General features: G+C 43.5%; 50 protein-coding genes (1 of these 50 running past the window's edge). 26 read left to right on the forward strand and 24 right to left on the reverse strand.

The window, feature by feature from the left end:
* The first annotated feature begins 198 nt into the window (after positions 1-198).
* A complete protein-coding gene (locus tag K1M91_RS15370) occupies positions 199-750 on the forward strand; it encodes a gamma carbonic anhydrase family protein (protein WP_232803027.1) in 552 nt (183 codons plus the stop codon).
* Positions 751-762: 12 nt separating this feature from the next.
* Here the strand turns inward: K1M91_RS15370 and ftnA are convergent, their stop codons facing one another.
* Positions 763-1,305, reverse strand: a complete 543-nt coding sequence (gene ftnA / locus K1M91_RS15375) for a non-heme ferritin (protein WP_232803029.1) — start codon at positions 1,303-1,305, stop codon at positions 763-765.
* 328 nt (positions 1,306-1,633) lie between these two features.
* On the opposite strand from ftnA, the gene K1M91_RS15380 reads away from it, so the two are divergent.
* The 3 genes from K1M91_RS15380 to K1M91_RS15390 all read left to right on the forward strand — a co-directional run bounded on the left by K1M91_RS15380 (position 1,634) and on the right by K1M91_RS15390 (position 4,920).
* Positions 1,634-2,251 carry a histidine phosphatase family protein gene (locus tag K1M91_RS15380; RefSeq protein ID WP_232803031.1) on the forward strand — a complete coding sequence of 206 codons (618 nt, stop codon included), beginning with the start codon at positions 1,634-1,636 and terminating at the stop codon, positions 2,249-2,251.
* A gap of 22 nt (positions 2,252-2,273) precedes the next feature.
* Positions 2,274-2,705, forward strand: a complete 432-nt coding sequence (locus K1M91_RS15385; protein ID WP_232803037.1) for a universal stress protein — start codon at positions 2,274-2,276, stop codon at positions 2,703-2,705.
* A gap of 256 nt (positions 2,706-2,961) precedes the next feature.
* Positions 2,962-4,920, forward strand: coding sequence for a methyl-accepting chemotaxis protein (locus tag K1M91_RS15390; protein ID WP_232803039.1), 1,959 nt, complete (start codon positions 2,962-2,964; stop codon positions 4,918-4,920).
* On the opposite strand, the gene K1M91_RS15395 is transcribed toward K1M91_RS15390, so the two are convergent.
* The 5 genes from K1M91_RS15395 to prlC all read right to left on the reverse strand — a co-directional run bounded on the left by K1M91_RS15395 (position 4,917) and on the right by prlC (position 14,938).
* Positions 4,917-5,744, reverse strand: a complete 828-nt coding sequence (locus tag K1M91_RS15395; protein ID WP_232803041.1) for a class I SAM-dependent methyltransferase — start codon at positions 5,742-5,744, stop codon at positions 4,917-4,919. The genes K1M91_RS15390 and K1M91_RS15395 overlap by 4 nt on opposite strands.
* A 16-nt stretch (positions 5,745-5,760) precedes the next feature.
* On the reverse strand, positions 5,761-8,949 hold the full coding sequence (locus K1M91_RS15400) for an EAL domain-containing protein (protein WP_232803043.1): 3,189 nt from the start codon (positions 8,947-8,949) through the stop codon (positions 5,761-5,763).
* A 120-nt stretch (positions 8,950-9,069) separates the two neighbouring features.
* Positions 9,070-10,152, reverse strand: coding sequence for a mechanosensitive ion channel family protein (locus K1M91_RS15405; RefSeq protein ID WP_232803053.1), 1,083 nt, complete (start codon positions 10,150-10,152; stop codon positions 9,070-9,072).
* Positions 10,153-10,155: 3 nt separating this feature from the next.
* On the reverse strand, positions 10,156-12,720 hold the full coding sequence (locus K1M91_RS15410; protein WP_232803055.1) for a GGDEF domain-containing phosphodiesterase: 2,565 nt from the start codon (positions 12,718-12,720) through the stop codon (positions 10,156-10,158).
* Between the two features lie 187 nt (positions 12,721-12,907).
* Entirely contained in the window at positions 12,908-14,938 is a 2,031-nt protein-coding gene (prlC, locus tag K1M91_RS15415) for an oligopeptidase A (RefSeq protein WP_232803057.1), read from the reverse strand.
* Between the two features lie 410 nt (positions 14,939-15,348).
* On the opposite strand from prlC, the gene K1M91_RS15420 reads away from it, so the two are divergent.
* On the forward strand, positions 15,349-17,316 hold the full coding sequence (locus tag K1M91_RS15420) for an ATP-binding protein (RefSeq protein ID WP_232803058.1): 1,968 nt from the start codon (positions 15,349-15,351) through the stop codon (positions 17,314-17,316).
* A gap of 101 nt (positions 17,317-17,417) precedes the next feature.
* Positions 17,418-18,773 (forward strand): glutathione-disulfide reductase, encoded by a 1,356-nt coding sequence (gene gorA / locus K1M91_RS15425; protein ID WP_232803062.1) that lies wholly within the window; start codon positions 17,418-17,420, stop codon positions 18,771-18,773.
* A gap of 74 nt (positions 18,774-18,847) precedes the next feature.
* On the opposite strand, the gene K1M91_RS15430 is transcribed toward gorA, so the two are convergent.
* The 5 genes from K1M91_RS15430 to K1M91_RS15450 form a co-directional block, all read right to left on the reverse strand.
* The gene (locus K1M91_RS15430; protein WP_232803063.1) at positions 18,848-20,488 is read right to left on the reverse strand and encodes a phosphoethanolamine--lipid A transferase; all 1,641 of its coding nucleotides are present in this window, start codon (positions 20,486-20,488) and stop codon (positions 18,848-18,850) included.
* A 109-nt stretch (positions 20,489-20,597) separates the two neighbouring features.
* Entirely contained in the window at positions 20,598-21,800 is a 1,203-nt protein-coding gene (gene arsJ / locus K1M91_RS15435; RefSeq protein WP_232803064.1) for an organoarsenical effux MFS transporter ArsJ, read from the reverse strand.
* Positions 21,801-21,907: 107 nt separating this feature from the next.
* Positions 21,908-22,405, reverse strand: coding sequence for a cyclin-dependent kinase inhibitor 3 family protein (locus tag K1M91_RS15440; protein ID WP_232803066.1), 498 nt, complete (start codon positions 22,403-22,405; stop codon positions 21,908-21,910).
* A gap of 313 nt (positions 22,406-22,718) precedes the next feature.
* Positions 22,719-23,720, reverse strand: coding sequence for an ArsJ-associated glyceraldehyde-3-phosphate dehydrogenase (locus tag K1M91_RS15445; RefSeq protein WP_232803068.1), 1,002 nt, complete (start codon positions 23,718-23,720; stop codon positions 22,719-22,721).
* A 14-nt stretch (positions 23,721-23,734) separates the two neighbouring features.
* The gene (locus K1M91_RS15450) at positions 23,735-24,067 is read right to left on the reverse strand and encodes a metalloregulator ArsR/SmtB family transcription factor (RefSeq protein WP_232803076.1); all 333 of its coding nucleotides are present in this window, start codon (positions 24,065-24,067) and stop codon (positions 23,735-23,737) included.
* Positions 24,068-24,274: 207 nt separating this feature from the next.
* On the opposite strand from K1M91_RS15450, the gene K1M91_RS15455 reads away from it, so the two are divergent.
* The 6 genes from K1M91_RS15455 to K1M91_RS15480 all read left to right on the forward strand — a co-directional run bounded on the left by K1M91_RS15455 (position 24,275) and on the right by K1M91_RS15480 (position 30,817).
* Positions 24,275-26,257, forward strand: a complete 1,983-nt coding sequence (locus tag K1M91_RS15455; RefSeq protein WP_232803078.1) for a methyl-accepting chemotaxis protein — start codon at positions 24,275-24,277, stop codon at positions 26,255-26,257.
* A 67-nt stretch (positions 26,258-26,324) separates the two neighbouring features.
* Entirely contained in the window at positions 26,325-27,566 is a 1,242-nt protein-coding gene (locus K1M91_RS15460; RefSeq protein ID WP_232803079.1) for an ABC transporter substrate-binding protein, read from the forward strand.
* Positions 27,567-27,813: 247 nt separating this feature from the next.
* Positions 27,814-28,572 carry an amino acid ABC transporter substrate-binding protein gene (locus tag K1M91_RS15465; protein ID WP_232803080.1) on the forward strand — a complete coding sequence of 253 codons (759 nt, stop codon included), beginning with the start codon at positions 27,814-27,816 and terminating at the stop codon, positions 28,570-28,572.
* Between the two features lie 14 nt (positions 28,573-28,586).
* Entirely contained in the window at positions 28,587-29,258 is a 672-nt protein-coding gene (locus tag K1M91_RS15470) for an amino acid ABC transporter permease (RefSeq protein WP_232803082.1), read from the forward strand.
* Positions 29,255-29,989, forward strand: a complete 735-nt coding sequence (locus K1M91_RS15475; RefSeq protein ID WP_232803084.1) for an amino acid ABC transporter ATP-binding protein — start codon at positions 29,255-29,257, stop codon at positions 29,987-29,989. Before K1M91_RS15470 ends, K1M91_RS15475 begins: the two co-directional genes overlap by 4 nt.
* 27 nt (positions 29,990-30,016) lie before the next feature.
* Complete coding sequence (locus K1M91_RS15480; RefSeq protein ID WP_232803087.1) at positions 30,017-30,817, forward strand: CLCA_X family protein; 801 nt, start codon at positions 30,017-30,019, stop codon at positions 30,815-30,817.
* 55 nt (positions 30,818-30,872) lie between these two features.
* Here K1M91_RS15480 and K1M91_RS15485 read toward each other — a convergent pair whose 3' ends face one another.
* The 3 genes from K1M91_RS15485 to K1M91_RS15495 all read right to left on the reverse strand — a co-directional run bounded on the left by K1M91_RS15485 (position 30,873) and on the right by K1M91_RS15495 (position 33,271).
* Positions 30,873-31,229, reverse strand: a complete 357-nt coding sequence (locus K1M91_RS15485) for a hypothetical protein (RefSeq protein WP_232803088.1) — start codon at positions 31,227-31,229, stop codon at positions 30,873-30,875.
* Between the two features lie 212 nt (positions 31,230-31,441).
* Positions 31,442-31,798, reverse strand: coding sequence for a hypothetical protein (locus K1M91_RS15490; RefSeq protein ID WP_232803089.1), 357 nt, complete (start codon positions 31,796-31,798; stop codon positions 31,442-31,444).
* 81 nt (positions 31,799-31,879) lie between these two features.
* The gene (locus K1M91_RS15495; RefSeq protein ID WP_232803090.1) at positions 31,880-33,271 is read right to left on the reverse strand and encodes a DUF4397 domain-containing protein; all 1,392 of its coding nucleotides are present in this window, start codon (positions 33,269-33,271) and stop codon (positions 31,880-31,882) included.
* Positions 33,272-33,524: 253 nt separating this feature from the next.
* Between K1M91_RS15495 and K1M91_RS15500 the strand changes: the two genes are divergently transcribed.
* The 3 genes from K1M91_RS15500 (at position 33,525) to metE (ending at position 37,323) form a co-directional block, all read left to right on the forward strand.
* Positions 33,525-34,250: a transporter substrate-binding domain-containing protein gene (locus K1M91_RS15500; protein ID WP_232803091.1), complete on the forward strand. Its 726-nt coding sequence runs from the start codon at positions 33,525-33,527 to the stop codon at positions 34,248-34,250.
* A 178-nt stretch (positions 34,251-34,428) separates the two neighbouring features.
* A complete protein-coding gene (locus K1M91_RS15505; RefSeq protein WP_232803092.1) occupies positions 34,429-34,833 on the forward strand; it encodes a hypothetical protein in 405 nt (134 codons plus the stop codon).
* A 183-nt stretch (positions 34,834-35,016) separates the two neighbouring features.
* Complete coding sequence (metE, locus tag K1M91_RS15510; protein ID WP_232803093.1) at positions 35,017-37,323, forward strand: 5-methyltetrahydropteroyltriglutamate--homocysteine S-methyltransferase; 2,307 nt, start codon at positions 35,017-35,019, stop codon at positions 37,321-37,323.
* A gap of 74 nt (positions 37,324-37,397) precedes the next feature.
* Here metE and K1M91_RS15515 read toward each other — a convergent pair whose 3' ends face one another.
* Positions 37,398-38,000: a beta-phosphoglucomutase family hydrolase gene (locus K1M91_RS15515; RefSeq protein WP_232803094.1), complete on the reverse strand. Its 603-nt coding sequence runs from the start codon at positions 37,998-38,000 to the stop codon at positions 37,398-37,400.
* Positions 38,001-38,124: 124 nt separating this feature from the next.
* Between K1M91_RS15515 and K1M91_RS15520 the strand changes: the two genes are divergently transcribed.
* The 4 genes from K1M91_RS15520 (at position 38,125) to K1M91_RS15535 (ending at position 41,958) form a co-directional block, all read left to right on the forward strand.
* Entirely contained in the window at positions 38,125-39,765 is a 1,641-nt protein-coding gene (locus tag K1M91_RS15520; RefSeq protein ID WP_232803095.1) for a hypothetical protein, read from the forward strand.
* Between the two features lie 197 nt (positions 39,766-39,962).
* The gene (locus tag K1M91_RS15525; RefSeq protein ID WP_232803096.1) at positions 39,963-40,748 is read left to right on the forward strand and encodes a hypothetical protein; all 786 of its coding nucleotides are present in this window, start codon (positions 39,963-39,965) and stop codon (positions 40,746-40,748) included.
* A gap of 12 nt (positions 40,749-40,760) precedes the next feature.
* Positions 40,761-40,934 (forward strand): hypothetical protein, encoded by a 174-nt coding sequence (locus K1M91_RS15530; RefSeq protein ID WP_232803099.1) that lies wholly within the window; start codon positions 40,761-40,763, stop codon positions 40,932-40,934.
* A 10-nt stretch (positions 40,935-40,944) separates the two neighbouring features.
* Positions 40,945-41,958: a TAXI family TRAP transporter solute-binding subunit gene (locus K1M91_RS15535; RefSeq protein ID WP_232803101.1), complete on the forward strand. Its 1,014-nt coding sequence runs from the start codon at positions 40,945-40,947 to the stop codon at positions 41,956-41,958.
* A 107-nt stretch (positions 41,959-42,065) separates the two neighbouring features.
* On the opposite strand, the gene K1M91_RS15540 is transcribed toward K1M91_RS15535, so the two are convergent.
* Positions 42,066-42,629 carry a TetR/AcrR family transcriptional regulator gene (locus tag K1M91_RS15540; protein WP_232803103.1) on the reverse strand — a complete coding sequence of 188 codons (564 nt, stop codon included), beginning with the start codon at positions 42,627-42,629 and terminating at the stop codon, positions 42,066-42,068.
* A gap of 112 nt (positions 42,630-42,741) precedes the next feature.
* Between K1M91_RS15540 and K1M91_RS15545 the strand changes: the two genes are divergently transcribed.
* From K1M91_RS15545 to K1M91_RS15555, 3 genes are all read left to right on the forward strand, one after another.
* A complete protein-coding gene (locus K1M91_RS15545) occupies positions 42,742-43,314 on the forward strand; it encodes an NAD(P)H-dependent oxidoreductase (protein WP_232803104.1) in 573 nt (190 codons plus the stop codon).
* A 63-nt stretch (positions 43,315-43,377) separates the two neighbouring features.
* On the forward strand, positions 43,378-44,271 hold the full coding sequence (locus K1M91_RS15550; protein ID WP_232803105.1) for an NmrA family NAD(P)-binding protein: 894 nt from the start codon (positions 43,378-43,380) through the stop codon (positions 44,269-44,271).
* 367 nt (positions 44,272-44,638) lie between these two features.
* The gene (locus K1M91_RS15555; protein ID WP_232803107.1) at positions 44,639-46,249 is read left to right on the forward strand and encodes a methyl-accepting chemotaxis protein; all 1,611 of its coding nucleotides are present in this window, start codon (positions 44,639-44,641) and stop codon (positions 46,247-46,249) included.
* 123 nt (positions 46,250-46,372) lie between these two features.
* Here the strand turns inward: K1M91_RS15555 and K1M91_RS15560 are convergent, their stop codons facing one another.
* From K1M91_RS15560 to K1M91_RS15575, 4 genes are all read right to left on the reverse strand, one after another.
* A complete protein-coding gene (locus K1M91_RS15560; protein ID WP_232803109.1) occupies positions 46,373-46,819 on the reverse strand; it encodes a DMT family transporter in 447 nt (148 codons plus the stop codon).
* Between the two features lie 9 nt (positions 46,820-46,828).
* A complete protein-coding gene (locus K1M91_RS15565) occupies positions 46,829-47,461 on the reverse strand; it encodes an NAD(P)H-dependent oxidoreductase (RefSeq protein WP_232803115.1) in 633 nt (210 codons plus the stop codon).
* Positions 47,462-47,670: 209 nt separating this feature from the next.
* A complete protein-coding gene (locus K1M91_RS15570) occupies positions 47,671-48,279 on the reverse strand; it encodes a Crp/Fnr family transcriptional regulator (RefSeq protein ID WP_232803117.1) in 609 nt (202 codons plus the stop codon).
* Positions 48,276-48,905 (reverse strand): metalloregulator ArsR/SmtB family transcription factor, encoded by a 630-nt coding sequence (locus K1M91_RS15575; protein WP_232803118.1) that lies wholly within the window; start codon positions 48,903-48,905, stop codon positions 48,276-48,278. The genes K1M91_RS15570 and K1M91_RS15575 overlap by 4 nt, the downstream gene beginning before the upstream one ends.
* A 153-nt stretch (positions 48,906-49,058) precedes the next feature.
* On the opposite strand from K1M91_RS15575, the gene K1M91_RS15580 reads away from it, so the two are divergent.
* Entirely contained in the window at positions 49,059-49,481 is a 423-nt protein-coding gene (locus K1M91_RS15580; protein WP_232803119.1) for a VOC family protein, read from the forward strand.
* A gap of 89 nt (positions 49,482-49,570) precedes the next feature.
* On the opposite strand, the gene K1M91_RS15585 is transcribed toward K1M91_RS15580, so the two are convergent.
* Positions 49,571-50,119, reverse strand: coding sequence for a hypothetical protein (locus K1M91_RS15585; protein WP_232803121.1), 549 nt, complete (start codon positions 50,117-50,119; stop codon positions 49,571-49,573).
* Positions 50,120-50,205: 86 nt separating this feature from the next.
* Positions 50,206-50,592 (reverse strand): VOC family protein, encoded by a 387-nt coding sequence (locus K1M91_RS15590; protein WP_232803123.1) that lies wholly within the window; start codon positions 50,590-50,592, stop codon positions 50,206-50,208.
* 268 nt (positions 50,593-50,860) lie between these two features.
* Between K1M91_RS15590 and K1M91_RS15595 the strand changes: the two genes are divergently transcribed.
* The gene (locus tag K1M91_RS15595) at positions 50,861-52,618 is read left to right on the forward strand and encodes an FG-GAP repeat protein (RefSeq protein WP_232803126.1); all 1,758 of its coding nucleotides are present in this window, start codon (positions 50,861-50,863) and stop codon (positions 52,616-52,618) included.
* Positions 52,619-52,694: 76 nt separating this feature from the next.
* Here the strand turns inward: K1M91_RS15595 and K1M91_RS15600 are convergent, their stop codons facing one another.
* Both K1M91_RS15600 and K1M91_RS15605 read right to left on the reverse strand, forming a co-directional pair.
* Positions 52,695-53,198, reverse strand: coding sequence for a hypothetical protein (locus K1M91_RS15600; protein WP_232803128.1), 504 nt, complete (start codon positions 53,196-53,198; stop codon positions 52,695-52,697).
* Positions 53,198-53,668: an HAD family hydrolase gene (locus K1M91_RS15605; protein WP_232803130.1), complete on the reverse strand. Its 471-nt coding sequence runs from the start codon at positions 53,666-53,668 to the stop codon at positions 53,198-53,200. The genes K1M91_RS15600 and K1M91_RS15605 overlap by 1 nt, the downstream gene beginning before the upstream one ends.
* Before the next feature lie 212 nt (positions 53,669-53,880).
* Between K1M91_RS15605 and K1M91_RS15610 the strand changes: the two genes are divergently transcribed.
* A complete protein-coding gene (locus tag K1M91_RS15610; RefSeq protein ID WP_232803138.1) occupies positions 53,881-55,575 on the forward strand; it encodes a hypothetical protein in 1,695 nt (564 codons plus the stop codon).
* A 66-nt stretch (positions 55,576-55,641) separates the two neighbouring features.
* Positions 55,642-57,671, forward strand: the 5' portion of a protein-coding gene (locus tag K1M91_RS15615; RefSeq protein ID WP_232803140.1) for an AAA family ATPase. It continues 211 nt past the right edge of the window; 2,030 of the gene's 2,241 nt are visible here — the first part of the coding sequence; its start codon is at positions 55,642-55,644; its stop codon lies off the right edge, out of view.

The raw sequence follows: 57,671 nt of genomic DNA on the forward strand, positions 1-57,671 counted from the left end.
TTGCGTTGCGCCTTGCGCTGTGCCGTCTCAGTGGTTGCGCATTATAGGGAGATTCGATTCTGGCGCAAGGCTTTTTTAACGAAAAATTGTAATTAAATTACACTCACAAGTTTCACTCAACTTATCCACAGGATTTGCAGATACTCCATCTTGTTTTGCTGTTTTTATATGCTAATGTCGGCAAAAAGGAGAACGCTTATGAATCACAAATTACGCCCTTATAAAGGTATTTACCCTAAAGTATCCGATTATTGCTATATAGATGAAGCAGCCGTATTGGTTGGCGATATAGAATTAGCCGAAGATGCAAGCATTTGGCCACTGGTTGCGGCACGTGGCGATGTAAACCATATAAAAATTGGCGCGCGCAGTAACGTTCAAGATGGCACTGTGTTACATGTCACCCGTAAAACAGATAAAAATCCAAATGGATTTCCACTTCTCATTGGGGACGATGTCACCATTGGCCACAAGGCTATGTTACATGGATGCACTGTGGGTAATAGGGTTTTGGTCGGTATGGGCGCAATTATCTTAGATAATGCAATTATTGAAGATGATGTAATTATTGGTGCTGGAGCTCTCGTCCCGCCCGGAAAAACATTAACATCAGGCTACTTATATGTAGGCTCTCCAGCCAAACAAGCGCGAAAGCTGACTCCTGCCGAATTGTCTTTTTTACCTGAATCAGCGCAAAACTATGTGCGCTTAAAAAATGAATACTTGGCCGAACATAATCAGCCAAGTTAAATACAAGGTAGCCTAAAAACCCGCTTCAGCCACTGTAGCGGAGTCAATAATACTTGGGCTGCCTGATTTAGCTAACTCTGCAAGCTCTTTGTCCATAAAATAGAGAGCTTGTTTGTCACCGCCCAGCAAGTCGATCTTATCGATAATAGTTTTAAACAGCTTCTCTTCTTCATGCTGCTCAGACACATACCATTGTAAAAAATTAAATGTTGAATAATCTTGGCAGGTAAAAGCTTCATGGGCGAGAGCATTGATTTTTTGTGTAATCATTTGCTCGTGCTCAAGGGTGGCGTGAAATACCTGAGTTAATGATTCAAAATCATGTGGTGGAGCATCAATCGCACCCAGGATTGGTAATGCGCCTGTTTCACTAACATACGTGAATAAACGATGCATATGCTCCATTTCTTCTTTAGCGTGGCCTCGTAAAAATACCGCCGCACCTTCTAACCCCTTATCTTCACACCAGGCGCTCATTTGCAGGTAAAGATTTGAAGAATAAAACTCTAGGTTAATTTGCTCGTTTAATTTCTCGATCATATTAGGCTTTAACATTACAGCTCCTTTAATCGGCTTTTATGATTAGTTACATTTTCACATAGTTAGATGGACAAATACCACCCCACTTTAAATTGCCACCATAAAGTATGAAACTGTCTCAGTGGATCGTTCATTTCTTGACATATTTCACAACCCCATCTACGGACGACTGCTAGAATAGCTAAATTATCAATAGGAGTACTCATCATGGAACTATTATTCAAGGAATGGAAAATATTAAGCTTCATTATGCTACTATTTTTACTCTCTTTTATCTGATTGAAGATATCCCTTTTTAAGCTATGATGCGCACCACTTAAGAACCAACTGACAGTGGCGAACATTGATAACTCTGTACTTAATTCGCCACGGCGAAACCGATGCAAATAAACACGGTATTCTACAAGGCCAACAAAACACCCTACTCAATAGCAACGGCTTATCTCAGGCTAAAACCTTAGCGGGAGCATGCCAACATCTTACGATTAACACTATTCATAGTAGTGACTTAGCAAGAGCGAGCAGTACCGCAGCTCAAATTGCCCAGCCGCATCAACTCACTCCCAAGCTCACACCACTCTTACGCGAGATCGGTTTTGGCTCTTTAGAAGGCCAGCATCTCAAATTGATGCCCGCTGAAAAACAGTATCACTTACAGCGGCTATATACTCAGCAAATCAACCTGCCGTATGCTGACGCAGAGCCGTTAGCTAAACTTGAATCTAGGCTCTCGCAATTTATCAAGCACCTTAGCGCAGAATCATCAGGCAACCACGCGATTATCGGCCACGGCTACAGCTTAAACTATTTACTGCATCATTTATTGAACTGGCCAAAACAGAACATGCAGTTACTTGAGCTCGCCAACTGTAGCGTTACCGAAGTCATTTTTAATCGACAGCAGTGGCAACTCGTTCGCCTTAATCAGCAGGCTAACTCCCTTAGTTCTATACTGAAGTAATAGCATTATAGGAGGACAGCATATGGCTGCTTATCAACACATTTTAGTGGCACTTAGTTTGGATAAAGATAGTCGAACCTTACTAAACAAAGCCGTTGAACGTGCTCGTATCGAGCATGCAAAACTAACCCTACTACACGTAAACATGCAACTTAACCAGCTTTATACCGATATGATTGCGATGGACATAGAAGAGATAAAAAAACAACTCACTGAACAATCAATAGCTGAATTAGATACATTAATGGCTGAACTAGATTACCCATTGATAGAGCACAGAATTGTTTGTGGTGAGATGCCTGAAAGCATTTTAACCTCAGCGAAATCCTTAGAAGTTGACTTGATCATTGCCGGCCATCACCACGGACTGTGGAGCTATTTCCACACCACGGCAAAAAAATTGTTGCATCAAGCCCCCTGTGATCTGTTGATTGTGCCAATAACAAATCACTAACATTAAAGCGGAAAAGGCTTACAAAGCACCTTTTTTGTACTCGCCACACGGGCGCATTTACGGCACACGAATTGGGGCTGAATAACCAGCTCCCTCAAGCTAGTATGATGTTTTTCAATATCAGCCCGTTTCCAATCACACAAGGTCTGGTTTTTCTTCATTCATAAACTCAGTATAAAGTATTAATAGCTGTCATATATTTGTAACCGGTAGCCACTAGCATCCGCTTTATCACAACGGCTCTAGGCAACGCATCATGCGCATAAGCACCTTCTCTCTCCTATCATCACTATTACTAATGATATTAGCAAGCATACTCGGTTACTCGATGTGGCACAGCGGCGTTCAAATCCGAACGATGCAACAACAAGCGCAACAATACCAAGCGTTAAAACATCAGATCAGTGTCACTTTTCAACGTACCATCCAAGCTTATTTAAATAGCGGTGACGCAGGACAACTAAATCTCGCACAGCAACAGTTAGACACCTTATCACAACAACTTTCTGCCTTTCCCAATCGACAAGTAGCGCAAATAGATGACAAAGTAGCCGCGTTATCAGAAGGCCTTAATAATGATTATCGTGCAGCAGGTAAACTATCAGGCAACAGTCAACAACTGCTCATTTTCGCTGAGCAAGAAATGTTTGGCTCATTAAACAGCCTACAAAGCTACGCACTTGAGGGACTAAACGAGAATACAGCTTTGGCTACTGCTTATCTTACTCTTTGCCAAGAGCTAAACGAATCACTGATACAACTCAGCCAACAGCGAGCCAAGTACCTGCAGCAAATGCAACCAGAGCAACTCGAAGCAATACACTATTACCAGCAAAAAATGCGCGTAACTTTAGATCGACTAGTAACGAAAGCGCCGTTAAACATTTATTATATTGTCGAGCGAGATCCTGATGAACTTAGCTTTGATGACGATGAAGATCCGGTTGAAAAAGGCCAAGCGGCTATTGCTGAGCTGGCTAATTTAATTAAACGTTATCCGAAAGAGCTCGACAATACCGAGCATAATATCAATTCCACCATCAAAGCCAGCAATCAACTAAAACAAGAGGTAGATCATCTAGAAACGGCCATATTAGTGATAGAAGCAAAAATACAAGCTGAAACAGAGCAAAACTTGGCTGACATCCGCCTGGCTTTATTGCTATCACTCGCAACGCTCATTGTGTATGCCTTAATCGCATTTGTATTTCAGCAACAGCTTGTCGTCAAGCGCCTCAAGCAATTAAAGAATGCTTTCGCACAACTGGTAGAAACCGGTCTGCCACGTCCCCTCGCCTTAGCTAATTCAAAAGGCGAGTTAGGTGAAATAGCACAGTATTTCAATCAACTGATCACTCATATTCAATCAACACAAGCATATAAAGCCGAACAATTAGTCAAAGTATCCAACGCACTGAAGCTAATGGTTGACCAAGTACAAGTGATCGAGACAGATTCTAAAGCCAACAGCCAGGCCGCCAGTCAAAGCGCAGTAATGGTGCAGGAGCTTAATCAGCTAGCACAAGAGGTTGAACAAAGCTCTCACACTATCCTAGGACATGCTAAAAATAGTGAGGGCGCAATGCTCGACAGCCAAAAATACGCTAAGCAAGTACTTGCTGCGACAGACAACACCAGTCAGGCGGTGCAACGTTGTAATGACTCGCTCGCTTCCCTTAGCCTGTCTGTTGATGATGTTGAAAAAATTATCGATGTCATCAGTAATATTTCTGAACAAACGAATTTATTAGCCCTCAATGCTGCTATTGAGGCAGCTCGAGCTGGCGATCATGGTAGAGGGTTTGCCGTTGTCGCCACCGAAGTCCGACAGTTGTCACTTCGCACCCAAGAATCACTTAGCCAAATATCCACTATCTTAGAGCAATTACGCCAAGCGTCATCTGGGTTAAGAAAGGATATAGACGGTATATCAGTGGCTTCAATAAAACAGAAAGAAACGGCTGACACACTGTGGATTACTGCACAAGGCGTAAGAGAAACCGCGGTCAATTCAGCAGTCGTCGCCGAGCAAGGTAGCATTAATGCCAAGCTGCAATCCGATAAGCTGGTCGATTTTGCCTCGGCAATCGAGCAGGTCAAACAGCAATCTCAACAAGTCTCGAGCTTATCGCAACGAATTGCAGAACAAATAAAGCAAGAAGCCGACACCATTATTCATGCTCTGCACAATCAAACAGCAGAACAAGGGGCTTAAGTAAGCCCCTTGTTAACATAAACATCAAAGCGATTACTTTTGGTCGTAAACGCTAGTGTGGGTTTTTGCTGGGCCAACCAAGGTGCATAGTCAGGCCGTTTAACAACCACACGATATTGAGCGGCAGACATGGCGGGAGCCAGTAAAGCATCAGCATCTAAATCAGGCCCTACTAAGTGCTGAAACACACGCATTTCTTTTTTGACTAACGCACTTTTTTTCTTATGGGGAAACATAGGATCAAGGTAAACCACATCAGCTTGAGCATGAGCTAGCCAATCGATCCCTGAATCAAACTGTAATTGCATATTCGCTTGCATCCAAGCGCCTATTTCAGGATCGCGGTAAGCGCGCTGCAAACCATCTTCCAATAAGGCCGCCACTACTGGAGAGCGCTCAACTAAAGTCACCTGACAACCCAAAGAGGCAAATACAAAAGCATCGCGGCCCAAACCTGCGGTAGCATCAATAACCGTTAAACCAGCCTTAGCCTTAATCCCTATCGCTTTAGCGATAGTTTGCCCTTTGCCGCCACCAAACTTGCGCCGATGGGCTGCCGCGCCAGTAACAAAATCAACAGCCACGGCACCGAGCTTAGGCTCATCTACTTTACGTAATTCAAGTTGGGTCGCCGTTAGCACCAACACCAATAAGTCATCAGGCGTTCGCTTGGCGCTAAAGCCCCATTTTTTTCGTAGCTTGTCAGCATCAGCATTAAGCTCAGGGAAATCAGCAAGAAGAGGGATCACAAGCACACTCAATAAGAAATTTTCCGCATCATAGCAGATTAATTCATCGCAATAAAAACCAACCCACTGAGTCACAGTCGGAGATTCAATCTTACTCCATAGCGAGGGAAACCAGCGCCATCATCTCAATCGGCATCGGTTTACCTAAATGGTAGCCTTGCGCAAAATCGACGCCAATTTCAGCTAAGCGCATCATGACTCGCTCATCTTCAACACATTCCGCGATGGTTTGTTTCCCCATCAACTGACTGACCTCGTTGATACTGCGCACCATGGCATAATCCATCTCATCATCAGCTATATCGCGTACAAACAAGCCATCAATCTTCAAGTAGTCTACCGGCAGACGCTTCAAGTAACCAAATGACGAAAGACCAGTACCAAAGTCATCCAGCGCCAATTTACAGCCTAGTTTTTTCAACTCTTTCAGCAAGAAGGAAGCATGACTAAAGTTGGCAATAGCAACGGTTTCGGTTACCTCAAAGCAAATTTTATATAGTGGCAATTCGGAGTCAACCAAAGCCTTAACCAAGTACTCAACGAATTCTTTGTTACCAATCGACTGTCCAGAAAGGTTAATTGAACACTGATCCAATTTCGCCACATGATCTGGATGGCCTTTTAACCAAGCTAAAGTCTTATCGATAATCAGCTTGTCTAACTTATCGGCCAGATTGTAGTTTTCAGCAGCAGGAATAAATAGTCCCGGCGGAGCCAATTTGCCATTATCATCTATCATTCGCGTCAGCACTTCGTAATGAAGATAACTTTTATCCTCGCCTTGAGTCCCTACTCGCTTGATTGGCTGGGCATAAAGACAGAATCGATGTTCTCGCAACGCCTGTTGCACCTTATTTACCCACTGCATTTCTCCGTGGCGTCGCTGCAACTCTTGATCATCTTGTTTAAACACATGAACCCGATTGCGACCTTCATCTTTTGCCGCATAACAAGCCGTATCGGCACAACTTAAAACATACTGGCGATTACCACTGCTCTCATTCATTTCCACTAAACCAATACTCACGCCTAGAGAAAAGGTTTTTTCTTCAGAAATAAAATGGTGTTCAGCAATCGCGGCTATAATGCCATGGGCGTAGGCTAGCGCATCATCAGGTAAACTATCTGCAATTATCACCCCAAATTCATCACCCCCTAAACGCGCCAGTAATGCGTGGGATGGCAAGCTATCAGTTAATAAAGTTGCAAGCTGTTTCAATACTTCATCACCGGCACTATGACCACAGGTATCATTGATAACCTTAAACTGATCCATATCCAAGTACATTAGAGCATGCACCCGGCCGGCATCAGCGGCAGAATCAATATGCTTTTGTAACTCCGATTCAAAAAAGCTGCGGTTACCCAACCCGGTTAAAAAATCATGTGAAGCTTGATATGACAACTGCTCAGACAAATGCTTAGTTTCGGTAATGTCCTCACACACTAAAAAGAACTGCTCTTTACCTGGCACCTTGCGAGTGGTTTCATTAAGCCACAAGGTTTGCCCTAAACGGGTCTGATATTGGATTTGACGACTCAGCAAACCATCAGGATTACTAGCACATTGATTTAAATACTTAACCTGAGTGCCAATATCATGTGCCACCGTGTGGAATAAAGTGATGTTTTTACCAACCAGCTCATCAACGGAATAACCAAGCAGTAACGCACCATAGCGATTACACGAAAGAACTAATCCCTGATTATTAATGGTTAGTAGCATAAACGGGTTTTCATCGTGCAGAACCCGATAACGCGCTTCACTTTCTCTTAATTCGACTTCTGCTCGCTTGATACTATTAATATCGCGACCTTCTAGTAGGATCATCTCAACACCCTGACCACCACGCACGGGTTTCAATGATAAATCCACAATGACCGTCTGCTTACTGCTATTCATTTGCTGACTTTCATAGCGCACAAAATCGCCTTTTTGCGCCATTTCAATCGCAGCAACAAGCTTTTGCTGCTCCTCTAAATCATGGCGCCACCAAGGAGACTCCCAAATATACTCGCCAATTACATCAACCTCATTCAGGCCCAGTAACTGCAACGCGGCCTTATTGGTTTGTAAAATCCGACCTTTATCATCAAGCAAGATAATAAATTGAAAAGCCTCATGAAACAGAGCACTAAAACGGGTGCGACTGGCGCGCAGCTCAAGCTCAACACGCTTTTGCTTTAATAAGTTAAATTGCAATAACGCAATAATGATGCAAAGGCTCAACACGATAGCCAACACGACAAAAAAATTGTCACGATAAATGTTGTATTGGTTCTCCGTTTGATTAACCACTAACGAATTTTTTGGTAGCTGATCAAAATCTAACTGCCAATGCTTCAGCAATTCAGCATCAAACACGTATTGGTTATTTGACTTAGTTTCTATGGGTAAAGCTTCAATAGGAACAGAATGAAGAATATCTAAGGCTTTGCGCGCGGCCCGCTCACCTTGACTAAAACCGCTGACCATTTTGCCACCAACAACGACACCATAGCCTAAGGTGTAGTCCCAAGAGCCAAAGATCGGCACCTTAGCCACCTCAAATAACGATTGCAGTAAACTTTCATGCTCTAAGTATTGGCCATCTCGATCACGAGAGAAGACAGTGAACAGAATAATCGCATCCCCGGTAATATTGGTGACCTTTTGCTTTAAGGTAAGAAATGTTTCTTCGTGTAAAACATGTACCTTAGGGTAAATCTGCCTACTTATCCTTTCTATATCGCGCTGTAATAACAGCCCAGTATTGGTATCTTCAACAATCACGTAGACATCTTTAGTGCGCGGTTTCAAACTTAAAGCTGCATTTAAGGTGTCTAACAAGTCAGGGCTCTCAACTACGCCGGTCACTTTCGCCATGCCATCAATTAAGGCGGGGGTAAAATTATTCACGCCAGCAAACACAATAGGTGTATTAGGGAAAAGACGTTGGCCATAAGTTTTTGCTAATGCGAGGGCATTATTGTCGGTAACAATAACGACATCAAAGTCACGATGAGAAAATTTTCGGGCGAAGGCTTCCGTCAGCAACGACATGTATTCATCGGTAAAAAACCGTTTACTGTCTAAATAAGAAACATAAAGAGAGACTTCTTGGTTTTTAAGAATTGACTCGATGCCCGCTTGTAAATCACGAGTCCACTTAAACCCTTGATGATAAGAATGAAGCACAAGTACTTCTTGTTGCTTGGCTTGAACGCCGACACTCAAAATCAACAGCGCTGCACCCAAAAAGAGGGAACAAAAAAAACGGCTTAGCCCTAATATCTGCATCGGGTCTCAGTTAATCTATGGTACAAAAAGATAATCCGAGGGTACTCTGCCCATCGCATTATCGTCAACTTGACCACCAAGAGTTTGTGATCAAGTTGAAAACAATCGCGTCAGCCTAGCTTAGCCTTCAGGGCTAATAGGCAGTTCAGGTTGAACTCCCTCGATATGTAATGTCTGTGTTGGGAAAGCAAATTCAGCATCATAAGACTCAATAATAGCCATCACTTTCAACAACACATCCTGTTTCACCTCATGAAAGTGAACCCAGTTTGTAGTCTTAGTGAAAGTATAAATGAAGAAATCCATAGAGGAGCTACCAAAACCATTAAAATTTACAATCATGGTTTGTGTCGTATCAATTTCATCATGGGCGGTTAGCATCCCTTTCACTTCTTCAACAATAGCAGCCATACTTTTACTATCAGCATAACGAATACCCAAGGTTTCATAAATCCGACGATGGCTCATGCGTGACGGGTTTTCTACCGCAATATTAGAAAACACAGCATTAGGAACATAAAGGGGACGTTTATCAAATGTGCGAATAATACTGACTCGCCAACCTATATGCTCAACGGTTCCTTCAATATTGCGGTCTGGCGAGCGGATCCAGTCGCCAACTTTAAAAGGGCGGTCTAAGTAAATAACGAACGCACCAAAAAAATTTGCTAATAAATCCTTCGCGGCCATACCGACCACTAAACCGCCCACACCACCAAAAGCGAGGACCCCTGAAATACTAAAACCTAAGGTTTGAAAGATTCCTAATGCGGTAATGACTAATACCGCCGCTTTCATCAACTTGCCCAGCGCATTAACCGTAGTTTCATCTTTACCTTGGTCAATAAACTTATGTTCAGCATGAGTAATAAAACGTAGAAATGCCCATGCTATCAACCCAGTTAGCACTAAAGTCAAAGCCAGTGGAATATACTCCAGCAGGGCACTATTTTGATCTTCAGCGTAAACGCTGGCGACCATTGCCAACCCCACGGTTAATACTATCCAATTAATTGGCTTCCAAATTGACGCCCAAATGGCATCATCCCAACCGGTTCTTGTCAGCGTGACAAGGCGCTCCATTTTTTTCGCAAAAATACGCCACAATACAAAAGCGACACTTGTGATAAGCAAAATCACACTTACATCGAACATCCAATTATTGGTTTTATAACTGGCGACCAGATTCGAAATCCACTCCATATACTACATTAACCCCACTGAATACTGTCGAAATTGCACCGCCAAAAAGTCCTTCAAATTATCAAATGACAACGGTTTACTTAATAAAAAACCTTGTGAAAAATCACAACCTTGCTGCTGGATATAATTCTGTTGAAGTTCAGTTTCCACTCCCTCAACAACTACCTTCATGCCCAAATTATGTACAATATTGATAATGCCATTAAACAACAAATTATCTTGTTGATTACAGGGGATATCAGCAATAAACGAACGGTCTATTTTAACCACATCAGCAGGTAGGCTGCGCAAATAGTTTAGTGATGAATAGCCGGTGCCAAAATCATCAATAGCAATATTGATCCCCACCGCTTTCAGCGCGGTGATCCGCTGCATATGCTGCGAATCACTGTTCATCAGTAAACTTTCTGTTATTTCTAAAGTCACAGAAGCAGCGGGTAAACCACTGTCTTTAATCACCTTAATCCATTCACTTGCCTGTAAATCAACATTCTGGAACTCTAAGGTTGAGCGATTGATGCACACCTCTAAATGTTCATAACCTAAGTCATGTAATTGCTTTACTTGCAAACAAGCTTGTTTCAATACTTGCTGGCCTAACTGCTGAATTAATCCAACCTCCTCAGCCAAGGGAACAAATACCATAGGGGAAATGAACCCTCGCAGTGGATGCTCCCAGCGCACTAACGCCTCTAACTTAGCCACCTTGCCAGAGAAATTATCTATAATGGGCTGATAATAAACCGTTAACTGGCCACTTTTAATCGCCTCTGTTAGCTCAACTAAGAGCGCTTGTTTGTCTAGTTCAGACTGGCGCATGGCTTGCTCATAAACAATACAAGTATTGCGTCCCTGATTTTTCGCTTCTGATAACGCAAGGCCTGCTTTTTGCATCAACTCATCGCGACTAAAGCCATGCTGCGGAAACAATACACAACCAATACTCGCAGTAATATAGAGTTGTTGGTCGGTGAGCTGAAAGCCTTGAGAAAAAGAGCCGAGTAATTGCTGAGCAAACACTTTCGCCTGCCCTTTTGACACCAAGTCAGGAACAATGATTACAAACTCATCGCCCCCTAAACGAGCGATAAAATCTTGCTGACGCAAGCGCCCCTTTAAGCGCTCAGCCACTAAAGTTAACAAAGCATCGCCCGTGGCAATTTTTTGGGTGTTGTTGATTGACTTAAATTTATCCAATCCTAATTGCAATAATGCAAAGTGTGCATTGGTTTTTATTTGTCGATCCAATGCAGACAGAAAACCTGCTCGACTGGGTAAAGAAGTTAGGCCATCGATGTGTTCCACCTGCAGCGGGTTATCGTTGATCGGCTCAACGATTGCCAAGAAGCACGCAACATCACCCAAATCATTACGCAAAGCAACAACCGAAGCATCGCCGTGAATTACTTGGCCTAACTTAGTGACATAACGCTTACGCACTTTAGCATGCTCTGTTTCACCACGAAATAACGAGCGATACAAGGAAGCTGACAAGGCCTTATCTTGAGGAAGAGTCAAGTCATCGATATGCTGTAGCTGTGCAGCATCAGGATAATAACCAAATAACTGTAATGCAGCCGCATTGATTCTATCAATAGAGCCATTCTTGCCTAGTTGCATCGCTGCCACTGGCAGGTGGCGAATCAAAGAGTCGAAATACTTTTCTAATAGAACATTACCCGTTAGCTTGCTCCGAGTAATATCTTGAGTGATCCCATCCAATCGCACTAAATTTTGCTGCGCATCTCGAATAGAGTTAACTTGGGCACGTAACCACCTCGATTCGTTTTTAGCGCTAACAATCCGATACTCAAAAACATGAGGCTCTGCGACGGTTCCTTCAATTACTTTCTCTAACTCAAGCATTACCATCGCGCGATCACCCTGCACAATGAAGCGCTCTAACTCAAATAAATTTAATGAACAAGAGAAGGGCTCTAAATCAAATAATTTAAACGTTGCTTCAGACCAAATAAGCTTGCGTGAAGGGAAATCAATGGACCAGGTGCCGATTAAACCTTTGTGCTGCATATTCTTAAGCTCGTGCTGAGAAGCGCTCAGGCCCATAGATAACCAATCAATAGGAAAGTCATTACCTAGCAAAGTCAGATCTTGTGCGATAAAGCCACTCAATAAACTCATCATATGGCTTCCATTATAGCCATCTGACAGCGGTTTTTGATACAAAGCTACGCACAGCCCAATCACATCATCAGCGTCATTAGATAATGCAACTGCAAGTAAGCCTTCAGCTTGGTATAGCTGCAATATATTAACATCAGGGAATTGTTGCGCGGCGCCACTCTCAATCATACAGGTTCGGTTTTTCAGCGCGTAAGTGAACGGTGAATCGCATAGCAACAATGTATCGCCATGTTGCTCAACGAAATCGCCCGAGCTAGCCTGCACATCAAGTAAAGATTGGGTTTTATTTAAAGTCGCCAACAGCACACAATCTGCAGCCAAATACTGGTGCAACTGCTGCACAAAAACATCACGCAATCTTTGACCAGAATACCCTGACACCGCATCTACAAGATCTGACACGGCGTGTAAAGTGTGCGGCATAATAACCACCTGAGAAAAGAAATATAAAAACAGTTGCTTATAGTAATAAAAAAACTGGCAAAGAAGATATGGTATGAAATAAAAAATTCAGATTCTGCCTTGTTGATACAAATAAATCTCACATTAGTGAGATTTATTTGATTATAAACAAGCATTAATTCCTTACTATAAGTAAAAGAATTATTGGTTAACTGACAATCCCACTATGGCGTAATAACGCATCAACTTGTGGCTCACGCCCTCTAAAAGCGGTAAACAAAGCCATCGGTGATTCTGAACCACCTTTTTCTAATATATGCTGCATAAAGTCACGGCCAACTTGCGCATTGAAAATGCCCTCTTCCTCAAAACGAGAAAACGCGTCAGCAGACAAAACTTCAGCCCACTTGTAGCTGTAATACCCTGCCGCATAGCCACCGGCGAAAATATGGCTAAAACCGTTCTGAAAACGATTGTATGCGGGCGGAGTAACGACTGCTACTTGGCTGCGCACCTCATCTAACTTAGCTTGTGCTTGATTAGCTTGGCCTGGAGTAAACTCTAAATGTAAACGGAAATCGAACAGAGAAAATTCCAACTGTCGCACCATCATCAATGCCGAATGATAGTTCTTTGCCGCCAGCATTTTATCTAGCATGTCCTGAGGCAAAGGCTCACCGGTTTGATAATGACCTGAAATAAAGGCCAGTGCTTCTGGCTCCCAGCACCAGTTTTCTAAAAACTGACTTGGTAGCTCAACCGCATCCCAAGGCACACCATTTATCCCCGATACGCCACTGGTTTCAACCTGCGTTAGCATATGATGGATACCATGGCCAAACTCATGGAATAGTGTGGTGACTTCATCATGGGTAAACAAGGCTGGCTTATCAGCACTTGGCTTGTTGAAGTTACAAGTCAAAAAGGCCACTGGTTTTTGCAAGCTACCATCTAAGCGACGACGACGTATTAAGCAATCGTTCATCCAAGCGCCACCACGTTTGTGCTCGCGCGCATAGAGGTCGAAATAAAAGCTACCGCGCAACTCGCCTTGTTGATCAAAAATATCGTAAAAGCGCACATCTGGGTGCCAAGTATCAACACCTTCACGCTCAGTAATCGTTAAACCAAATAAGCGCTTAACCACTTCAAACAAACCACTTACTACCTTAGCTTCAGGAAAGTAAGGGCGCAGTGCTTCAGCAGAAATGGCGTATTTATGCTGCTTGAGTTTTTCGCCGTAATAACTCAAATCCCAAGCTTGTAGCTCGGTATCGCCAGATTGTTGCTGCGCAAATTCCCGCAACTCTGCTATTTCAGCTTGAGCTTGAGGGCGAGATTTTTCCGCTAGATCGGTTAAAAAACCCAATACTTGCTCGGGCGTTTGTGCCATTTTCGTCGCTAAACTATCCTCTGCATAATTGGCAAAACCCAGTAACTGGGATAATTCATGGCGTAGCGCTAAGGTTTCATCAATAATGCCGCTATTGTCGCGTTGTCCCGCATGAGGTCCTTGATCAGAAGCGCGCGTAACAAACGCCTGATACATTTCTTCACGCAGTGAGCGGTTGTCGGCATAGGTAAGCACAGGTAAATAACTCGGAATATCTAAGGTAAATAAATAACCGTCTAAATCCTTACTTTTTGCCAACTCTTGCGCCGCTTGAATCGCTGACTCGGGCAACCCAGATAGCTCGTTAACGTCAGTAATCTGCTTTTGCCACGCCAAGGTTGCATCTAATACATTATTACTAAATTGCGAAGCCAACTCCGACAAACGTTTTTTAACTTCACCGTAACGGGCTTTTTTCTCCGCATCTAAACCAATACCCGACAAAGAAAAATCACGTAAAGTATCATCAATTAATTTCTGCTGCTCAGGTTGTAATCGCGCATATTCGTCGCCTTCACGAATCTCACGATAAGCTTGATAAAGGCCTTCATGCTGGCCCACAAAAGTAGCAAAATCCGATAACAATGGTAGACAACCATCATGAGCAGCGCGTAACTCATCATTACTAACCACCGCATTCATATGCGCAACCGCTTGCCATGCCTGCCCCAAAGCATCCGACACCTCATCAAGTGGCAACACAAAATTTTGCCAAGTATAAGGCCCACCAGAGGCCAGCACGCTCTCAATGGCGGCTTTATTATCAGCAATCAGCTGCGTGATATTAGCTTGAATATTTGCAGGATTAATGGTGCTAAATTGAGGTAAAGGCTGGTCAATTGTCATATTGTTTCTCTTTATAATAAGTTAATTAAGTCAGAGATGAGGCCCAATGCCCTAAATATCAAGGTCAAGGCTTCATTAAGCGATCAGCAAAAACACACACCTTAGGAGAAACTAGAACATCATAAAAAATAGATTAAAACGACATATCACTAAATAATTAGATGAATAGCGCGATCTAACTCGGGTTTTAGTTGGAATTAAGGGGCGATCGGCTCCCAAAAATAATGCAGCAGATGTATCCTGAATAAATAGCCGACTGCATCAAGCCAGTCTATGCTAAATATATTAATAACGACCCCTTAGTATCGTCTCGCTTAGGTTTAATTACATTGAGCTATACCAATAGACACATAGGGTTATCGATCGCATTATTTAGGCTGAGCTAAGCCCAGTGGATAGGTGTCACCCGAATGCCAAGCGTGGTTTCAAAACTTAAACGTTCTATGTCACAAAACAGTCTCTCGTTTAGACTGCTTTCTTATATTCTTCTTTGCAGTAGTGTGTTAGCTGTCGTGATCACCATAGTGCAGCTGTTATGGGACTACCGCAAAGATGTCGGCCAAATTGAAAACAGCATTACCCAAATCGAAGCCAGCTTTTTACAGCCCATCGCCGCGAGCTTGTGGAACCTTGATGAAGAGCAAGTGCAGGTACAAGTGGAAGGGATAATGAACCTTCCCAACATGCAGTACGTGCTAATAAAAGAAATATTGGGCAGCTCTGAAGTTCCTTTAATAGAAAAAGGAATGCTCAAACAAAAGTTTGATATCAGTCGTGAGTTCGACTTGGTTTATCAAGGTGAAGTGGTTGGACGGCTATTAGTAGCCGCCTCATTAGACGAGGTGTATCGGCGCTTAATCGAAAAATCCATGGTTATCTTAGTCAGCCAAACCATTAAAACCTTAGTGGTCTCTATCTGTATTTTGCTAATCATTTATTACCTAGTGATTCGTCATTTAAATCGAATTGCTGACTACACCCGTTCCCTTAAACTTGATTCTGTTTCTCCCCCTCTCAAACTAGAAGGCCGCGACCCACACCCAGCGAACCCTGATGAACTAGATGGCCTTGCTGCCACCTACAACCAAATGCGAGAAAAAATCTTCGCCGAATTGTCTGCCAAAGAAAAAGCTAACCAAGAGCTCGCTGGCGAACGTGACTTCTCCACTACTATCATCAACTCTTCCACCTCAGTCATTTGCTGCTTAGATCAGTCTCTTGATATAGACACGATCAACCCAGCTGGCGTGATTTTAACGGGCTACAGTCAACATGAAATGTCGGGACGTAGCTGGCTAGAGCTATTTGTAAATCCTGAGCAGCGAGAAGAAGTTTCCAAACAGCTAAAAAAATATCAAGACCAAAAAGATTTCGAAATCACCATGACCGATCAGTTAGGTGAAACCAATACGCTCATTTGGAGCTTTGTGCCTTTTTATGAAGGCGACCACTTTAAATACCTGATCGCTTTTGGTTACGACGTGTCTAGTCTAAAGCGGGTTGAAAAAGAGATTAAACGCCTAAATGACCAGCTTGAAGAGAAAGTCATCAAACGTACCGCCAGCCTAGAGCAAAGTAACAACCAACTGGTTATCGCCTTTGACGAACTTAAACGCGCGCAACAAACCTTAGTTGAGTCAGAAAAGATGGCCTCACTGGGTAGTTTAGTAGCCGGTGTTGCTCATGAAATAAATACCCCTATCGGCATCAGCGTCACAGCCTCGTCGTATCTACAAGATCAAACCAAGTCATTGCAACAACGGGTCGCAGAAGGTAAGTTGTCTCGCGCCTATATTGAAGAATTGACAGGCAATATGAATGAGTCGTGTAACTTATTAATGAGTAACTTACGCCGCGCTTCCGATCTGATAAGCAGCTTTAAGCAAGTCGCGGTCGACCAATCAAGTGAAGCTTGTTACACCTTTAATTTAGAAGAAAACCTCAACCAAGTTGTCACCTCTCTTAATCACAAGCTGAAAAAAGCACGTTGTGTCGTAGAGACCCATTGCGACGGTGATTTAAAAATGCACAGCTTTCCAGGCAGCTTCACACAAATATATTCTAACCTAATCATTAACAGTGTTAACCATGGCTTCGATGAATGGGATGGCGAGCGAAAAATTGTTATTGATGTGACTCGCCAAGATGACCGTCTGTTAATTGACTATCGCGACACTGGCCGCGGCATCGACAAAGAAATCGCACCACGTATATTCGATCCCTTTGTCACCTCTAAGCGCGGTCATGGTGGCAGTGGCTTAGGCACACATGTGATCTACAACTTAGTCGTGCAACTATTAAAAGGGAGCATAGAGCACGACACTAGCGTTGAGCAAGGCGTCTGTTTCCGTATCAACATCCCCTATCATAACGTTTAAGCTAAGCACATCATCCCTACACCGAGGCATCCGCCTCGGTTTTTACTTGCCTTTCCCTACTCACTCTCTAGAATCGTGTAAAACTCCAAGGGAAACATAACATGACTGAACATTTTGATTACATTTGTATTGGCGGTGGCAGCGGTGGTATCGCCTCAGCAAACCGTGCGGCGCGTTACGGCGCTAAAGTAGCCTTAATTGAAGCAAAAGCCCTTGGCGGCACTTGTGTCAATGTCGGCTGTGTACCAAAAAAAGTAATGTGGCACGGCGCGCAAATCGCTGAAGCCATCAAACTTTACAGCCCTGATTACGGCTTTGACGTAGAGCAAAAGGGCTTTGATTGGAGCAAGCTAGTCGCCAGTCGTGAAGCTTATATTGGCCGTATCCACCAGTCATATGATCGCGTACTAGGCAATAACAAGGTTAATGTCATCAAAGGTTTTGCAACCTTTGTTGATGCCAAAACAGTCGAAGTTGATGGCAAGCACTATAGCGCCGATCATATCTTGATCGCCGTAGGCGGTGCGCCAACCATTCCTAATATCTCTGGCGCAGAGTACGGCATTGACTCAAATGGCTTTTTTGAACTAACCGAGCAGCCTAAACGTGTTGCAGTAATAGGCGCAGGCTACATAGCAGTTGAAATTGCTGGCGTATTGAATGCGCTGGGCAGTGAAACCCACCTATTTGTGCGCAAACATGCGCCACTGCGCAGCTTTGATACTATGCTAACCGACACCTTAGTCGAAGTAATGGCCGCGGAAGGTCCGCAATTACACACTGAAAGCACGCCCAAAGCGGTGGAAAAGAACAGCGATGGCAGCCTTACTATCAGCTTTGAAAACGGCGAAAGCTATACCGTAGACTGCCTAATTTGGGCCATTGGTCGCCACCCTGCCACCAGCAGCATTAAAATTGAAAACGCGGGCGTTAAAACAAATGCCCAAGGCTACATTCCGGTAGATGAATACCAAACAACTAATGTTCCCGGCATCTACTGCGTAGGTGACATTATGGAAGGTGGCATCGAGCTCACCCCTGTGGCAGTGAAGGCAGGACGTCAATTATCCGAGCGCTTATTTAACGGTAAAACCAACGCCAAAATGGATTATAACTTAGTGCCAACCGTGGTATTTAGTCATCCACCTATTGGTACCATTGGTCTCACTGAAGCAGAAGCCAATGCGCAATTTGGTGAGGAACAAGTGAAGGTTTACACCTCAGGCTTTACCGCCATGTATACCGCAGTTACCCAGCATCGCCAGCCATGTAAAATGAAACTGGTATGTGTCGGTGAAGATGAAAAAGTTGTTGGCCTACACGGTATCGGTTTTGCGGTTGATGAAATGATCCAAGGCTTTGCCGTTGCAATGAAAATGGGCGCTACCAAAGCCGATTTTGACAGCGTGGTCGCAATCCATCCAACTGGCTCGGAAGAGTTTGTTACTATGACCTAACAACAAAAGCCCAAGTGAGAACTTGGGCTTTGATTAACATTCTCTAAATCTGTATGTTTACCCTATGGTAAATCCTAACCTCGACATCCAGCGATGAAATCCAATTCCGCCTGTTTAGCTTGGGTTTCCACGCCATAAAAACCTAATAAACTGTGAAATAAATTGTCATGGGAGAAAGTGCCCGTTTTAGCAGCTTGCGCTAAGCAATCACGGTTAATCCCTTGGGCAGAAGCGTACTCTTCAGGTAACCAAATCAACCATGGCACGTGAGTTTGTTCAGTTGGCGCAAAGGCATAAGGCGTGCCATGTAGGTACAGGCCATTTTCGCCAAGTGATTCTCCATGATCCGACAAATACATCAACGCCACGTTATATTGCTCACTGTAACCTTGTAACAATTTAATAGTTTGTGCCAACACATAATCGGTATAGACCAAGGTATTGTCATACACATTTACTATCTCTTCATCGCTGCAGTTTTCAATGTCACTGCGACGACAAGCGGGCTTAAACACTTCCATGTCTTTTGGGTAACGCTGATAATAAGTAGGGCCGTGGCTACCAATAATATGCAGCGCCACTAACTGATCACTGGGCTTGTCTTTCGCGTCAACTAATTGTGCTAACTGCTGCACTAACACTTCATCATAACAACTTAAACTTTGGCAACCATCCCAACCTTGGCTTAACGTCAGTTCATGTTTGGTGATATTTTTCGCCACATGTTTGTCACCGCCGTCATTTTCTAACCAAGTTACATCCACGCCAGCATGGGCCATAACATCGAGCACGTTATCTTGGCTATCCGCCCACTCACGCTTATAATTATCATGACTTAAGTTTGACATCATACAAGGTAAAGAATGGGCAGTCGCCGTGCCGCAAGAAGACACACTTTGCAATGCAATTAAGTTAAGCCCTTGGGTATAGGGATTAGTCTCCCTTTGATAGCCATTGTATTGCATGTTGTGGGCGCGTGCCGTTTCGCCAACCACTAACACCACTAAGTTTGGTTTACCGTTTTTGCTCGGCTTTACTGTCGCATCTTTACCGAGTTCGACATACTGCAAGGGAGTAGTAAAGAAAGTACGTTTGACATACTTAACCCCATAATAAACGTGCGCAGGCACAATCATCTTGGTGATATAGCGATTATTTCGTCCAACAGAAGCATAGTCTTTATAAAAAAACGCCGTTAACAAGGCGAGCATCAGGCACGCAGCAACAACTAGACCAGCGCGAAATAATCCTGCTTTTAACCAACTCTCTCGAGATAAAATATGCGTTCGGTATAACAACAATACTGGTAAACCGCCAAACACCAAGCAATACAGCACAGAGTAAATATTCACATATGACAACGCCTCACCCGAGTTAGTCGCTAATATGTTTTCGACCATGCCGTAGTCAAACACTATCTGGTATTTCCAAATGGCGTAAGTTGCCGCAGCAGAAGATAAGGTAATAAGCGTTAATAAAGGCTTAAACAGATACGGAATCGCCAATAAACTAAAAATAATGAGAAAGCAGCAAAACAACACCAAAGTGGGTGACAAAGCAAAAGCTAAATGCCCCTCTCCGGCAAGTTGATACAGCTTTTGAGTCACGGGGAAATTCAACACGATGGCAAAATATAACGCAAGCATCACTATCACTTGCTCATAACTTAGTGTCCAAGTCGTGGTAAATAATTTAGTAGGGATTATCGATTTCAAATCTAAGAGCCTAAATAATGAGACAGACTCTAAGTATGGTTATGAAACCTTAAGATAACCTTAAGAAGAAGGGAGAGGTAGACGTACTGATTTAGCTAAATGAACAGTTTCAATGTTTCGGCAATGCCAATGATACTAAAGTGGTCACCAATAAAAATATTGCCGAAGCCCACAAACAAGCCACAAAGCCCATGGTTTGAAATAGCCAACCCGACAAAATAGTGCCAATTAAGCGCCCCATCGCATTGGCCATATAATAAAAGCCCACATCCAGTGAAGCGCCATCTTCCTGAGCGTAACTGACAATCAGATAAGAATGTAACGACGAGTTAATCGCAAATACCGCGCCAAACACCAGTAAACCAAGCACGATGACGTATTCTGACTGCCATTCAATCTGCACACTAAGGGCAATCGCAGCCGTCACTAACGTGAGCAGCCCAGCCCAAAGCACCGCCGCCGAGCCACTGGGTACCACGCCGCGACGCTTACCCGTAAAATAAGGCGCAAAACCTTGCACCACGCCATAGCCAATAATCCATAGCGCCAAAAAGCCACCCACTTGGCTATGGCTCCAATCAAACACACTGGCTAAATAAACCGGCAGCGCGACTACAAACCAAATATCACGGGCGCCAAACAAACACATGCGCGCCAAGGATAAGATATTAATACTACGAGATTTTGCGAACAGCTCATTAAATTTAGGTTTGCTTTTTGCTTTACCTAAACTGGCATCCAAGCTCAGCACGCTGCCGATAAATACTAGCAACAGCACCGCTGCCATCGTTAATACAGCTAGCTGAAAGCCCAAGTAATGCAGTAGTAGTCCACCAACAAAAAAGCCCGCGCCTTTTAAAGCATTTTTAGAGCCCGTTAATAAAGCTACCCATTGATAAAGCTTTCCTTGTTGATCACTTGGTACTAAGGTTTTAATCGCGCTTTTGGCGCTCATTTTATTTAGATCTTTCGCTATGCCCGATAAGGCCTGCGCTAACATTACCCACGCCATCACTAACCAGTCAGGCGGCACGGTCAGCATTAACAGTGCCACCACTTGCAGCAACAAACCGATATTCATGGTGCGATTCAGGCCAATACGAGCACCTAACCAACCGCCCAATAGGTTAGTCACCACACCAAAAAATTCATAAAACAAAAATAACGAAGCGATTGCGAACGCGCCATAGCCCAAATCATAGAAGTACAACACCACCAGCATGCGCAACGCACCATCGGTAACGGTGAAGTTCCAGTAGTTAAACGTGACCAATAAATACTGGCGAACCGATTTTGGCAAACTTGAAAGCACGGAGGGTTCCTTTATAAAACAAAGAGTTAAATTTTTGCAATAAAGTTGGTAGAAGTAACATCTATAACGGCAGCATAATAAGCATGTTGCCGTTATAAGTCTGTTGTTTATGGCGTAACTAACTGATCCACATAGTCAATTTGTACCGCCTTAGTAAAGGCACCAGGACGCAACGCTTGCACGCGCTTTTTAATGGTGTCTAAATCCCAGCCTCGTTCTAATAAAATGTGCGCAGCAAGCAAACCGGTGCGGCCCGATCCCCCCATGCAATGCAGCGCCACGGCTTGATTGTTATCGAGCAATTGATGTAGCTCAGGGGACGCCTTTAGCCAATCTATTTTAAAATGGGCATCAGGCGCCTGATCATCTTCAATTGGGCAATGAAACCACTGCATGCCCAAGCTTTGCGTTAACTGACTTAACTCAGCCACTCCCGCCTTTTCCATTTCAGCCTCATTAAGGGCCGTCACTACCGCTTTTACGCCACGATCTTTTAATTGGCGCAATGAGGATTCTAAATCCGTGCCCTTAGTGCCAGGACAAGGCGTCAGTACTAGCTCTGTACCTTGGTTATTTAATGGCAGTTGCCAAGTCGGATGTGTCATCTATCTCTCCTGCGGGTTCACTATTATCTCTAACAGGTAACCCCTAATTTAAGGCCTTGATAACTAGGCCAAGCCAACAATGCGAACTAACTCTGCTGCTCGGTCATGGTTGCATAACCCATTTTGTTAATCGCTCCCTATAACTAGGCCAAGCCAACAATGCGTACTAACTCAGCTGAACTTAGCTGCTCGGTCATGGTTGCATAACCCATTTTGTTAATCGCTCTCTATAACTAGGCCAAGCCAACAATGCGAACTAACTCTGCTGCTCGGTCATGGTTGCATAACCCATTTTGTTAATCGCTCTCTATAACTAGGCCAAGCCAACAATGCGTACTAACTCAGCTGTGCGCGTGGCATACCCCATCTCGTTATCATACCAAGCATAAATTTTTACCATTTTACCGCCCACGACCATAGTCGATAACGCGTCAACAATCGTTGACCTTTGGTCGCCTTTATAATCAATCGAGACCAATGGCCGCGTTTCAAAGCCAAGAATGCCCTTTAACTCACCTTCCGCGGCTTGCTGTAATAAAGCATTTACCTGCTCAGGCGTTGTCTCTTGTTTAACTTGGAAAATAATATCTGTTAATGAAGCATTAGCTAATGGTACCCGCACCGCATGGCCATCAATTTTTCCTGCTAATTCAGGAAAAATTTCCACAATCGCTTTCGCGGATCCTGTCGTTGTTGGGATCAAGCTAACACCACATGCCCGAGCACGGCGTAAATCTTTATGGGGAGCATCCAATATGGTTTGCGTATTAGTCAGGTTATGTATGGTAGTAAAAGAAGCGTTTTCGATGCCTAGCTGCTCATGAATAACCTTAACTACGGGAGCAATACAGTTAGTAGTACAAGATGCTGCCGTCACAATGCGGTGCACATCTGGGTTAAATACTTGCTCGTTTACCCCCACCACAATATTGGCAACGGCATTGTCCTTCACCGGCGCAGACACCACCACACGTTTAACACCTTGCGCCAAGTATTGGTTTAAAAAACGAACATCACGATGAACCCCTGTGGCCTCAATCACCACATCACAACCAGACCAATCAACGGCTGTTATATCCTGCTGTTGCGTTGCTTTTATCGTCTGCCCATCTACCACTAAAGCATCTTCTTTAACGGTGACAGGGTGGTGCCATCGCCCTTGGATTGAATCAAACTCTAATAGATGTGCATGTGTCGCGGCATCTCCAGCGACATCATTTATTTGCACAAATTCTAATTCAGGCCAGTCGAAAGCAGCGCGAAGTGCCAAACGTCCAATACGGCCAAATCCATTAATTCCAACTTTAATCGCCATTGCTTAATTCCCTTTTAGTCACAGCACACATTCGCTGAGTTCAATTTTGTCGTATCAAGGTGATAGCTTTTTGACAGCGCATCACTCGTAATTAACTGTTGGAGTAAATCACAAAACCAAAGGGGTAAATCTATTGCTAGTTGGTAATAAACCCACTGCCCTTTACGCTCTGTGGTCAACACTCCACTTTGACGCAATAATGCCAAGTGACGTGAAATTTTCGGCTGACTTAATTGCAAAGCCTCGGTTAATTCACAAACGCACATTTTTTTCTGCTGAAAAATCAATAATGTGCAACTGAGTCGAGTTTCATCGGCAAGTAATTTTAAATATTCATGCTCTAACATACGAATATCCATATATAAAGATGAAAGAAAAATAACAAACAAAACCTATCACTGCAATCTCCACCATAAGACACAACGCAACCTTAATAAAAAATTCACAATAAGTTCGCCAACATATAAAAAATAAGTCAACAAACGGCGCTGTCCGTGCAAACTGTTACCGCTACTCTATGCTTAAAAAATCAGCCATCGATGGGTCAAGGGATCATGCATCTAAGTATTATTCAGCGAACTATTGCTGGCTTTATCCTAATGTTTATTCTCCTCGCCATTTTGGGCGGCATTAGTTATTTAAACACCAAGCAAATAAATTTAAGTTTGAAAACAGTCACCGAGGAAACCACTCCTTTACTAATTTCCAATGCCGATCTCAAAGGTGCACTGCTGAAAAATAATCGCAGCTTACTCGAATATCGTACTACCTACGAAACCGCCGATCTCAGCATTCATCAGGAGCAATTTAATAAAGAAAAGAACCAATTTGAGCAAATTAGCCAACAGCTCAGTAGCAGCAAAGCCTTAGATCCAAGTATTCAAAGTAGCTTTAACGAAGTGCAAACTGCCGCCAGTAACTATTTTGGTTTAGCTGAACAAATATTATCTGAACACAGAGATTTACTAGAAACACTTAACGCTTTATCTGCTTTGCGAGACGATTTTGTCAAACAGGAAGATAACTTTCAGCAAGCAACGTTATTGTTACTAGGTGAAACTGCCAGTAAACGCTCACAACGTAATAAAGCAGAACGTGTAACCAGCGGCATCGCTCGTGATTTAAAAGAAATACGTCGCGCGGGAATCAAAACAGACCTGACGGCACTACAAAAAGCCCTTTCTGCAGATATAGAGAAAGCCTTGTCTGGGGCGAAAAAAATAAAGGTGGATGAAGGTGTCATCATACGCTTTAACAGCGCAGTCAATAAACTTCGGGATATCAGTATTTCTGAACAAGGCTTACTACCCTTAATGCTGAAACAGCAAAAACTAGAAACAAACATAGTCAGACTCACCGAGCAAGCAAATCAACAAATGGCTCAAGTGGAGCAACTACTGACCAGTTTCACAGCACAAGCACAAACAGAGTCCGAAGCAGCAAAGAGCTCAGCAGACAAAGCAGTTAAAACTGCGGTCTTTTACATTGTTATCGTGACACTCATCTCAGCTGCGGTAGCCGCTATTATCGGCTTTACCATTGCGCGCAGCATTCACAAACCACTGTCATTGATTACCCCAGTACTAAAAGTGATGGCTGAGGGCAATATGACACAAAGGGTCGATTATCAATCCAGTGATGAGTTTGGCACCTTGTCTGAGTCCCTAAATACCCTAGTAGATAGTATGGCTGATGTACTCAGTAAAATTAACCAAGGCTCTGTGCAACTCGTTCAAGAGGCCAATAACGCTGCAGAAATAAGCGATCGCACGATGGCACGAGTTGCCGACCAAAAAAACCAGACTGATCAAGTTGCCACTGCCATATCAGAGATGGAAGTCAGTGTTGGTGAAGTATTCCGTTCAACCGAAAATACCTTATCAGAAGTCACCCTTGCTAACGAAGATACCGACACGGGTCGCGAGCTGGTCGCCAAAAATCGTCAGTTGACTGAACAGCTAGCCAATTCAATCAATGAGGCAGTAAGCATCACACAGAAACTAGAAGAGTTCAGCGCGAATATAGGCAGTATTCTCGATGTTATCCGTGGCATCGCCGAACAAACTAACCTACTTGCATTGAATGCTGCCATCGAAGCCGCTCGAGCCGGTGAGCAAGGCCGTGGCTTTGCGGTAGTTGCTGACGAAGTACGTACCCTCGCCACCCGTACGCAGCAATCAACTATTGAAATTCAAGCCATGATCGAAAACCTACAAAAAAGTTCTCGTCAAGTTGCTAATGTGATGCATCAAAGCCAAGATCAAACTAACCACTGTGTTGACCAAACGCGTCTCACCGATGAAGCCCTGCAAGCAGTCGCTACGCGAATGGAGGCCATCAAAGAAATGAGTGTTCATGTCGCCCAAGCCACTGAAGAACAAATAGCCGTCAGCCAAGACATAGCTAAAAATATTAACGGTATCACCGAAGTTGCGCTCGAAACCGAGCGAGAAGCCAGCGATTCAGCTCGGATCAGTGAAGTCTTAGCGCAATTGATTGAACAGCAACAAACCTTGATCCGACGCTTCAAAGTTTAATCTGCCCCTCATTCTATTCAGTAACCAGTAATGAGGATATGTTAATCAACCCAAAAAGGGGTTCGTAATGAAGTTAAAAACCTTGCCTTATGCTATTGGCGCATCCATTTTGTTATCGGCCTCCATTGCCCATGCCGGTAATATTTCAATAGAGAGCTGGCGTGAAGATGCAGCTATTTGGAACGATGTCATCATTCCAGCATTTAACGCTAAACACCCAGATATAAAAGTCACCTTCGTTCACACCAATGCCACTGACTACAATGACACCCTTAATAAAAAATTAGCCGATGGGAGTGCGGGAGACTTAATCACTTGTCGCCCATTCGACGATTCACTGAAACTATTCCAAGCCGGATATTTAACCGATATAACCGAGCTAGACGGTATGGGAAATTTTCCAAATTTTGCCAAAGCCGCATGGCAAACAGATAATGGTGCACAATCATTTTGCTTACCAATGGCATCGGTGATCCACGGTTTCTTTTACAATAAAACCATCTTTAAAGAACTAGGGCTAACGCCACCCAAAACCAATGCTGAATTTTATTCAGCATTGGATAAAGTAAAAGCCAGCGGTAAATACACACCGATAGCCATGGGCACCAATGATAAATGGGAAGCCGCCACCATGGGCTTTCAAAATATAGGCCCTAACTATTGGAAAGGTGAGGACGGCCGCCTAGCTGTTATCGACGGCGATGAAAAACTCAATGCACCGCAATACGTAAAAGTATTTGAACAACTTGCGAAGTGGGGTCCCTATATGGGTGAGGGCTATCAAACTCGTACCTATAATGACGCCATCGCGATGTTTGGTGATCAAAAGGCCGCTATTTACCCTGCAGGCTCATGGGATATAGCCGCTTTTAATACTAAGTTAGATCTTGGTGTATTTATGCCACCGGTAGAGAACACGGATGACGAATGTTACATCAGTGACCATACCGACATAGGTGTCGGTATTAACGCCAAAAGTGCCAATAAGAAGGACGCTGAAACCTTCTTAAAATGGATGACAACAGGAGAATTCGCCGCTATTTATACTAATGCGCTACCTGGCTTCTTCTCGTTATCAAATCATTTCATTGATGTTGACGACCCGACCGCAAAAGCCATGATAGCGTGGCGTGATACTTGTGATTCAACCATTCGTAACTCATACCAAATTTTAAATCGCGGTGAACCTAGCTTGGAGCTAGAAATTTGGGAAACCAGTGTTGGTGTAATCAATGGCACCATGACCCCAAAAGATGCAGCCGACCGGTTACAAAAAGGCATGGACACTTGGTATAAACCTGGCGAATAACCTTTACCGCTGCATATCTACTCTTTATTAAGTCAGGCTCTGCCTGGCTTTTTTGTTAGCCATACCTCACCATTTTATTTCACTAGCAATGCCCGTAAAATAGAAATTTTTGACTAAAAAAGATTCAATACCTAGTGATTTAACTACAGAGTTATATAATAATTAGTTATCTAAATCTGTTTATTAATTACTTTTTAGACTTATATATAACAAAAATAACCGAAACTAGACAAAGAGGCTGCAAATCATGACTACACGCTTTTCTCGCGCACTGGCTATTACCTTGGCCGCCCTAAGCTTTATCACCGCACCTGCTTTTGCCCAGGACACCATCAAAGTGGGCATGTCAGGCCGCTACTTCCCGTTTACCTTTGTGCAAAAGGATGTACTGCAAGGGTTTGAAGTTGATGTTTGGAATGAAATCGGTAAACGCGCTGATTTAAAAGTAGAATTTAAAACTGCTAACTTTTCAGGCCTATTTGGTATGTTAGAAGCTGGCCATATTGATACTATTTCAAATCAAATCACCATCACTGATGAACGTTTAGCTAAGTATGACTTTGCCCAAGCTTACGTGATTGATGGCGCACAAATAGTGGTGAAAAAAGGCCGTACGGATATTCAAGGCATTGACGATCTAAAAGGCAAAAAAGTCGCGGTAAATTTAGGCAGCAACTTCGAGCAACTTTTACGCAAAGCGGATCCAAACAAAGAAATTAACATCATCACTTATGATGCCGGCTTTGAACAAGATGTCGTTCTTGGTCGCACTGATGCATTTGTGATGGATCGGGTATCATCTGCTCAACTGATTAAAAAATCGGGCTTACCACTCGAGCTAGCTGGCGAACCATTTGAAACCATCAAAAATGCGATGCCTTTTATCAAATCAGATGAAAACAAGGCGCTAATTACACGTGTCAACACAGCATTAACTAGCATGCGAGAAGACGGAAGCCTAAGCCAAATTTCGCAAAAATGGTTTAATGCTGACATCACTAAATAAAGGGAACTGAGCAGTTGAACTTTGATTTTATTTACACACTAGAACTATTTCCAATACTGCTAAAGTACTTGGGCGTAACCATGCAGATGGCGTTACTTGGTTTCGTATTTGCGTTGATTATTGCCTTATGTGTAGCCGTTATCCGTGTTTTTTCTGTGCCTGTATTGAATCAAGCTTCAATTGTATTCATTTCTTTTTTTCGTGGCACACCACTACTAGTACAATTATTTTTGCTCTACTACGGTTTGCCACAATTGATGCCATGGCTCGTCGGCATGGACGCATTTACTGCTGCGGTGATTGGCTTATCGCTGCATTTTTCTGCTTACATGGCAGAGAGTATTCGCGCGGCTATCTTGGGTGTCGACCGCAGCCAAATGGAAGCCAGCTTAAGTATTGGAATGACCAAGCTACAGGCCATGCGTCGCATTATTTTGCCACAAGCGGCCCGTGTGGCGTCCCCATCGCTGATGAATTACTTTATCGACATGATCAAAAGTACTTCACTCGCGTTTACCCTCGGGGTGGCAGAAATAATGTCGAAAGCACAAATGGAAGCCTCTTCTAGCTTTAAATTTTTCGAAAGTTTTGTTGCCGTAGCCATTGTTTACTGGGTTGTCGTCGTGATCTTCACGCAACTACAACATCGCCTAGAAACGCATCTTAACCGGGCATATGTAAAATGATCAAAGTAACTAACCTGAGTAAAAAGTTTGGCGAACTAGCCGTACTAAAAGGCATTGATTTTGAGGTTAAGCAAGGTGAAATCGTGGTCATTATTGGGCCATCAGGCACAGGTAAATCAACCTTATTACGTTGTTTAAATTACCTTGAAACCCCGACTACTGGCATCATTAATATTGGGCCAGTTAAGGTTGATGTAGCGCACGCCAACAATAAAAGTATCACCCAATTGCGCCAACAAAGTAGCTTCGTATTTCAAAACTATGCACTTTTTGCTAACAAAACGGCATTAGAAAACGTCGCCGAAGGGCTGCTCACTGTTTGGAAAGAGCCAAAACAGCAAGCCTTTGCCACCAGTAAAAAAATTCTCGAACAAGTGGGCTTAGGCGATAAAATAAATCATTACCCTGTGCAGTTATCAGGCGGTCAACAACAACGAGTAGGCATTGCTCGAGCCATGGCAGCCAAAGGCGAGGTCATCTTATTTGACGAGCCCACTTCCGCCCTCGATCCAGAATGGGTAGATGAAGTCTTAGCAGTGATGAAACAACTGGCGCAAGGACAACAAACCATGATAGTGGTCACCCATGAAATGCAGTTTGCCCGTGAAATAGCCGATAAAATTATCTTTATGGAAGATGGCCATATCGTTGAACAAGGCAGCGCCGAGCAAATGTTTACGGCACCGAAAAGCGAACGCACTCGAGCTTTTTTAGCACGCGCCACCAAGTAAGCGTTAGGCAATAAAAAAGAGTCTGATATGCTAGGCAGTATGCGCCTTTCTCGACTGCACCAAACTCACTATCGCAACGGGCCTGATTATCGCAATCAGGCCGATGTTAGTTTTCAAGACATTCAGCATGCCTTTGCTTTTTCTACCATTAAAATCGGTCGCTGGGTCAGCAAAGAAGAGCAGCAAATTGCTGCCAACTTAATTTTTGATGCCCTATTCGATTTAGCCACTATTTTAAACCTACCCAGCCAAGCCCTAGGCCTTAAGGGTCAACTAAACTTGGCTTTTGGTACCGGCGGCCAAGCAGGCGTGCAAGCCCACTACGCCCCTTATAGTCGCACCTTAGCCTTAGCTAAAAATGCTGGCGCGGGCGCCCTTGCCCATGAGTTTTGGCATGCCTTTGACCACTACATCACAGACAAAGTCTTTACCCCTCCCCACTATAAGTTTGCTTCAGATACTTGGTTGAATAAAAATACATTAATTGCACATCCATTAAACCAAGCGCTAGCACAATGCTTTAAGATTGTGTTGCTGTCTGAATCAGGCCAAGCAGCATCAGCCTACACTCAGGCTGCCATAGCCTTAGACAAGCAACTTAACCAGCTCTACTACAGCCGTCCAACAGAGCTAATGGCGCGCGCGTTTGAAGCCTTTGTACAAGATCACAGTTCGATCACCAATCGTTATTTGGTTGCAGGCACACAACAGACCGAGCTAGCCAAGGCCGGAATCTATCCCCTTGCTCAACACCGGGAAGCGATTGCTCAGGAGTTTAAACTCTACTTTTATCAACTGGGATTTGCGCTTAAGAAATCGAGCCAGTAGGCAATAAGCAAAGAAGATGAAGCTGAACTCAAATAGATAAATCCCCTACCTAAGCTCAATAAAGCTCGATCAATTTGTTCTTTTCCGGAATAGCTGTTTTATAGGGTTGCACACGCCAAATAGCGCCATGAGGTTTATTGCCCTTATAGTCACTGCACTGCAGCGAAGGCTCGTGGTAATTTGCTTGCGGCAACAGCAACGGCCGCCCCTGCTCCTTCGCAGCTAACACCATCCACACTACGTCTCGACGAAAACGTAGCTGGCAAATTAAAAAGCCCTCAACACGACTTTGCACCGAGACCACTAAGCCTTCTTCCTCCCGTGTTTTTTTCAAATAAACCTGATCTTTCGAGTAAATGGCAGCTGCCACCGAGCAAGAAAACACAATAGGAAAAAGCAATAAATATCGCATCAAAGTTCACCCAATAATGAAGCAGACCTGAAGTAACCTCTATTAATATAATCAACCTCAGTCCGTTTTAAGGTAGTCGCAGCCAGATAAAGCATGTTTTACGGCAAAATTTCGTTTTCAGAGATGAAAATGTAAAGCTTATAAGGACATATTCACCGCGTTTTTGCAGGAAAATATACTATCTTCGCTTATCCAAGATTCGGGTTAGGTAATTAAAGCACAGTAATAAGCTTATTTTTTGCAGGGATGCCGTAACGATAAGGCTGCACTCGCCACATATTACCCGGCGCTTTTTTCCCTTGGTAAGGCTTACATGCAAAAGAGCCATCATAGTATTGGGCATTTGGCAAAAGCAAAGGCCGGCTTTGGCTTTGCGCGCCCAGCACCAACCAAACCTTATCCTGTAAGTATCGCACATGGCAAAGTAGTAAATAATCTGAACGACTTTGAATAGAAACAATGACGCCTCGGGGATCAAAGCTCTTAGTAAAAGATGCTTGATCACTACTGAACGTCATCGCCACACTCGTGTGCGTAAATAAAAACAGAATAAAAATATAACGCCACATTAACTAACCGCGCTCTGAGCAAAAATAAAAGGGCCTATTAATAGGCCCTTTTAAGTTTAGCTATCTGACTAGAAAAGTCGATTAATCATCAAGACTCATAACAGAAACGCCAGTCGCGGCTGCAGGATCATCAATCGCCACCAACGTCGTTAACGTACCTGCCGCTAATGGCAGCTCAGCGGGACCAATTGCAATGGTAGATGCATCACCCGCTGGCGTAATCATCACATAAGCAGTGCCTGGCATAACCGATAACACAGTGCTATCACCCTTGTAAGGGATGTTTTTCAAAATAACATCGTCATCACTTGGGCTAGCATCGGCACTAAGGTAAATATCAACATTGCCCGCCATCGTTGACGCATGAATGGCACGTAGCTGTGCTTCGGTAGCAACACGACGAGTTTTATCTGTCACCACAAACAACTCATCGTTGTCTGCATTGTCACCGAGATTACCAATTGCCATGGCGGTATAAGTCATGCCCGCGGCCAACGTTGCTCCCTTCAAGCCTAGCGCATCTACAACAGTAACGGGATCGCTACCATTTACGCTCACCGCAAAATCATAATCGCCAGCTGCAACAGGCATGTAATCAGTCTTGGCTTTGTAAGCCAAATTATAAAGCGGGCTACCCATTGCAGGAGCTGTGCCATTGACCCAAACATCCACCGCAGGCGCATCGGAGATGGTATGGACTACGCGAATGTCGGCGCCAGTGTTCACATCTTTAACCACCACAGGGCCAGTACCTGAATCGATTAATAGGTTGACAGGTGATTCACCCGCATCTGTATTTTTTACCGCTGCAACCACCCAGTCAGAGCCTGCAGCTAGGTTTACCGCACCCGAGTCAAAATAAACGACGTTTGGGTCGTCAAATTTAGCTAAGCGAACTTGGTAAGTGCCCGCCGGCACTTCAACAGCCTCAGTATTGGCTTTATAAGAAACATCATCGGCAAATGGAGTGGCCGCTGATAAGTCCGCATTTGGTGCAGTAATAAAAATATCAACTATTGGCGCATCGGGTGCAGCATGAATCGCCTGAACACGTGCGCCTTCAGGCGTCAAAGCAGCACGAGAAATAATGGCAGGCCCAAATTCTGCAGCATCCCCACTACCAATTAACGCGGCCTTACCTAATGCAACCACGTTATATTCCATGTCCTTGGCAAGATCGAGTGTTGTCTCAGGGATCACCGTCAAGGTTTTCCCATCAGGTAAAATAGCATCCACTCGTACGGTATGAGAGCCTGCGGCTACCTTTATTGCGCCTGATGTTTGTTGATAATCAACCCCTTCTAATGCTGGCTTACCATCTAACCAAACATTAACTTTTGGAGCATCCGCAGCTGCATGTAAAACGCGCAGATATGAGTTCTCAGCCATTACCACAGGATCATCATCGTCAATACAAGCGCTTAAACTAGCCGCAATCACTGATGTTAAAAGAATTTTGCTAAATTTTTTCATGCCACATTTCCTTAGCGTTTGTTTGTATTAATTTATTTAGCTGTGTTAACACATGGAAGTACCATTCATCCGTGAATGTTTCTGTTCTTCCTAAGCCTCTACGCCATCAATTCACAAACTGATCACAAATAAATACAAACACACAACAATTGCGGTTGAGCTCACGTGTAAAACTCAAGTAACAGCAATCCACCTTGTCAACATTGGAAAAAATGAGCCATGCTTAATACAAGCAAGGCCACGAGCATTGAGAATGAAGTATCTATTATGTGGGCTATGGCTGCTAAGCCAGACGCTTTGGGCTGTTACGATTGAAGTGGTGACAGAAGAATACCCGCCCTATAATTATTTAGAGCAGGGGCAAGTCAAAGGAATTAGCACCGCCATTGTAGCAGCCACCTTAGAGCGAGCCGAATATGACTATAAAATCACCATTTTACCTTGGTCTCGCGCCTATCACCAAACTCAAAAAAATCCAAACACCCTAATTTACAGTATCAGCAGGTCACAACAAAGAGAGCCTTACTTTCATTGGATCGGCGTGATTGCCGATATCCAGTATCACTTTTTTACCCTTTCTTCCCGCCAAGATATCCAACCCTTTAACCAGTTGAAAGAGGCTAAAAAATTTAATATTGGCAGTACCAGAGACGATCACGTCGAGCAGTTTTTGGTATTACAAGGCTTTAAAAAACTACAACGCAATAACAGCCATGAAGCAAACTTAGAGAAATTATTGATGGATCGTATCGACCTTTGGCCAGTAGCGAAAGAAACAGCTTCTTATTACTTACACAAAAGAGCCTTAGACTTAAGCAACGAACTTAAAATCGTATATACAATCAAAGATTTTAGTGATAACAAACTCTATATTGCGATGGGTTTGCAAACCGATATTGAAATTGTAAAAAAAATTCGTAAAGCGCTCAACGAGATCAAGCAAGATGGCACTTACGACAAGTTAATCAAAGAATATTAACATCAACATAAAAACCATAAAACACAACTAAAACAAATGCTTATCATAATCTTAATGAAGTATGCTAATTCCTTGCCTAGGTGCAAATTTATTCAGTCTGGTATAAATAAATCTACAATAAACCAAATAGAAAATGCTAAGTTAGCGACAAAATAACAGTGAGCGAAAAGGAGGCTGCATGCCATTATCAATAAAGCGGCTAAATGATGGCGGAGTCATCATCCAAGCCACAGGAGTGATCAATGTGAATGATATTAGAGAAATAAAAAGCACTCTTTACACTGATAACCACAGTATAAAAAATATCCACTATCAGATTCTGGATTACAGCCAAGCCCAAGATCTTGATCTTTCTCATGAAGACATATGGAAAATGGCGTTACGCGACAAAGAAGCATTACAAATTAACCCGCACATGTTGATAGCCGTAATATCAGAAAAAGACGTTATTTATGGCTTATCACGTATGTGGAATGCCTATACCGAAACCACCCCGCTCAACACTGGTGTATTTCGCGACTTAGCCAATGCCGAAGAGTGGGTAATGCAAAGACAAATCTCACAAGCACTTAGTATCCGTTAGTCAGGCCAGCAGCAAAAATCACACTATGAATTTACCTCATGATTAAAACAAAAATTGTGAGATTGATTCAACTTAGCTTATGTAAAATACTATAGCCATCTAGACCAATCGGAATTAAAGCCTCATTAGATAGGCGCAGTAGATTCTGATTGGCATAAACGTCTAAACATACAGGACTACATTATGGCTTTATTATCTAACCTCGGTTATCCAAGAATTGGCGATCAACGCCAACTAAAACATGCGCTAGAAAGTTACTGGTCAGGACAATCAAGCCAAGCTGAATTAACAAAAGTTGGTCAGCAAATCCGCTTGCACAACTGGCAAGAGCAAGCGGCCGCAGGTATCGAGCAAGTCCCTGTTGGTGACTTTGCTTGGTACGACCACGTACTTACCCTTTCCGCTACTTTTGGCGTGATCCCAGCACGTCATCGCAACGCCGATAACAGTATAACCCTAGACACCTTGTTTGCCATGGCACGTGGCACCGATAACAGCGGCCAAGAACATGATCATAGCTGCTGTAACGGTCAGTCCGCGGCATGTGAAATGACAAAATGGTTTGATACCAACTATCACTATCTAGTGCCTGAATTTGAACAAAACCAACAGTTTAATATAAGTTACACACAGATACTTGATGAAACTAAAGAAGCACTTGCGGCAGGCTTTACGCCCAAACCAGTATTACTGGGTCCAATTTCTTACCTATGGTTAGGCAAAGCCCAAGGTGGCTTCAATAAGCTAGATTTACTCTCTAATTTACTGCCCGCATATCAAGATTTATTAGCGCAATTTAAGGCCCTTGGCGTTAACTGGGTACAGCTTGACGAGCCCGCACTGGTACTTGATTTACCACAAGACTGGCAAGCCGCTTATCAAACAGCATACCAAGCGCTTGAGCAAAACCGCCCTAACATTTTACTCGCCAGCTATTTTGATAGTTTGGCCGACAACCAAGCCTTAGCGCTGTCACTACCAGTTAATGGCTTACATCTAGATTTAGTGCGTGCCCCCGAGCAACTCAAACCCGTTTTACAAAATTGGCCAGCAGATTGGGTACTGTCGGCCGGCATCATTAATGGCCGTAATATTTGGAAAACCGATCTGCGCAGCGCTTTTAACAAACTTAAACCCGTGGCAGATCTACTCGGCAACAAACTCTGGCTGGCACCTTCTTGTAGTTTACTGCATAGTCCAGTGGATCTTGATTCAGAGCAGAAGCTCAGCGACGAGATCAAACCTTGGTTAGCCTTTGCGAAACAGAAGCTCCAAGAGTTACAGCAGCTAAAACAAATCATCGACGATCCGCAAGAGCCTGTCAGCCTTAGCTCATTAAGCCACAGCGATGAGATCGTGCAATTACGAGCCACATCACCATTAATCCATCGCGAAGAGGTAAAGCAACGCGTTGCCAATCTAACCAGCGCCGCCAGCCAGCGTTACAGCGACTTTGCTACGCGGATCAAGCAACAACAAGCTCATTTAAACTTGCCAGCTTACCCCACCACTACCATAGGATCATTTCCACAAACGGCAGATATTCGCCAAACCCGCAGCGCGTTTAAGCAAGGTAAAATCAAACAAGATCAATACATTCAAGCCATGCAAGCCGAAATCCGCCAAGTGGTTGCCGCGCAAGAAGCCTTGGATCTTGATGTCTTAGTTCACGGCGAGCCAGAGCGTAACGACATGGTGGAATATTTTGGTGAGCTACTCGACGGTTTTGCCTTCACCCAATACGGCTGGGTGCAAAGTTATGGCTCGCGCTGTGTTAAACCACCGATCATTTACGGTGACGTGAAACGTAGCCGCGACCTATCCGTCAGCTGGAGCGCCTTTGCGCAATCGTTAACTAAAAAACCAATGAAAGGCATGCTCACCGGCCCCATCACCATTTTATGTTGGAGTTTTAACCGCGACGACATCAGCCGTGAAGCCTGCGCCAAGCAAATTGCCCTAGCCATACGTGATGAAGTAGTAGCACTTGAAGACGCGGGTATTAAAGTGATTCAAATTGACGAGCCCGCCCTACGTGAAGGGCTGCCATTAAAAGAAGCGGCAAAAGTGCCTTATCTTGATTGGGCAACCGAGGCCTTTAGAATTAGTGCCAGCGGCGTAAAAGATGAAACACAAATTCATACCCATATGTGTTATTGCGAATTCAACGACATATTGCCGTCAATTGCTGCGATGGATGCTGACGTGATCACCATCGAAACCTCGCGCTCTAACATGGAATTACTGGACGCTTTTGAAGCCTTCCAATACCCAAATGACATCGGCCCAGGTGTTTACGACATTCATTCACCTAATGTGCCTGAGCAGACTTGGATAATTGATTTATTAAAGTCGGCGGCCGAAAAAATCGACCCAGAGCGTCTGTGGGTGAACCCAGACTGTGGCTTAAAAACACGTAATTGGCCTGAAACTAACGCCGCGTTAAAAAACATGGTGGACGCCGCGAAAACCCTTCGCGCCACATGTTAATTTACTCGCGCATTCGCTGAATAAATTTATCTCCCACTATAACCTCAGTGGGAGATTTATATTGCGAATACAATCTAAGGCTTAGGCACAAACCGCGCTATTTTATTATTGATGACCAAATAACAATCCATGCCTGCTGCCTGTGCCGCGGCCAAACCTGTTTTAGTATCTTCAAACACCACACACTGTTCGGGCTTTAAACCTATTTTCTGCGCGGCTAATAAAAAGGTATCAGGCTCAGGTTTATGTCGCTCAACATCATTAGCATTCACCACCACATCCACTAACGGCAATAAATCTAAGGTATTGAGAATAAACTCCGTGGTGCGAGCATCAGCTCCGGTGCCAATGGCTAACTTTTTTTGCCCCTGCAACTGCTGCAATAAAGCAAATGTTTCAGGAATCAGCTCAACTTGATGACGAATTTGATCAAAAAATTCTCGCTTACTAGCAACTAACGCTGACGGATCAAGGTTACGCTGCTGTTTAGCATTAATCAGCTCGGCAATACCATAGGTTGGTGTGCCACCTTGGTTGTACAGCCATTCTTTATCATATTCAAAATCAAACTTCTCCGCCGTCAATTGCCATGCTTTTAAATGCAATGGCATTGAGTCAACTAAAGTGCCATCCATATCGAAAATAATCCCTTGATAAGCATTTAAATTTACTTGCATTACGATACCTCGCTCATGACAAAATCATAAATATACGCGAACCCGATCAAAACTCACCACTTCATTTTTTTCTTTATATTTTAATCCACGCTAAGATGAGGCTTTTGCCTGGTAACAAACAACAATGCGCGAACAACTCACAAAATACATGAGTGAAAAAGGTAAAAAAACCTTACCCGCTTTCAGCGCCGCTTCAGGCACGCTCGGCACTGTTGCCGATGTTATGGAGCCGATTTCACCGTTTGCGCAATATCTGTATTTTATTTCCCTTGGCGCGTTACTCATTCTCTTTACGGGTGCTCTACTGGTCATAAAATGGCGTGAACTACTGGCTGCGCCTATCTTGTTTTTCATTATCTCAGCTAGCATCAACGGCGGGATCTACTACCTGCAAAGTCCTGAACAGCCGCAAGGGATATTAGCCACTCACATTGACTTATTTGCCAAGCTACAAGGAAGCCTAGGCATCATGGAAAAATCGTTAGCGCAAATAGATAAAAACACTCAAGATATTGCCAGCAGTAGCAAAGACATTGCTAAGCACACCGAAAATACCGCCAAAGCAGTGGAAAAACTTAACGACAACTTAGACAAAATAATAAAAGGCCAAAGCAGTGGCGGCATTCTTGCCGAGCCAAAAACAGCACAAGATTATTACCACAACGCGCGTTTATTTGAACTCAGCGGCGACTATCGTGGCGCACGCCAAGCCTATCTCAATTATTTCCGCTTTCAAGAAGACTATATAGATACCCATTTACGCTACCAATCTTTCCTAAAGATTCAGGAAGGAAGCTCAGGTGCACGAGAAATTTACGCCGAACAGTTTGCTGGGCAAAATAGCATTAGCGTACAATTTGCCCGATTAATGTTATTACCAATGGCACAGCGTCGCGAACGTTTAACTTCCTTCGTGGTACAACACTCTGATTATACACCGGCATGGTATGAGCTATCTCGCTTGGCTTCAGAACGACTCTTAGGCCAACAAACCAGCGCAGACAAGCTAGAAGAAAAACGCGCCTTAGAGCAAGTGATTACCTTGCACCAACAAGGGCAATGGGTTAAACACTATCTCGATCATGAACTGCTTAACAGTCAACTGGAAGACGTGAATACACGCAGCCAAGCCCTTGCGGTGATTTCAGAGCAAGGCTTAAAACAGTCATTAAGCTTTACCCCTTCGGTTAGCAACTCAGGGTTGCAAATAAACCTGCAATATACCGACACGCCAAAAGAAATTTTCTACAAGACTGTCGAAATGACTGATTATAAAAGTACCGGACAAAGTAATTGGAAAGATCCTCAAACCGGCCATACCTTACCGAACACTTTTATTATGCTGCCCACAAATACCTCATCACCACAAATTATCCAAGCCAAATACATCGATCTCAAAGGCAATGAAGTTGGCCCTTTTAACTACGCATTTAATGCCGAGCAACACGTAGCAATGGCGCAACGAGAAATGCTCAATATGACCAAAAACGCTTGGTTAATGCTACGAGACTTCAACGATGAAACCTTAGTCTACTTCTCACAGCTCGCGACCAGCCGTTGCGCTATTCAGCGTGTTCAATACTCGCTCGACAGCGACAAGCTAGATAAAGAGTTGGTGCTGCCACCTTGTAATACGAAACAGCCATTCAATATACCAGAAAGCTTTGCTGGCTATATTCGCGCCGACAAGGCCATTCAAACCGTCACGGTACAAGTCACCTTTTTTGATCAAACCCAATCCAGCATAGAAACCTATAGCAAATAATTGGCCAGCAATAAGGGAACCGTATGCAAGCTCGTCCACCACTGCGACGAGCAGCTCCTTACTGTTTCTAACAGAAAAGGCATTTTTTGATTGATTGCTTTGAAACGAGAGGAAAGCTCCGTTTTGCAACGTATTAGCCAGTTACACATTGCATAAAAAGTCAAAAATAAATAACATGACTTATTTATATCAAGGATATGTCTAATCCGATGCAAACCTCAGACCTAAACATTTCCACCAGCTTCGCTAGTGTGCTTGAAAAAAGCAACCAAGCGATCACTGAAATACGAGAAAAACAAACATCTCCGATTACCACTAAAGCAAGAAATCTAGCTTTTGTAGGCCTCATGGTTGCCGGATTTTTGTTCCTTGGCTTATTTTTATTACAAATAATTCAAGGTGTTGTTGCGCTATTCATTGCCGTTGGTGCCACACTAGCGCTATTTTATGGCCTTCGTTTTTTGAAATCTCTTGATCCATTAGTTAAACAAAAAACACAAAATTTTGTACTACAAAAGATGATTGCAGAGGCAAGAGAAAACAATACGCTACAACTCGACAACTTAGTATTAAGCTCGGCACAGCGCTTAAATCAAGCAAGGCAGTCACGAGACAAAATGGGTGGCTATGTAAAAAAGTTGCAAAGTAAATTAGCTCAATCCACCCCCGCCACTGACAATAATTACAACGTTAAAGCTGACATGCTTGAGAAAGTAGAAAATGCCTATCGAATCATATGCGCTAACGTTGACCGCGCGGCAACATTAAACAAAGCATTCGAGAAAAAAGTAGCCTCGTACAAAGACATGGCCGAATTTACCGATATTGTTGGTGAAGCCATGAATTTTGCGGCTGCGACGTCCGGCAACAAATTGGAAGAAATGCTTGGCTTAGAAGCATTTGCCGCCATCGAAGGTGAATTTCATCAAGCGATGGTCAGTATTGAAAATTCAGTCTCTGACTATGAGATCGACCAACAATAAAGGAGTAACGCGTTGAAGTCCCCAGAAGTCCGTAAATCGACATTGATCATGCAAATTATAGTGGGAGTTATTTTTGCAATTGTCGTTGTTATTGGTGTAATTGCGGGTATCGCGGGCTCATCGAGTAGCGACACCGACACACCAGACATCTACAACAGCCAATACGAAACAGAAAGCCCATTTTAGGAAAATATTAATGAGAAAATTAAAGAGTACTGCGTTTATCGCAATCACACTATTAGCAAGCTTATCTGTCCATGCGCAGACTGATGAAATCAAACTAGGTAGTGGGGGCCCAAAAGGCAACTATTTCTCGATGGCTAACGATATCGCTAACTATTGTAATGACAATTTATCTGATGCGTCCCTATCCGTACTCAACTCCGGTGGCTCGGTAGACAACCTGATGGGTATGGGTAACAAAATTTATTCTGTCGGTATAGTGCAAGAGGACGTGCTCAACTATCATGCCAAGCGCTCACCAAGAAAAGTGAATAAAAACCGTTTAAAAGTCATTTCTGGATTACATGAAGAAGCCATTCATTTATTAATTCCTAAAGATTACCAACCAGAAAGTGCTAAAAAAGGCTGGATAGATTCACTGTTTGAAGATAAAAAAGCACCAAAGATAAGCCTAAGTATGCTTAAAGATCAGAAAGTAGGCTCTTGGGGTGGATCGATAGTGTCGTCCGAAGCACTAAGTTACTTTTTTAAGTTAAACCTCAAAGTAATCGACATACCTGAAGACAAACGCGCTCAAGTCAATTTACCGCTCATTTTAGTCGGTGGTCATCCTTACAAACCTGTTGAAGAATTACTCCAATCTGGCCGCTATCACCTCGTATCACTCAACTATCATGAGATATCAGAACAAGCAGGCTTCTATTCAAAACAAGTCGTTAATTACCAAATAAATGGCAAAGTAACGGGTGTACCAACTGTTGGTGTTCGCGCTTTGTTACTGGGTAAATCATTTCGAAAAGCCAGCCGAAATACGCACATGAGCGAATTGGCAACCTGTATCAGTGACAACATTGCCGACCTTGCGGATGATCCGGACACTAACCCACTTTGGGCGTCGGTTTATGATTTCATCGAGGATGAAGGTCAAGTTGATTGGAGCTACTTTCCATTATTAGAAGAGACAGCTGCCACGACAAAACCGCAACAGCCAGCATACCAGCAGTCAGAAGATGAGCTATCAGAATAAGATGTTTCTCTGCTATCAAAAATAATAAAACGGTGGCCTAGGCCACCGTTTTTTATCTGATGTAATTGAGTTGAAGAAACTCAAAGTACAAGCAGGCGCTAAACAGCTTACGCTTTCAACAACCTTTCAACTAGATCACTCATCAATAGCGCAACTTCATGATTGTTAAGATCGATAGAATGACTATGGAGCGAGTAGCCATCAAAGTATGGCAACACCAAGGCGGCGGCTTTCAACGCGTTTTCTTTTGGGTAGGCCGACCAAAAACAACATAGCTGTTCAATTGTTTGACGTTGGTATCTCACTAAAAGCGCCTCAAGCTCAGGGTCACGTAACGCATATGCCCAAATCTCACGAAAAAATCGACAAGCATCGGTATGATCATCAAAGTGATTCAAACAAAACAAGAAAAATTCATAATTATCATACTGTTTGGATTTTGTAGTGACGGTTTTAAATTCATCGATCAAATTGGAACACAACTCAAAATAGTGTTCAACAATCGCACATACTAATACCTGCTTGTTCTTAAAATGGTGCTGCACATTACTTAGGCTGCGACCTGTTTGACTGGCCACTTTCCTCATCGTTAGCCCCTCTAAGCCTGAGCTCACCAGCAATTCTAAGGCGCTTTGAATGATTTGTGTTTTTGTGGTTACAGACTGATTCATAGCTATTCTGTCAGTTCCAAATAAGCCGCTAATATATCACGCTTGACACGGCTAGGTCTATCGACCTAACATAACTAGGTCAACCGACCCAGATTGTAATTCAGAGGTAATCATGAAAAAGGTTCTTATCCTTAACGCAAACCCAAAGAGAGAAAGCTTGAATAAGGCGATGGGTGAAGCCTATAAGGCCAGTATCATAGGTAAGCATGAAGTAGTCAGCGTCAATATTGGTGAGCTGGATTTCCAAGCAGATTTAACTGAAGGCTACGATAAAGTACAACCACTAGAGCCCGATCTTGAGCAACTACAGCTACATATTAGCTGGGCAGATCACATAGTGATTATCTCACCAGTTTGGTGGGGAAGCATGCCTGCGAAGTTCAAAGGAGCCATCGATCGCACTTTTTTGTCTGGCTTTGCATTTTCATATGAGGAAGGAAAGTCTATCCCGAAAAAGTTACTTAAAGGTAAAACCTCAGAGCTTATTTTTACCTTAGATACCCCGGTCTTTTGGTACAAGCTGGTGCAAGGGAATGTAATCTATAAGCACCTGAAACGTACCATTTTAGACTTTGTTGGTATTAAGACTGTTGCCACTCAATACTTTGGACCAGTGATTAGCTCTAAGCCAGAAGCACGAAATGCATGGCAAAACATCATCGCTCGTCAAGCTGCAAAGCTTTAAGCTGAGCCATTCGACATGCACTCACTTACATCTTCACAACAATCAAAAACCTAAGAGATATTCATGGAAACTATCTTAATTATCGGTGCCTCCGGCAGGATTGCCAGTGAACTTACTGCCTCACTGGATCGTTTTGACAATGTGCATCTAAAGCTCACCACCAGTCGAACAGAGGCTGTTCCTGAATTGCAAGCTCGATACCCACAAGCACAGGTTATCCTAGCAGACTGGCATGATAGCAACAGTTTAATTACAGCCTTTCAGGGAGTCGACCGTGTTGTGATGATCCCGCCAGATTTTGTACTAGATGAACCACTAGCAGTTCAAAACATTGTCGCTGCTTATAAAGCAAACCCAAGCATCAAACAACTTGTGCGTCTTATTGCCATACCTGAGGGCGCAACAATTGCCGATATGGACCCTGACTACATGAAAGTACCAGCTGGCACTGCTCTTCATTTGGTTGGCAAAGCATTGCTCGAACGCACCGATATGCCACTCACTTACTTAAATATGGTTGCATGGTTTACATCTAATATCCCTTGGTTTTTTGCCGATGACATTAAACAACAACAAAAGCTTCGCCTACCTGGGTTAGATGTTGCGCGAGCTTACCTTACCGAAGCGGACATGACAGATGCATTGGTGAAAGTCCTGACTGATGATGCCTGTATGCACATTAATAAACAGTACAACCTCACGAGTGAGAAGCGTTTTAGTTTCAATGATATAGCCAAACAAATTAGCACATTAGTGGATAAACCAATTCAATATGAGAATTCCGATCAGGGCCTAATCGAAAATGATCAAGCCTTTATCAGTGAATATATTCAACACGAAAGTAAAATTTGGCAGCGGTTTCCTGAACTATCAAAAAACCACATAACAGACCTAATAGGCCGCTCACCTATGGAATTACCCGAGTGGCTTGCCCAAAACAAACACTATTTTAACTAAGACCTGCTTATCTTTCGCAGCTAATTTTTGATCGAACTAACTTGGAGCGCGGCAAATCGTATGCTGCCTAGTCGCTCTACGCCAATTCAAATAATCAACAAAGAGTAAGTTGATAACAATATATACCCAATCAACTTGAAGATGCATGTTTCAAGCATCTCTAGGTTGATCGGGTATAAGCCATCCCTATCTCACCGCTCGTAACAAGATAGGGGCGGTTCTGTGATGTTTTAACTTGTTGGCCAGTGCAGAGCTTTCACATCGATATTCCCAGTTTTTTATCCTCTCCAGCAAAACGCTAAAAATAAACTATTTTTAAAGAGCAACAACATATCAAATGCGTATCTCCTGTAGGTGAATAAATCATATGTCCATTGCTACTAAGTTATTGCTAACGTTAATCAGTGTATTTGCCTTGGTATTGGCGTCGTCCACCTTTTATCAATACCGCCAAGAGAGTGCTTTACTGCATACCGTATTAAGCGAGCAATTACAGGATAAAGCCAGTAATTACTTTGACAGCCTAAATATGATGATGTTGACCGGCACCATGGCACAAAAAGAGCAACTGCGACAAAAAGCGCTCACCCAAAATGGCATTGAGCAAGTACGAGTAATCCGTGGCGAGGCAGTTAACAAGCTTTACGGTGCTGGTACAACAGAGCAGCAGGCCCAAGATAGCATAGACCAGCGCGCACTTGCGGGAGAAACCATAGTTGAGCCCATAAACACCAGCTGGGGCAATGGATTAGTGATAGCTCTACCAATGAAAGCCAGTAGCGATTATCGAGGAACCAACTGTCTCGGTTGCCATCAGGCCAAAGAAGGTGAAGTACTAGGGGTCATACGTTTAGAATACAACCTTTCCCACATCAACAAATTAATGAGCCAAAGCGCACTCATTGCCGTTATCATTATGAGCGTTATCGCCATTATTGGTTTTATGGTTACCATAATGCTTATCCGCAAAATCATTATCAAACCGATTCGCCAGACGTCAAACTTCATGTCTCAGGTAAGCGAAAATAAAGAATTATCTAAACGACTCACACTGTCACAAAATGATGAAATTGGTCAGCTTGGCGTTGGCATAAACTCGCTATTAACAACCGTAGAACAAAGCTTACAACAAGTTAAAACTACGTCTAATCAACTGGTTGACTCCGCACGCCGCCTCACTCAAGTCTCTAGCACCACAGATAATGCGGCAAGTAATCAAATGCAAGAAACTCAGCATGTACAAAGTAATATTGCAGAAATGCAGCAACAACAGCAGCATGCAAGTGATGCCACGCAACAAGCCTCACAGCTCGTCACCGAAACCACCAATACAATAGCAACCAGTGCCCAACAAGCTCATAGTGTCAGTGGTGAAATCAATGGCTTGGTTACACACATTGATGATGTAAAGCAACGTATCAGTCAACTTAATCAACAAACAGAACAAGTGTCATCTATTTTAGCAACCATCAAAGGTATTGCTGAACAAACCAATTTACTGGCATTGAATGCTGCCATTGAATCCGCTCGCGCTGGCGAGCAAGGCCGTGGTTTTGCCGTGGTTGCCGATGAAGTGCGAGTATTGGCAAGCCGCACCAGTGAAGCCACTGGTAACATTGAAAATATTATTAATGAATTTCAACAAGGCAGCATAGCTTCATTACAAGCTGTCGATGATGTAAGTGATTCCGCACATCAACGTGCAACAGACATTGAAGCCCTTTCCCAAGCCATGAGTGGTGCCATGCAAGCAATGCAAGATATTCTAAATCATGCCGAGCAAATCAAGCAGCAAACGTTAACCACCTCTCAAGTAAGCGAACACGTTCAAAGCCAAATACTCATGATCACCGAACACGCCAATGACACGTCACAATCGGCCAGCGAAAGCCGTGATATTAGTTTAGAGTTAGAACAATTATCAGAGCAGCTAGAACGGCTGTTAGCACAGTTCTCTCTTTCAAAAACAGATACTTAAAATATATTTAGCATGATTTGTTCATTGCTAATCAGTGAAGGCCTATGCATTCTATGGGAGCGAAGCTGGCACCCACAGAATGCGCCATACATAAGCTACATTGCAGCAAAATATTCTCTCGGCCTATTTTCCCACCCCATTAATTAAACAAACGCCAACTAGTAACGCCACCACGCCCATGATTTTATAGCCATCTATCGTCGAAACTGGCAAACCAAACCAGCCAAAATGACTGATCACCATGGCAATAATAATCTGCCCTGCCAGTGCGTAAGCCATCATATTACCAACGCCCATTTTTGGGATCAGGTAATAAAATAACGCCACACCTAGCGCACTAAGCGTGCCACCAAACCAAAGTGGTAATGGAATATTACGTAACACCTCGCTTGTAGGCCAAACCTTGTTTGACCATAACAATACACAGCTAACCAATACACTACTCAGCAGAAAGGCAACCGCAGTTGCCATCAAAGAATTCTTTAACAGCATACCAAGTTGTGCATTCATGCCACCTTGGGTGGCAATAGCCGCCCCCGCAATAAAAGCTAATACCGGAAGATAAGCCATCTTAGCCCCCTATTTTCTAATCACAAACTCTGCCAATGAAGGACGCACTTTAGCTTGCTGAGCATTTTTATCATCAGCATGACGATAGCCGATCGGACAAATGGCTGTGGCTGTTAATCCGAGTTCGCCTAAACCCAGTACCTGATTAAAGCCTGCTACATCGAACCCCGTCATCGGACAGGCATCAATATTTAACAAGGCGGCGCTGGTGACTAAATTGCCCAATGCAATAAAAACTTGCTCTGCAGCCCACTGTTGTTTCTGCTGTGGCGATTTTGCCGCAAGGGCACTCGATAGGTGATCGCGATAGTTAGTCAATGCATTCGGATCGGCTTGTTGCCCATTGGCTTTAACATAATTCTCAAAATAGCGCGCAACCGTCGTCTCGCCAATATCTGTGTCGGCAGCTAGCACCAATAAGTGCGAGCAGTCAGCAACCTTATCTTGACCATAAGCATGGGCAACCAGCTGTTGTTGTAATGCTTGATTTTTTACCACTAATACACGATAGGGCTGTAAGCCGTAGGAAGACGGGCTTAATACTATCGCGTGCAGTAATTGTTCCAGTTGATCTTCTGTGACAACTTGATCAGAAAAACGTCTAACAGCGTAACGCCAATTTAAAGCGGTAAGTAAAGTCATCTATTTATTCCTTCTGTAAGGTTGATAAGATCATCTTAGCGAGAAGCAAGAGCGCGCTCATTTACATAGGTTGACGAAAACAAAATATTTAACTAAACCCGAAATCTGGATACATTTTCCCTAACAAGACATTCTTGTTGACGAAATGTTCAAGCTGAATGACTTTTGAATTAAAGGATTACGCAGATTTACACTTTACTCTGGGCAAGCTAATCTGCCGCTATTTGTTTACGGATCCGACTTAATTGCGTAGGCGTGACCCCCAAATGTGACGCTATTTGATATTGGGTTAAACGCGCCGCCAACTGACTATGTTCGGTCAGAAAGCGTTGATAACGCTGGCTAGCATCGGTCAACACCAATTCAATCTCACGGGCATCTTTTTCTAGTAGCCAGTTTTTTTCTAAATAGGCGATCTGAAGTAAAGCCAAGTCATGATGCCGCGCCAATAACTTGCGATAAGCAGCAAAGTCAATTTCAATGATCAGGCTCGGCTCAAGTGCAGCAATAGTGACCTGCGAAGGAGCCTTGGTTAACAACGCGCTCATCGAACCAGGGAACTCGCCCTCGATGAAAAATTTTTTATTGTATTCCACACCTTTCTCATCAAGAGCATAAGCACGCACTAATCCTTGGTAAACAAAAGCAAAAGTACTTGGTGTTACACCCGCCTCGTATAACACTTGCCCTTTGTTTAAACGGCTTAGCCGCACAATATTTTGCATGGCTTGCCAAGTTGTCTCTTCAAGTTTGTGATATTGATTAAGGGCTTGCTTTAATGCCGCTAGCGCCAATGTTTTATCATTTAAACTGATCATAATGGTATTACCTGATAAACGCAGCGCCTGGCCCCTTCGATAATATGTTCGGTGCGAGTCACGGCTGCTAAATCTTGAAAAAGAGACTGGAAAATACTGAGTTCAGAGCGACAAAATCCCATACAAGCAGTCGCCGCCGCACAGATTGGACAATGGTTTTCTAGCAACAAATATCCCTGCTCATTTTGCTCCACACTGGCCATATAACCTTCTTGCGATCTTAACTCAGCTAATTTGTCTAAACGGGCTTTAATCGTATTTAAGGGTAAGATACGCGCTTGATATAAAGCAATTGAATCCGCTTCTCGCTGCGCAATAAGTTTATCTAAGCCTTCCTCACCAAATACTTGTTTTACCGAAATAAGCAGCTGTACTGTCAGCTCTTCGTGGCGGTCTTCAAAGTGGCGCTGCGCGGCAGGTGTCAGTTGCCAAAAACGGGTTGGCCTACCACGCGGGGCTTTTTCATCATAACTGACTAATTCGCCTTCTTGCTCAAGTTGTTGCAAGTGCTGACGTACACCCATAGTGGTCATTTCCAGCTTCTCAGCCAACTGTTTCACTGTCATATCACCACACTCCTTCAGCAATTCAAGTATGGTACGACCGGCTTTTGCTAACTTACTCATGCGACTCCACTGCAACGGCTTGTCTATGCTAAGTATTATTTCGTGGCAATAAAATTAAGTAAAGTTTTTTGTTTACTTAATTTTTATTTGCCGTTAACTTAAATATTAAATAAACAATTTACTTTACTTAATAACAAATGAGAGGAAGCAACAATGGTAAGATTAGAGCATTTAAACTTAGTAATACGCGATATCCCGCGCGCCTTAACCTTCTATCAAGCAGCCTTTCCAGAGTGGAAAATTCGCGACAGTGGTCAGTCAGAGTGGAGTGGCAAGCCCAGAAATTGGGCACACTTTGGTTGTGATGATTTATACATCGCCTTTGCCGACAATGGTGATCAGGATGGACGTGATTTAGCTGGCCATCAAGTGGGATTGGCTCATTTTGCGTTTGAAACCAATGATATTAAAGGGGTAATAGCAAGGCTAACTGCTGCTGGGTTTGAAATTGCCAACCCAGGTGTCGTGCATCCCTATCGACAAAATGTGTACTTTATCGATCCTGATGGCCATGAAGTCGAGTTTGTACAGTATTTTAGTGACTTAGTGGCGCAGCGTAATTCAACGGTAGAATAATAGCCTCAGCTTTACCAAGCCTGTTGTTAACGAATAAAATCTATTTTGCTCATTACTGGATGATTAACCCAGTAATGAGCAAAGTCTGATCAGACTCGCTCATAAGCGTAATGATCGACACCAAAACTAAACACCACTTTGAGCATAAATAAAATACTAACCAACATCAGCCAACTCGGCAGTGCTAGCGCGACAATCAGAATCAAGCCGTAAGCAATTAAGTTAGCGGCAATAAATAACTGATAGCGATACTGTTGTAATAAGTTAACGATAATTGCTGCTGCAATCGTGTAGGCCCAAATGTAACCCATCGCCAGTATCGGCTCACCTAATAACCAAGCTACCGCAATGAGGTGAAAATGAATGGCGATAAACAGCCAGCGACCAGATGCGCGAGCACCATAAAACTGACTGGTACCCCGAGAAAAATTAGCAATGCAACCCGCCAAAATATCGGCTATCAATAACCAAGCAATCACACTTCGCCAAAGACTCAGCTCCGCTATAGGAGTATAAAGCAGCCCATAAATTAAGCTCGACCCCAACAATGCAAACAACACAACGCCAATCACTTCCAGCCAAGTTTGCCGCTCGCCAAAAACCTCATGTAATGATTTCGGAACAATAAATGTTTTCATGTTATCTACTCTGTGAAATGAGTCTACCGACAAAGCTGCATCTGTCTCATTAACCCTTCTCTCGGGCTACCATCAGCTGCAACAAGTTAGTCATATTGATAAAGCTCTAAGGGTAAGCCATCGGGATCTTGAAAGAAGGTGAACTGCCTACCTGTGTATTCATCGATCCGGATCGGCTCAACGACCACCTGCTGCGCCTGCAAATATTCCGCCACTGCAACAACATCATTTACCTTAAACGCCAAGTGCCTAAGCCCCTGCGCTTCTGGTCGGCTTGGTCGAACGGGTGGGTTGGGAAAAGAAAATAGCTCTAGCTGGCCACCATCAGGTAGCTGTAAATCCAATTTAAACGAGTCACGCTCTGCGCGATAGTGCTCAGCCAAAATAGGTAACTGCAACACTTTGTGATAAAAATGTTTGGAAACTTCATAGTCGGCACAAATAATCGCCACGTGATGAATACCAGCCAACATGCCTTACCCCCAATCAGGAAAATTCACACCATATCATTTAGTGCACTAGTCATCTATTGACGAATCGTCACAAACTATTATAAGGTTGATGATAACAGTTTACATTTGATTTAGATATTACAACTTAATTACTTCGCGTAAAACCAAGGCTAGGTCAATAAACAAAAATAGATTAATAAAAACAACAAATTAAACATAAGCAACACAATGGAATATCACTTTCCACTTGATAGTTATTTACAACAAATTAAATATAAAGGCACTTTATATGTTGAAATCGACCAGCCTAACTCAGCTCTTGAAGGTAACATTAGTGCCCTCAGTCGTTGGTATTCTATCAGCCTGTGGCGGTGGGGGTGGCGGCTCAGAACGAGAGCCTGTCACACCCGCTCCAGTCACACCCGCTCCAGTCACACCAACTGCAGCACCACTGCCCGCTCCATCAGCATTTAATTTTACTGATATCAGTGCCGTACCCGATCAAACAGGTCAATTTCTGCTTAGTTGGCAAACATCAGAATATGCCGAGCAGTACGATGTTTGCTTAAAACAAGACTCGGTAGATACCTGCCAAGTTGTGATAACCACACCAAAAAATCAAGTGAATCTAGCAGCTCATCAAACCAAAGCGATAACGACTCCCACCTACTTCATCCGTGCTAGCAATGCTACAGGCCACAGCGATTCAAATGAACTCAACATCGACCTCGCTCAGCTGATTCAGTCAAGTGTGAAAGTGCAAGCATCCAATGCCGAGCTAAAAGATACTTTTGGCCAGTACGTCAGCCTAAGTAAAGATGGCAATACATTAGCTGTTGGCTCACCAATGGAAGATGGTGAAAATGAATCTCTCAATAATAGCGGAGCGGTTTACGTTTACACTCGACAGCCCAATGGCACTTGGCAACAACAAGCGTACCTAAAAGCCAGTAATGCCGGAAACTGGGACTGGTTCGGTGCCAGCCTTAGTCTTAGTGATGATGGCAACACCTTGGCGATAGGCGCCATTGGCGAAGCTTCAACTAGCGCGGATAAGCCAGAAGAGAATCTCGCGGATGTTGCAGGTGCCGTCTATATTTTTGAGCGAAATAACAACAGCTGGCAACAAACCCAATACCTTAAGGCAAGCTCTAACATTGAGTTTAATGATAGCTTTGGTTACCGAGTTGAGCTAAGTGGTGATGGCAACACCCTAGCCATTGGCGCAATTGGCGACGATGCCGCCAATGCTACTGAACCAGCTGATAACAGCCTAGAAGACTCGGGCGCGGTATACATATTCCGCCGCCAAGCAGACAATGGGTGGCAAGTAGCACAATATCTAAAACCTAGCACACTAAGACGTTATGCCAATTTTGGTGCGAGTATTGCGTTAAGTAATAATGGTCAAGTTTTAGCTGTGGGTGCGCCTTATGACTCTATCCCTGAGCATAGATATACTGGACGGGTGTTTATCTATCATGCCGATAGCAATGATTCTTGGCAGCTTAAAAGTGCATTTGCTTCCGCTGCACCTGGGCCAAATCAGTCATTTGGTTTAGACCTCGATCTTAATAGTCAAGGCTCAACCTTAGTCATCGGTGCTGATGGCAATTATCAGTGGGCCGAAAGTGGTGCATATGTCTACGAATACGCTGGAACAAACAATTGGCAGCATAGCCAAACGCTAAAAATAGCGGATCTCAGCACACTGAATAAGTTCGGTAGCAGTATTAGCTTGAGTGATGATGGTCAGTTTCTCGTTGTTGGCAACAAATCAGACCATTCAGGGCAGATTGAAAACCCAAGCGACACCAGTGCAGAAAATTCAGGTGCAGCCTATTTGTTTAAGCGGCAAGGTAATGGCTGGGATGCCGGCACATTATTAAAATCAAAAGAAACGCAGGCTTCTGCTTTCTTTGGTAAAAGCTTAGCACTAAGTGGTGATGGCAGCACTCTCGCTGTAGGCGCAGACGGTACCGAGAAGTATAATGAAGACACAGCCAGTGCTATTGCTGACACAGCGGGTGCAGTATACGTTTATTAATTGTAAATAAATGAAATAGCCTAAGCTTGGATAAATAGCTACGAGCTAGATCCAAGCTTAGGTAAGCTAAATATTATTAAGCTTTTTGATAAACCATCACGATGCGATCTAAATACAGCTCGTCGGTTACCACGTTCACCGTACGTACTAAACGGTTATCAATGCATTCAAGCCATTCTGCAATAATGGTGTCGCCATCGTCATAGCGCAAAGCCACACCATAGTCATTTGCAGTTGGCTGCGCCCAGTTAGGTATTGCTTCAGCCACTAGAAAAGCTCCCTCTCCTTTTAGCACAACCGTACCATTAAAGGGCTCAACCTCTGATTCCAGCACGCCTTCTTGATCATACCAAGTAATACTAGGTTTGCCGGTTTTCACTTCCGTAAAAGCGCCATTATCAGCAATAGTTAAAGTTAAACCATTAACCGTTTTTATTTGCCCTACCAGCTCACCCGCACGACCATTTAACCAATTGCCAACCCCATTTGGGTCGGTATCCTCACCAATAAAAGCCACCTCACTATTGATCGCCACACTGCCGATTAACACCCAGCTGCCCACTAAACTTGTTAATTCCATCACTCACCTATTAATTCATCTAATGAATAAATTTCCTTAACAGCTAACGTATTTTCCAGCTGTTTGGGGTTAAACCATACACCCTTCATCCCAACCTCAAGAGCAGGTAACACATCACGGGTTAGATTATCACCGACCATGGTTATTTCGTTGGCCGCCACGCCTAGCATAGTGGCAATAGTGCGGTAATACTGTGTTGATGATTTAGCAAACCCCACATTATCGGGGCAAAAGTAGCCGGTGATATAAGAACTTAAACTGGTGCGCTTAAATGCAGCTTGCACCAATTCGGGACTAGTATTTTCAGCCCCCGTAGCAACATAAACTGCGGCCGTTTGCGAAATCGCAGCGAGCAACGACGCAGCCCCTGGAACTTCTGCAACTTCAGGCCAATCTTTCATGTGCCCTGGTTGACTCAGATCATCCACCATTAAGGTGTCGCCCCAATCAAATAAATAAACTTGTTTCATCACTACTTCCTGCCGTATATCCGAACCGGATAAAGGTGAAATATATATCATTGTTAAAATTTTTATTGTCAATTAATATAGACTCAAATTTTGATATTTACTTGACCTCTAAACTCATGGTCCGTTCATTAGTTGGTGAAAAAATATTTAACTAATTAATTTAACGGATTATTTTCCATATTACACCTCAGCTTTGCTGATTAGGATACTAAATGTCGTCTAATGCACGCAGTAAAAAAAAGTCATCTAGCACCATTAATGAAGTTATGGAACAGGCGGTTAACACGTCTAAACGCCGTTCGACTAGCGCAAAAACAGTCAACAAAGAACAACAGCAAGTGTCCAGCTCCAAGTTTGCTAATATTCAATCAAATACCTTTTATGGCATCATCTTAGATCCAAGCCTGACACCTACCGATAAGAAAAATGCGGTATCACAAGCACTTACATTTGCTAACAACAAAGACGATGCCAAAGAAAAGCTCGAAGAATTCAACCAGTTCAAAGAGTTTTTACAACACGAACGCAAACGTATGGCGCAGGAAATTATTGCCCTAACCGACACAGGTGCGTTTTCTGAACTTAAAACCGTATACGACGAGATCAATAACGCCCTGATCTCATTTGAAAGCAAAATCACCCCATTAACTGACATCGTTGATGCGGTTTACACCCTACGTATGAATGGCGTCACCTTTGATGTATTTAGAGAGATTGCTGAAGATAAAGAAGCCGAAGCCGAATTGGCAGTGCTGCGCGAGGCGCAAGAGCAAGAGTTAGCAAGTTTAACCAAAACCCTGCAAGAGAAAAAAAATCAAATCGCACTATTGAGCGAAGATAAATCTTGGTTTGGCTTTGGTAACATCACGCAGGCATCACGTGAGAAAATCGCATTATTGCAAGTTGAAGTGGAAAACCACAATAACGAGTTAGCCACACTAACCCAAGCCATGGCAACCACTCCAGAGCAACCACAAAAAGAATCTAAGCTAGTTGAATACGCAGAACAAAAAGCCAAGCTGCGTGAACTATTAGATATCTCGTCTACCGAACATAAAGACCGCCAAAAGGCGTTAGTAACCGCAGCACAAGACTTTATTCAAACTACAGAAGTACGTGTCGGCACCGTATCTGAGCACTTTGACATGATGAATGGTCAAATTGATAACCTTAATGAAGCTAACTTTAGTATGCGTGAAATGTACGCCATCATTAACGACGCCACCAAAGAAGCGGACAGTCAAAATGAGGCTTTACGTGACAGCTTACAGCCAGCCGATGCAGAAGAAGGTGATATTGAACGTATGACCCGAGAGCGTCATAAACGAGACCTAGAAAATCATATTAAAGCGTTAGGTAGCTCCGCAGTTGACACCACTACAGTGCTGGCAGAATTAACCAGCTCAGGTCATCGCATTAAGTCAATGCAAGATGCCAACGATCAACAAATTTCTAAAACTCGTCAACTGCATAGTTCCGGCGTTGCCGGCGTCGCCGACCAGTTAAGCACAGTGTTACAAGCTGTCTCGTCGGCAGCGCTCGGTGAGTCATCAGAAATGGCCCGTATGTCGCTTGAACGCATGCAGCAAACCACCACAGCATTAGGCCAAAAAGAAGTGATCCGCGTCGCGCTTGGCACGCAAGAGCAAAATAGTGAGTTAAGCAAGGCCTTGGAAGATCTAGAACAATACGGTCAAGTGATTGAAACAGCGACCAGTATTACTCGTGACGGCCTATTAGAAACTAAAGACTTATTAAGCCGCTTAGAAAACACCGCAAAAGACGTTCAGGCCAGCGTACAAGAGTCAATTTCAGTAGCCGCTGACGTTACTTCGGGAAAATATGACGACGAGCAACAAGCCGAGCAACCCCAGAAACAAGCTGAAACTAGCCCGTTCGGTTTTTAAGCCTCAATCGCCTAATCAGTAGCTCTAATCAGGGCTACTTTCTTCCCTATATCCAAGAGGTAACCTATGCCACAGAATAACCATTTAATTCGCGGGCGCGACAAACTAGCTCAACAGCCCGACTTTCAGCTTGTTGGTCGTGATAAAGAGCTCAAGCAACTGGCAGGTGTACTAATGCGCAAACAAGCCAACAGTGTACTCCTTGTTGGCACCGGTGGAGTGGGTTGCTCAGCCCTTTGCTTAGGTCTGCAAGCCAGTAAAAACGATAGCGAAGCTTCATTTGATATTATTAATAAACGCATTTATTGGCTAGACACAGATGGCTTGTTTGCATCTGGTGATCCAAGTGCTATGAATGAGCATTTTCAGAAGCTATTACGTACCCTGAGCCGCTCCAAAGAATCCATCTTGATCATAGAAGACGCACGTGACTTTATTGAAGCGGCACGCAACAACGGTTGCACTAACTTTATTAATGCCTTGGTTCGTGAAATTCGTATGAATAAGTTTCAAGTAATTTTTGAAACCCGTGATGATGACTTAGAAGTGGTATTAAAATGCCATTCCGACATGCGTGAATATTACACGATGCTCGATATCAAAGAGCCCGCTCATGAATCACTGACTGAAATTATCACAGTAACCAGTAAGCGCTTAGAGCAACACCATAAAATCACCATCAGCGAAGACGCGATAGCAACTGCGATTGATTTAACCAACAAATACCGCGTTCGTGAAATGAGCTTAAGCCGTGCCCAACCTGAGCGAAGTTTAAATCTACTTGATCGTGCGCTCACTACTTATCGCCAACGAGCCCACGCGGCACCAGCTGAATTAACTCAACTGAATCAACAATTAAGCTTAATTGAAGCGGCTATCGCTGGCGATGAAAGCAGTGAATTTTTGCATGTCCCTACTGAACAACTATTGAGTAAAAAATCAGAGCTACTACAGTTAATCAGCCAGCAACAAGAGCAATGGCAATCCATTCAACAGCAATTACGAAAATGCTATAAAAACCAAAGAGATGGTGAAGAAGGCTTAATTGAACTTGAAAATGCCCTGCTCAAACAACAGGAAGTTGAACAAGCCCAAGGTGACACCAAACCTGAACCAGAAACGCTTGATCAATTTCGTTCATTTTCTGCTTCATTAGCGGCAGGTTTTGAATCTGAAGCTATCAGCAAAATCCGCGCTGAAATTGCGCAAATGGAAGCTTACGTCAAAGAAAATAAACAAGCATTTGAGCAACTAACTCGTCAAGTTAATGCTAACTTGTGTCTCGATGTTGATAGCGTATTAGCAGAATTTAGCGCTATTTCTGGTATCGCAACTGACAAGCTCAATCAAGATGAGCGCAGCAAACTGCTGAAAATTCACTCCGTGCTTAACTCACGGGTTTATGGACAAGATCATGCTGTAGACCAGCTTGCCGATGCGGTGCGCGTCGCTCGTGTGGGGTTAAAAGATCCAGAAAAGCCACAGGCTTCTTTTATGTTCTTAGGCCCCTCAGGCACAGGTAAAACAGAGCTAGCTAAGGCCCTTGCCGCCGCGTTATTTGATGATGAACGCGCGTTGTTACGTTTCGACATGTCGGAATATATGGAAAAACATGGCGTGGCCAAGCTCATTGGCGCACCACCGGGTTATGAAGGTTACGAAGCTGGCGGTATTTTAACCAATTCAATGCGCAGCAACCCTAGAGTGATTGTATTGTTCGATGAAATGGAAAAAGCACATCCAGATGTTTTTAATGTGTTACTGCAAGTGCTTGATGATGGAAGATTAACTGATAACCGAGGGTTAACTGTATCCTTTGGTGAAGCCATTATTTTAATGACCACCAATATTGGCCAGCCAAACTTCCTCGATGAGAACTTAAGCTTTGATGAGGCCGTGAGCGAAACCATGAAAGAGCTCGATCAGGTGTATCGCCCCGAATTCCTTAATCGCTTTAATGGCCGTGAAAACATTGTTTGTTTTAACCGCTTAGATTTAGCTGTAGTTGAAAAAATTGCCCGTCGTGAAATCGATAAGCTTAATCGCCAAATTAAAGCCAGTGGCAAAAATATCAATATTAATATCAGCGACCAAAC

The organism is Motilimonas sp. E26 (genome assembly GCF_021278025.1).
Taxonomy (GTDB): Bacteria; Pseudomonadota; Gammaproteobacteria; order Enterobacterales; family CBDFNC01; genus Motilimonas.

Bases quoted from the DNA above. Each gene is read 5' to 3' on its own strand.
- K1M91_RS15370 (WP_232803027.1), top strand. From the start codon at position 199: ATGAATCACAAATTACGCCCTTATAAAGGTATTTACCCTAAAGTATCC.
- ftnA (WP_232803029.1), bottom strand. From the start codon at position 1,305: ATGTTAAAGCCTAATATGATCGAGAAATTAAACGAGCAAATTAACCTA.
- K1M91_RS15385 (WP_232803037.1), top strand. From the start codon at position 2,274: ATGGCTGCTTATCAACACATTTTAGTGGCACTTAGTTTGGATAAAGAT.
- K1M91_RS15390 (WP_232803039.1), top strand. From the start codon at position 2,962: ATGCGCATAAGCACCTTCTCTCTCCTATCATCACTATTACTAATGATA.
- K1M91_RS15400 (WP_232803043.1), bottom strand. From the start codon at position 8,949: ATGCAGATATTAGGGCTAAGCCGTTTTTTTTGTTCCCTCTTTTTGGGT.
- K1M91_RS15405 (WP_232803053.1), bottom strand. From the start codon at position 10,152: ATGGAGTGGATTTCGAATCTGGTCGCCAGTTATAAAACCAATAATTGG.
- K1M91_RS15410 (WP_232803055.1), bottom strand. From the start codon at position 12,720: ATGCCGCACACTTTACACGCCGTGTCAGATCTTGTAGATGCGGTGTCA.
- prlC (WP_232803057.1), bottom strand. From the start codon at position 14,938: ATGACAATTGACCAGCCTTTACCTCAATTTAGCACCATTAATCCTGCA.
- K1M91_RS15420 (WP_232803058.1), top strand. From the start codon at position 15,349: ATGCCAAGCGTGGTTTCAAAACTTAAACGTTCTATGTCACAAAACAGT.
- gorA (WP_232803062.1), top strand. From the start codon at position 17,418: ATGACTGAACATTTTGATTACATTTGTATTGGCGGTGGCAGCGGTGGT.
- K1M91_RS15440 (WP_232803066.1), bottom strand. From the start codon at position 22,405: ATGACACATCCGACTTGGCAACTGCCATTAAATAACCAAGGTACAGAG.
- K1M91_RS15445 (WP_232803068.1), bottom strand. From the start codon at position 23,720: ATGGCGATTAAAGTTGGAATTAATGGATTTGGCCGTATTGGACGTTTG.
- K1M91_RS15450 (WP_232803076.1), bottom strand. From the start codon at position 24,067: ATGTTAGAGCATGAATATTTAAAATTACTTGCCGATGAAACTCGACTC.
- K1M91_RS15455 (WP_232803078.1), top strand. From the start codon at position 24,275: ATGCATCTAAGTATTATTCAGCGAACTATTGCTGGCTTTATCCTAATG.
- K1M91_RS15460 (WP_232803079.1), top strand. From the start codon at position 26,325: ATGAAGTTAAAAACCTTGCCTTATGCTATTGGCGCATCCATTTTGTTA.
- K1M91_RS15465 (WP_232803080.1), top strand. From the start codon at position 27,814: ATGACTACACGCTTTTCTCGCGCACTGGCTATTACCTTGGCCGCCCTA.
- K1M91_RS15475 (WP_232803084.1), top strand. From the start codon at position 29,255: ATGATCAAAGTAACTAACCTGAGTAAAAAGTTTGGCGAACTAGCCGTA.
- K1M91_RS15480 (WP_232803087.1), top strand. From the start codon at position 30,017: ATGCTAGGCAGTATGCGCCTTTCTCGACTGCACCAAACTCACTATCGC.
- K1M91_RS15485 (WP_232803088.1), bottom strand. From the start codon at position 31,229: ATGCGATATTTATTGCTTTTTCCTATTGTGTTTTCTTGCTCGGTGGCA.
- K1M91_RS15490 (WP_232803089.1), bottom strand. From the start codon at position 31,798: ATGTGGCGTTATATTTTTATTCTGTTTTTATTTACGCACACGAGTGTG.
- K1M91_RS15495 (WP_232803090.1), bottom strand. From the start codon at position 33,271: ATGAAAAAATTTAGCAAAATTCTTTTAACATCAGTGATTGCGGCTAGT.
- K1M91_RS15500 (WP_232803091.1), top strand. From the start codon at position 33,525: ATGAAGTATCTATTATGTGGGCTATGGCTGCTAAGCCAGACGCTTTGG.
- K1M91_RS15505 (WP_232803092.1), top strand. From the start codon at position 34,429: ATGCCATTATCAATAAAGCGGCTAAATGATGGCGGAGTCATCATCCAA.
- metE (WP_232803093.1), top strand. From the start codon at position 35,017: ATGGCTTTATTATCTAACCTCGGTTATCCAAGAATTGGCGATCAACGC.
- K1M91_RS15515 (WP_232803094.1), bottom strand. From the start codon at position 38,000: ATGCAAGTAAATTTAAATGCTTATCAAGGGATTATTTTCGATATGGAT.
- K1M91_RS15520 (WP_232803095.1), top strand. From the start codon at position 38,125: ATGCGCGAACAACTCACAAAATACATGAGTGAAAAAGGTAAAAAAACC.
- K1M91_RS15525 (WP_232803096.1), top strand. From the start codon at position 39,963: ATGTCTAATCCGATGCAAACCTCAGACCTAAACATTTCCACCAGCTTC.
- K1M91_RS15535 (WP_232803101.1), top strand. From the start codon at position 40,945: ATGAGAAAATTAAAGAGTACTGCGTTTATCGCAATCACACTATTAGCA.
- K1M91_RS15540 (WP_232803103.1), bottom strand. From the start codon at position 42,629: ATGAATCAGTCTGTAACCACAAAAACACAAATCATTCAAAGCGCCTTA.
- K1M91_RS15545 (WP_232803104.1), top strand. From the start codon at position 42,742: ATGAAAAAGGTTCTTATCCTTAACGCAAACCCAAAGAGAGAAAGCTTG.
- K1M91_RS15550 (WP_232803105.1), top strand. From the start codon at position 43,378: ATGGAAACTATCTTAATTATCGGTGCCTCCGGCAGGATTGCCAGTGAA.
- K1M91_RS15555 (WP_232803107.1), top strand. From the start codon at position 44,639: ATGTCCATTGCTACTAAGTTATTGCTAACGTTAATCAGTGTATTTGCC.
- K1M91_RS15560 (WP_232803109.1), bottom strand. From the start codon at position 46,819: ATGGCTTATCTTCCGGTATTAGCTTTTATTGCGGGGGCGGCTATTGCC.
- K1M91_RS15565 (WP_232803115.1), bottom strand. From the start codon at position 47,461: ATGACTTTACTTACCGCTTTAAATTGGCGTTACGCTGTTAGACGTTTT.
- K1M91_RS15570 (WP_232803117.1), bottom strand. From the start codon at position 48,279: ATGATCAGTTTAAATGATAAAACATTGGCGCTAGCGGCATTAAAGCAA.
- K1M91_RS15575 (WP_232803118.1), bottom strand. From the start codon at position 48,905: ATGAGTAAGTTAGCAAAAGCCGGTCGTACCATACTTGAATTGCTGAAG.
- K1M91_RS15580 (WP_232803119.1), top strand. From the start codon at position 49,059: ATGGTAAGATTAGAGCATTTAAACTTAGTAATACGCGATATCCCGCGC.
- K1M91_RS15585 (WP_232803121.1), bottom strand. From the start codon at position 50,119: ATGAAAACATTTATTGTTCCGAAATCATTACATGAGGTTTTTGGCGAG.
- K1M91_RS15590 (WP_232803123.1), bottom strand. From the start codon at position 50,592: ATGTTGGCTGGTATTCATCACGTGGCGATTATTTGTGCCGACTATGAA.
- K1M91_RS15595 (WP_232803126.1), top strand. From the start codon at position 50,861: ATGTTGAAATCGACCAGCCTAACTCAGCTCTTGAAGGTAACATTAGTG.
- K1M91_RS15600 (WP_232803128.1), bottom strand. From the start codon at position 53,198: ATGGAATTAACAAGTTTAGTGGGCAGCTGGGTGTTAATCGGCAGTGTG.
- K1M91_RS15605 (WP_232803130.1), bottom strand. From the start codon at position 53,668: ATGAAACAAGTTTATTTATTTGATTGGGGCGACACCTTAATGGTGGAT.
- K1M91_RS15610 (WP_232803138.1), top strand. From the start codon at position 53,881: ATGTCGTCTAATGCACGCAGTAAAAAAAAGTCATCTAGCACCATTAAT.